Origin of the sequence: Micromonospora sp. NPDC049374 (genome assembly GCF_040677165.1) — a bacterium.
Lineage (GTDB): Bacteria > Actinomycetota > Actinomycetes > Mycobacteriales > Micromonosporaceae > Micromonospora.
In genome coordinates this window covers 171161-227309 of the sequence record NZ_JBFAQH010000010.1, presented here as the reverse complement: position 1 = coordinate 227309, position 56149 = coordinate 171161, and the positions used below count along the sequence as shown (strand labels likewise).

At 70.5% G+C, this 56149-nt stretch carries 56 protein-coding genes and 1 other RNA gene (1 of these 57 only partly in view); 24 read left to right on the top strand and 33 right to left on the bottom strand.

Features of this window, described 5'->3' with window-relative positions:
* From glnA (AB0J93_RS18630) to AB0J93_RS18620, 3 genes are all read left to right on the top strand, one after another.
* Positions 1–65: the end of a type I glutamate--ammonia ligase gene (glnA, locus tag AB0J93_RS18630; RefSeq protein WP_210940403.1), read on the top strand. 1360 nt of this gene lie to the left of the window's left edge; only the last 65 of its 1425 coding nucleotides appear in the window; its start codon lies off the left edge, out of view; its stop codon occupies positions 63–65.
* A 98-nt stretch (positions 66–163) separates the two neighbouring features.
* Positions 164–523 carry a PadR family transcriptional regulator gene (locus AB0J93_RS18625; protein WP_363923364.1) on the top strand — a complete coding sequence of 120 codons (360 nt, stop codon included), beginning with the start codon at positions 164–166 and terminating at the stop codon, positions 521–523.
* A gap of 76 nt (positions 524–599) precedes the next feature.
* On the top strand, positions 600–1580 hold the full coding sequence (locus tag AB0J93_RS18620) for a hypothetical protein (protein WP_363923362.1): 981 nt from the start codon (positions 600–602) through the stop codon (positions 1578–1580).
* Between the two features lie 138 nt (positions 1581–1718).
* Here the strand turns inward: AB0J93_RS18620 and mptB (AB0J93_RS18615) are convergent, their stop codons facing one another.
* The 5 genes from mptB (AB0J93_RS18615) to AB0J93_RS18595 form a co-directional block, all read right to left on the bottom strand.
* On the bottom strand, positions 1719–3356 hold the full coding sequence (gene mptB / locus AB0J93_RS18615) for a polyprenol phosphomannose-dependent alpha 1,6 mannosyltransferase MptB (protein WP_363923433.1): 1638 nt from the start codon (positions 3354–3356) through the stop codon (positions 1719–1721).
* Between the two features lie 146 nt (positions 3357–3502).
* A complete protein-coding gene (gene mptB / locus AB0J93_RS18610) occupies positions 3503–4915 on the bottom strand; it encodes a polyprenol phosphomannose-dependent alpha 1,6 mannosyltransferase MptB (protein WP_363923360.1) in 1413 nt (470 codons plus the stop codon).
* A 192-nt stretch (positions 4916–5107) separates the two neighbouring features.
* Entirely contained in the window at positions 5108–6736 is a 1629-nt protein-coding gene (locus AB0J93_RS18605; protein WP_363923358.1) for a hypothetical protein, read from the bottom strand.
* A gap of 59 nt (positions 6737–6795) precedes the next feature.
* Positions 6796–9978 carry a bifunctional [glutamine synthetase] adenylyltransferase/[glutamine synthetase]-adenylyl-L-tyrosine phosphorylase gene (locus AB0J93_RS18600; RefSeq protein WP_363923356.1) on the bottom strand — a complete coding sequence of 1061 codons (3183 nt, stop codon included), beginning with the start codon at positions 9976–9978 and terminating at the stop codon, positions 6796–6798.
* On the bottom strand, positions 9978–10742 hold the full coding sequence (locus AB0J93_RS18595) for a type 1 glutamine amidotransferase (protein WP_363923354.1): 765 nt from the start codon (positions 10740–10742) through the stop codon (positions 9978–9980). Before AB0J93_RS18595 ends, AB0J93_RS18600 begins: the two co-directional genes overlap by 1 nt.
* A gap of 140 nt (positions 10743–10882) precedes the next feature.
* Here AB0J93_RS18595 and AB0J93_RS18590 point away from each other — a divergent pair, with 140 nt between their 5' ends.
* Together AB0J93_RS18590 and AB0J93_RS18585 are read left to right on the top strand one after the other, a co-directional pair.
* Complete coding sequence (locus AB0J93_RS18590; protein ID WP_363923431.1) at positions 10883–11812, top strand: LD-carboxypeptidase; 930 nt, start codon at positions 10883–10885, stop codon at positions 11810–11812.
* Positions 11813–11940: 128 nt separating this feature from the next.
* Positions 11941–12441, top strand: a complete 501-nt coding sequence (locus AB0J93_RS18585) for a hypothetical protein (RefSeq protein ID WP_363923352.1) — start codon at positions 11941–11943, stop codon at positions 12439–12441.
* 174 nt (positions 12442–12615) lie between these two features.
* Here AB0J93_RS18585 and AB0J93_RS18580 read toward each other — a convergent pair whose 3' ends face one another.
* The 3 genes from AB0J93_RS18580 to glnA (AB0J93_RS18570) all read right to left on the bottom strand — a co-directional run bounded on the left by AB0J93_RS18580 (position 12616) and on the right by glnA (AB0J93_RS18570) (position 18157).
* Positions 12616–16023, bottom strand: a complete 3408-nt coding sequence (locus AB0J93_RS18580) for an AAA family ATPase (protein WP_363923350.1) — start codon at positions 16021–16023, stop codon at positions 12616–12618.
* Between the two features lie 198 nt (positions 16024–16221).
* Positions 16222–16647 (bottom strand): DUF350 domain-containing protein, encoded by a 426-nt coding sequence (locus AB0J93_RS18575; protein ID WP_363923429.1) that lies wholly within the window; start codon positions 16645–16647, stop codon positions 16222–16224.
* Between the two features lie 160 nt (positions 16648–16807).
* Positions 16808–18157 carry a type I glutamate--ammonia ligase gene (gene glnA / locus AB0J93_RS18570; RefSeq protein ID WP_093401577.1) on the bottom strand — a complete coding sequence of 450 codons (1350 nt, stop codon included), beginning with the start codon at positions 18155–18157 and terminating at the stop codon, positions 16808–16810.
* 203 nt (positions 18158–18360) lie between these two features.
* Between glnA (AB0J93_RS18570) and AB0J93_RS18565 the strand changes: the two genes are divergently transcribed.
* The gene (locus tag AB0J93_RS18565) at positions 18361–20151 is read left to right on the top strand and encodes an NAD+ synthase (protein WP_363923348.1); all 1791 of its coding nucleotides are present in this window, start codon (positions 18361–18363) and stop codon (positions 20149–20151) included.
* Between the two features lie 142 nt (positions 20152–20293).
* Complete coding sequence (panB, locus tag AB0J93_RS18560) at positions 20294–21139, top strand: 3-methyl-2-oxobutanoate hydroxymethyltransferase (RefSeq protein ID WP_363923427.1); 846 nt, start codon at positions 20294–20296, stop codon at positions 21137–21139.
* 313 nt (positions 21140–21452) lie between these two features.
* Here panB and AB0J93_RS18555 read toward each other — a convergent pair whose 3' ends face one another.
* A complete protein-coding gene (locus tag AB0J93_RS18555; protein ID WP_363923346.1) occupies positions 21453–22988 on the bottom strand; it encodes a DUF222 domain-containing protein in 1536 nt (511 codons plus the stop codon).
* Positions 22989–23085: 97 nt separating this feature from the next.
* Between AB0J93_RS18555 and AB0J93_RS18550 the strand changes: the two genes are divergently transcribed.
* On the top strand, positions 23086–23847 hold the full coding sequence (locus AB0J93_RS18550; protein ID WP_363923344.1) for a hypothetical protein: 762 nt from the start codon (positions 23086–23088) through the stop codon (positions 23845–23847).
* A gap of 40 nt (positions 23848–23887) precedes the next feature.
* A complete protein-coding gene (locus AB0J93_RS18545) occupies positions 23888–24394 on the top strand; it encodes a hypothetical protein (RefSeq protein ID WP_363923342.1) in 507 nt (168 codons plus the stop codon).
* 107 nt (positions 24395–24501) lie between these two features.
* Here AB0J93_RS18545 and AB0J93_RS18540 read toward each other — a convergent pair whose 3' ends face one another.
* The 5 genes from AB0J93_RS18540 to AB0J93_RS18520 form a co-directional block, all read right to left on the bottom strand.
* A complete protein-coding gene (locus tag AB0J93_RS18540) occupies positions 24502–24762 on the bottom strand; it encodes a hypothetical protein (RefSeq protein ID WP_363923340.1) in 261 nt (86 codons plus the stop codon).
* A gap of 104 nt (positions 24763–24866) precedes the next feature.
* Complete coding sequence (gene npdG / locus AB0J93_RS18535; protein ID WP_363923338.1) at positions 24867–25565, bottom strand: NADPH-dependent F420 reductase; 699 nt, start codon at positions 25563–25565, stop codon at positions 24867–24869.
* Between the two features lie 244 nt (positions 25566–25809).
* Positions 25810–27243, bottom strand: coding sequence for an RNB domain-containing ribonuclease (locus AB0J93_RS18530; protein WP_363923336.1), 1434 nt, complete (start codon positions 27241–27243; stop codon positions 25810–25812).
* An 81-nt stretch (positions 27244–27324) separates the two neighbouring features.
* Positions 27325–28317, bottom strand: coding sequence for a histone H1-like repetitive region-containing protein (locus AB0J93_RS18525; protein ID WP_363923333.1), 993 nt, complete (start codon positions 28315–28317; stop codon positions 27325–27327).
* Positions 28318–28395: 78 nt separating this feature from the next.
* On the bottom strand, positions 28396–28596 hold the full coding sequence (locus AB0J93_RS18520) for a hypothetical protein (RefSeq protein WP_093401270.1): 201 nt from the start codon (positions 28594–28596) through the stop codon (positions 28396–28398).
* Positions 28597–28760: 164 nt separating this feature from the next.
* Here AB0J93_RS18520 and AB0J93_RS18515 point away from each other — a divergent pair, with 164 nt between their 5' ends.
* From AB0J93_RS18515 to AB0J93_RS18500, 4 genes are all read left to right on the top strand, one after another.
* Complete coding sequence (locus AB0J93_RS18515; RefSeq protein WP_363923331.1) at positions 28761–29270, top strand: NUDIX domain-containing protein; 510 nt, start codon at positions 28761–28763, stop codon at positions 29268–29270.
* Positions 29251–30057, top strand: a complete 807-nt coding sequence (locus tag AB0J93_RS18510; RefSeq protein WP_363923329.1) for a nucleotidyltransferase domain-containing protein — start codon at positions 29251–29253, stop codon at positions 30055–30057. The genes AB0J93_RS18515 and AB0J93_RS18510 overlap by 20 nt, the downstream gene beginning before the upstream one ends.
* Before the next feature lie 294 nt (positions 30058–30351).
* Entirely contained in the window at positions 30352–30723 is a 372-nt protein-coding gene (locus tag AB0J93_RS18505; RefSeq protein ID WP_363923327.1) for a hypothetical protein, read from the top strand.
* On the top strand, positions 30720–31190 hold the full coding sequence (locus AB0J93_RS18500; RefSeq protein ID WP_363923325.1) for a roadblock/LC7 domain-containing protein: 471 nt from the start codon (positions 30720–30722) through the stop codon (positions 31188–31190). The genes AB0J93_RS18505 and AB0J93_RS18500 overlap by 4 nt, the downstream gene beginning before the upstream one ends.
* 26 nt (positions 31191–31216) lie before the next feature.
* On the opposite strand, the gene AB0J93_RS18495 is transcribed toward AB0J93_RS18500, so the two are convergent.
* A complete protein-coding gene (locus AB0J93_RS18495) occupies positions 31217–31702 on the bottom strand; it encodes a DinB family protein (protein ID WP_363923425.1) in 486 nt (161 codons plus the stop codon).
* Positions 31703–31858: 156 nt separating this feature from the next.
* Between AB0J93_RS18495 and AB0J93_RS18490 the strand changes: the two genes are divergently transcribed.
* Complete coding sequence (locus tag AB0J93_RS18490) at positions 31859–32230, top strand: hypothetical protein (RefSeq protein ID WP_363923323.1); 372 nt, start codon at positions 31859–31861, stop codon at positions 32228–32230.
* Positions 32231–32437: 207 nt separating this feature from the next.
* On the opposite strand, the gene AB0J93_RS18485 is transcribed toward AB0J93_RS18490, so the two are convergent.
* The 9 genes from AB0J93_RS18485 to AB0J93_RS18445 form a co-directional block, all read right to left on the bottom strand.
* Complete coding sequence (locus AB0J93_RS18485; protein ID WP_363923321.1) at positions 32438–32776, bottom strand: Imm51 family immunity protein; 339 nt, start codon at positions 32774–32776, stop codon at positions 32438–32440.
* A 53-nt stretch (positions 32777–32829) separates the two neighbouring features.
* Positions 32830–34047, bottom strand: coding sequence for a tyrosine-type recombinase/integrase (locus tag AB0J93_RS18480; RefSeq protein ID WP_363923319.1), 1218 nt, complete (start codon positions 34045–34047; stop codon positions 32830–32832).
* The gene (locus tag AB0J93_RS18475; RefSeq protein WP_203220703.1) at positions 34047–34229 is read right to left on the bottom strand and encodes a helix-turn-helix domain-containing protein; all 183 of its coding nucleotides are present in this window, start codon (positions 34227–34229) and stop codon (positions 34047–34049) included. Before AB0J93_RS18475 ends, AB0J93_RS18480 begins: the two co-directional genes overlap by 1 nt.
* Positions 34229–35980 carry a replication initiator gene (locus AB0J93_RS18470; protein ID WP_363923316.1) on the bottom strand — a complete coding sequence of 584 codons (1752 nt, stop codon included), beginning with the start codon at positions 35978–35980 and terminating at the stop codon, positions 34229–34231. The genes AB0J93_RS18475 and AB0J93_RS18470 overlap by 1 nt, the downstream gene beginning before the upstream one ends.
* The gene (locus AB0J93_RS18465) at positions 35977–36519 is read right to left on the bottom strand and encodes a DUF2637 domain-containing protein (RefSeq protein ID WP_363923314.1); all 543 of its coding nucleotides are present in this window, start codon (positions 36517–36519) and stop codon (positions 35977–35979) included. The genes AB0J93_RS18470 and AB0J93_RS18465 overlap by 4 nt, the downstream gene beginning before the upstream one ends.
* Positions 36516–36704, bottom strand: coding sequence for a hypothetical protein (locus AB0J93_RS18460; RefSeq protein WP_363923312.1), 189 nt, complete (start codon positions 36702–36704; stop codon positions 36516–36518). The genes AB0J93_RS18465 and AB0J93_RS18460 overlap by 4 nt, the downstream gene beginning before the upstream one ends.
* 3 nt (positions 36705–36707) lie before the next feature.
* On the bottom strand, positions 36708–36962 hold the full coding sequence (locus AB0J93_RS18455; protein ID WP_363923310.1) for a hypothetical protein: 255 nt from the start codon (positions 36960–36962) through the stop codon (positions 36708–36710).
* Positions 36959–38548, bottom strand: coding sequence for an FtsK/SpoIIIE domain-containing protein (locus AB0J93_RS18450; protein ID WP_363923308.1), 1590 nt, complete (start codon positions 38546–38548; stop codon positions 36959–36961). Before AB0J93_RS18450 ends, AB0J93_RS18455 begins: the two co-directional genes overlap by 4 nt.
* A gap of 183 nt (positions 38549–38731) precedes the next feature.
* Positions 38732–39127 (bottom strand): transcriptional regulator, encoded by a 396-nt coding sequence (locus AB0J93_RS18445; protein WP_126711252.1) that lies wholly within the window; start codon positions 39125–39127, stop codon positions 38732–38734.
* A gap of 186 nt (positions 39128–39313) precedes the next feature.
* Here AB0J93_RS18445 and AB0J93_RS18440 point away from each other — a divergent pair, with 186 nt between their 5' ends.
* The 5 genes from AB0J93_RS18440 (at position 39314) to AB0J93_RS18420 (ending at position 42189) form a co-directional block, all read left to right on the top strand.
* Positions 39314–40063 carry a hypothetical protein gene (locus AB0J93_RS18440; RefSeq protein WP_363923305.1) on the top strand — a complete coding sequence of 250 codons (750 nt, stop codon included), beginning with the start codon at positions 39314–39316 and terminating at the stop codon, positions 40061–40063.
* Positions 40056–40388, top strand: a complete 333-nt coding sequence (locus AB0J93_RS18435; protein WP_363923303.1) for a hypothetical protein — start codon at positions 40056–40058, stop codon at positions 40386–40388. The genes AB0J93_RS18440 and AB0J93_RS18435 overlap by 8 nt, the downstream gene beginning before the upstream one ends.
* Before the next feature lie 28 nt (positions 40389–40416).
* Entirely contained in the window at positions 40417–41196 is a 780-nt protein-coding gene (locus AB0J93_RS18430; protein WP_363923301.1) for a hypothetical protein, read from the top strand.
* Positions 41193–41681, top strand: coding sequence for a hypothetical protein (locus AB0J93_RS18425; RefSeq protein WP_363923299.1), 489 nt, complete (start codon positions 41193–41195; stop codon positions 41679–41681). The genes AB0J93_RS18430 and AB0J93_RS18425 overlap by 4 nt, the downstream gene beginning before the upstream one ends.
* Positions 41682–41745: 64 nt before the next feature.
* A complete protein-coding gene (locus AB0J93_RS18420; protein WP_363923297.1) occupies positions 41746–42189 on the top strand; it encodes a hypothetical protein in 444 nt (147 codons plus the stop codon).
* Here the strand turns inward: AB0J93_RS18420 and AB0J93_RS18415 are convergent.
* The 5 genes from AB0J93_RS18415 to AB0J93_RS18395 all read right to left on the bottom strand — a co-directional run bounded on the left by AB0J93_RS18415 (position 42173) and on the right by AB0J93_RS18395 (position 44674).
* Positions 42173–42949 (bottom strand): glycosyltransferase family 2 protein, encoded by a 777-nt coding sequence (locus AB0J93_RS18415; RefSeq protein ID WP_363923295.1) that lies wholly within the window; start codon positions 42947–42949, stop codon positions 42173–42175. The two genes, AB0J93_RS18420 and AB0J93_RS18415, sit on opposite strands and share 17 nt — an antisense overlap.
* Positions 42937–43758: a GntR family transcriptional regulator gene (locus AB0J93_RS18410; RefSeq protein ID WP_363923293.1), complete on the bottom strand. Its 822-nt coding sequence runs from the start codon at positions 43756–43758 to the stop codon at positions 42937–42939. Before AB0J93_RS18410 ends, AB0J93_RS18415 begins: the two co-directional genes overlap by 13 nt.
* Before the next feature lie 130 nt (positions 43759–43888).
* Complete coding sequence (locus AB0J93_RS18405) at positions 43889–44233, bottom strand: hypothetical protein (RefSeq protein ID WP_363923291.1); 345 nt, start codon at positions 44231–44233, stop codon at positions 43889–43891.
* Positions 44220–44459: a hypothetical protein gene (locus tag AB0J93_RS18400; protein WP_363923289.1), complete on the bottom strand. Its 240-nt coding sequence runs from the start codon at positions 44457–44459 to the stop codon at positions 44220–44222. The genes AB0J93_RS18405 and AB0J93_RS18400 overlap by 14 nt, the downstream gene beginning before the upstream one ends.
* 92 nt (positions 44460–44551) lie before the next feature.
* On the bottom strand, positions 44552–44674 hold the full coding sequence (locus AB0J93_RS18395) for a hypothetical protein (RefSeq protein WP_363923287.1): 123 nt from the start codon (positions 44672–44674) through the stop codon (positions 44552–44554).
* 430 nt (positions 44675–45104) lie between these two features.
* Here AB0J93_RS18395 and AB0J93_RS18390 point away from each other — a divergent pair, with 430 nt between their 5' ends.
* From AB0J93_RS18390 to AB0J93_RS18380, 3 genes are all read left to right on the top strand, one after another.
* Positions 45105–45554 carry a GntR family transcriptional regulator gene (locus tag AB0J93_RS18390; RefSeq protein ID WP_363923285.1) on the top strand — a complete coding sequence of 150 codons (450 nt, stop codon included), beginning with the start codon at positions 45105–45107 and terminating at the stop codon, positions 45552–45554.
* A gap of 1113 nt (positions 45555–46667) precedes the next feature.
* Positions 46668–46907, top strand: coding sequence for a hypothetical protein (locus tag AB0J93_RS18385; protein WP_363923283.1), 240 nt, complete (start codon positions 46668–46670; stop codon positions 46905–46907).
* 151 nt (positions 46908–47058) lie between these two features.
* The gene (locus AB0J93_RS18380) at positions 47059–50142 is read left to right on the top strand and encodes an N-6 DNA methylase (RefSeq protein ID WP_363923281.1); all 3084 of its coding nucleotides are present in this window, start codon (positions 47059–47061) and stop codon (positions 50140–50142) included.
* A gap of 698 nt (positions 50143–50840) precedes the next feature.
* On the opposite strand, the gene rnpB is transcribed toward AB0J93_RS18380, so the two are convergent.
* An RNA gene (gene rnpB, locus AB0J93_RS18375) (RNase P RNA component class A) lies at positions 50841–51251 on the bottom strand.
* Positions 51252–51565: 314 nt separating this feature from the next.
* Here rnpB and AB0J93_RS18370 point away from each other — a divergent pair.
* Both AB0J93_RS18370 and AB0J93_RS18365 read left to right on the top strand, forming a co-directional pair.
* Positions 51566–52072: a DinB family protein gene (locus AB0J93_RS18370; protein WP_363923423.1), complete on the top strand. Its 507-nt coding sequence runs from the start codon at positions 51566–51568 to the stop codon at positions 52070–52072.
* A gap of 84 nt (positions 52073–52156) precedes the next feature.
* Positions 52157–52918 carry a sulfite exporter TauE/SafE family protein gene (locus AB0J93_RS18365; RefSeq protein ID WP_363923279.1) on the top strand — a complete coding sequence of 254 codons (762 nt, stop codon included), beginning with the start codon at positions 52157–52159 and terminating at the stop codon, positions 52916–52918.
* A gap of 106 nt (positions 52919–53024) precedes the next feature.
* Here the strand turns inward: AB0J93_RS18365 and AB0J93_RS18360 are convergent, their stop codons facing one another.
* The 3 genes from AB0J93_RS18360 to AB0J93_RS18350 are packed head-to-tail and all read right to left on the bottom strand — an operon-like array spanning position 53025 to position 55866.
* Positions 53025–54233 carry a bifunctional RNase H/acid phosphatase gene (locus AB0J93_RS18360; protein ID WP_363923277.1) on the bottom strand — a complete coding sequence of 403 codons (1209 nt, stop codon included), beginning with the start codon at positions 54231–54233 and terminating at the stop codon, positions 53025–53027.
* Between the two features lie 3 nt (positions 54234–54236).
* A complete protein-coding gene (locus AB0J93_RS18355) occupies positions 54237–54974 on the bottom strand; it encodes a C4-type zinc ribbon domain-containing protein (protein ID WP_363923275.1) in 738 nt (245 codons plus the stop codon).
* Positions 54964–55866 (bottom strand): Nif3-like dinuclear metal center hexameric protein, encoded by a 903-nt coding sequence (locus AB0J93_RS18350; RefSeq protein ID WP_363923273.1) that lies wholly within the window; start codon positions 55864–55866, stop codon positions 54964–54966. The genes AB0J93_RS18355 and AB0J93_RS18350 overlap by 11 nt, the downstream gene beginning before the upstream one ends.
* Positions 55867–56149 lie beyond the last annotated feature (283 nt).

The following is a 56149-nucleotide window of genomic DNA, read 5'->3' as shown; positions in this document are numbered from 1 at the left end:
ACGAGGTCGACCCGGTGCGTCTGCGCCCGACCCCGCACGAGTTCGCGATGTACTTCGACTGCTGATCTCCAGCCAGCGCCGTCCGGGCCGGTTCCGCACCTCGCGGAGCCGGCCCGCGGCATGTCGGCCCACCTAATACCTTCGCGTCCGATATATTCGGGGCGTGGACACTCCGCTACGCGAACCCACCTTCCTCATCCTGACCGCGCTCGCCCGCGAGCCGATGCACGGCTACGCGATCATCGGCGAGGTCGCGGCCCTCTCCGACGGGCGGTTGTCGCTGCGCCCCGGCACCCTCTACGGCGCGCTGGACCGGCTCACCGACGCCGGCCTGGTCGAACTCGACCGGGAGGAGACCGTCGACGGGCGGTTGCGCCGCTACTACCGCCTCTCTCCCACCGGCGACGCGACGCTGGCTGCCGAGACCGAACGGCTACGCCGCAACGTCGAGGCCGCCACCGCCCGACTGCGCGCCCGCGCGGTGCGCCCCCTCACCCCGCGTACCGCCGGAGGTCTGGCATGAGCGAGCGTCAGCGAGCGAATCATCAACGCAGTGCACTGGTGCCTCAGGCCGGCACGCAGCGAAGCGGAGGGCCGGCATGAGCAGCCTCGAGCGCCGATACCGGCACCTGCTGCGGGCGTACCCGACGGACTACCGCCGCGACCGCGGCGACGAGATCGTCGGGACGTACCTCGACCTGGCGGACCCGCGACGGCGCTGGCCCTCCCCCGCGGACGCCGCCGACCTCGTGCGCGGCGGCCTCCGCCAGCGGCTGCGGGCCGCCGGTGCCACCGACCTGATTCCCGGGGTACGCCTCGCGGCGCTGCTCGCGCTGACCACCGCCGCCTTCCTGGCCGGCTTCTGGGCACTCGTCGAACAAAGCCCACCACCTGCCGGGGCGGGCGTGCCGGTGTTCGACCCGTTCACGTCGGTCGGCATCGTCGCATGGCTGGCGTGGCTGGTCGTGGCGGTCCTCGTACTCGTCGCGCCCGGCCGACCCACTCGGGTCGCCATCGCGATGGCGGTGCTGGCCACCGTGGCGGTGCCCGTGGTGGGCCTGACCACCGGCCTGCCCCGGCCGCCGCTGCTGGTGCTGGCGCCACAGGTCGCCCTCGGCGTGCTGGCGCTGGCCGTCGCCGGTCACCTGCCGCTGGTCGCCCGAGCGCTGCCGATCACGGCGGTCGCCGGCGGCGGCATGGCCGCCTACGTCCTCGGGCACAGCAACTACTGGGGCTCCTACCGATGGACCGCCGAGCAACTGCTGCCGGCCACCGGTGCGGTGTTGCTGGTGGTCGCGCTGCTGCTTGCCGTCGGTCTGGCCATGCGACGGGACTGGCGGGGCGGCTGGGCAGTGGTCGTCCTGCTCACCCCGATCGGCCTACTCAGCGTGCACATCCTGGCCGGGGCGGTGGACGGCCTCGGCGGCGCTCCGCATCCGACCTACCCGACCCTGGTCGGTGCCGCCCTCACCGTCGGGCTGCTCGGGCCGATCGTGTTGCCGGCCGCCGTAGCCCTGCGACGTCGCATCGGCGGCAGCAGCCCCGGCGAACCCTGTCCCACCTGCGGCGCCCGCCGCTGACCCGGGCCCCTGTCGCATCGCGCCCCTGGCGGCTCGACGCAGCAAGGCTGGTAAGCGTGGCAGTTCTGGTGCTGCCGCAGCGGCGTGTCGGGCAACTTTGCTGCCACGGTTCGGCCGCCTACCGGCGCCTACCGATCGTCAGTGGGGTGGGGGCGACCGCTGTGATCGGCGGGCGGACAGGGTCCAGATGACTACGGCGAGGACCAGGATCGTCATCGCGATCGCGCCTGGGGCCTTGGTCAGCCGGGCCAGGCTGGTGCCGTCCGGCAGGGCGAGGAACGAGGCCAGCGCACACGGCAGCACGAACCAGCCGGTCCGGGTCGCCGCCACCGCGAGCAGGGCCAGCGGCCAAGTGGCGTACCAGGGATGAAACACCGGCGCGAGCACCACAGTGGCCGCCAACGCCACCCCCGCTCCCCCCAACACCACCCCAGCCGGGTTGATCATGAGGTTATGGCCTGGGCAAGCGCTTACCCAGGGCAATAACTTCATGATCGACCCGGCTGGGGTGGACTCGGGTGGGGGGTGGAGGGGGTGGAGGGTGTGGAGGGGGTGGAGGGGGTGGGACCAGAGAAGCGGGAGGAAGGCGGCCAGGAGGAGGAGGCCGGCGATGCGGGTCAACGGGACCGCGTTGGGGTGGCGACCGAACAGCTCGCCGACATAGTCGACGAGCATGCCGACGGCTGTCGGTGGCGAGGTCCACTGCACGGTGTCGCCGCTGCGGCCCAGCCCACCGAGCCAGCCGAGCCCGAGATCGGTCAGCAGTGCGGGGACTAGCAGCCCGCCGAAGGCCCCGACGGCCAGCAGGCCACCGTCGCGCAGCAGCGCCCGCACGACGGGCCGCCCCCGCACGGCGGCCAGCGCCGCGAACGGCAGCACCACCACGGCAGTGGCCTTCACCGACACCGCCAGCCCGAGCAGCAACCCGGCCACCAGCAGCACCCCCACCGACGGCCGCCACCACCGCGAGCCGACCGACCGCCGCCGCGAGCCACCCAACGGCCACCACCGCGAGGCTGGCGACGGCGCGACGTCGGCTGGCACCGCCTGCGGGCCCGCGTGCAGACCATCGGGCTTCGGTGCGCGGCGGACCAGGAGCAGCAGGGCGGGCAGGAGCAGGCCGAGCATCACCGCGTCGTTGTGGGCCCCGGCCACCAGGTGCACCCCGACCAGCGGGCAGGCCAGCAGCAGCCAGGTCGCCCGCCGGGGCGGCACGCCGGCTGCCCGGGCCAGGCCGGGCAGGCAGGCCGCCGCCGCCAGCACGCCTGCGAGCGCCAGGATCCGCAGCAGTACCACCGTGCCGACCAACCCACCGCCGAGCACCACGGCCAGCGCGGCGAGCAGCACGAAGAACGGCCCGTACGGGGCCGGGGTGTCCCGCCAGATCGGCGCGACCGCCTCGACCCAGGGGCAACCCGCCGCGGCCACCCCGGTGGCGTACGGATCACCCCCGTCGGCGTAGATCCAGCCCTGGCAGGCGTACGAATAGACGTCCCGGCTGCCCAGCGGAGCGGTGACCAGCAGCGGCAGCGTCCACCACCCGGCGGTCAGGTACGCCCACCTCGTCGACGGCGCACCATCGCGCAACGTCCACCAGGCGCCCACCATGGCGGCCGTGCCGAGCAGCCACAGGGTGACGGTCAGCGGGCCGGCGTCGGTGTTCCACACCCGGTCGGTGGTGGCGTCGGGCAGCGCACCGCCGAGGTAACCGGCGACCGCCAGCAGCAGCGCCCCCACCAATCCGGTGTACCGGGCGACCCGGTCCCGCGTGCCCACCGCCCGGGCATCGGGAGCACGCCCGAGACCCAACTCCGTGCGGGCACCGGACGCGGAGCGGGGACCGGGGTGGGAACGGGCGCCGGGATCGGTCACCGGCGGTACCTCTCCTCCACTGCGGGTCAGGAATCGCCCGCCGGACTGGCCTACTCGACGGGTACCGGTTGACGGGCCGCCGCCCGGGCCTCCTTTGCCGACCGTACCAAGCGGACCGCCACCACGATCACGAACAGCGTCATCAGCGGCGCACCGACCGTCTTGGTGTAGCGGGGCAGGCCGGTGCCGTCGGCCAGCACCAGGAACGCGGCGTACCCGGTCACCGCGCTGAACCACCAGGTGCGCTGCGCGGTGGCGGCGAGCAGCGCCAGCGGCCAGAACCAGTACCAGGGGTGGAACAGCGGGGCGAGCGCCACCGTCGCGGTCAACGCCAGCGCGGCGTGCCAGAGCGGCTCCCGGTGGCGGGCCCGGAACCACAGCCACACCAGCACCGCCGCCAGCACCAGTACCGCGATGCCCCGGGTCACCGGCAGCGCGTCGATGTGCTGGCCGAACGGCAGCGCCAGGTAATTGACGGTCTGCCCGACGGCGGTCGGCGGGGAGGTCCAGGCGACCACCTCGTTGCCGTGCGACAGCCCGGTGATCCAACCGAGGTCCAGCCCGGCGGCCAGGGTCACACCGAACAGCGTGGCCACGGCGCCGCCGACCACCGGCGTACCGTGGCGCAGCAGCGCGCGCAGCGAGAAGCCGCCGGTGATCGCGGCGAGCGCCGCGAACGGCACCACCACCAGCGCGGTCACCTTGATGCCGGCGGCCAGGCCGAGAACGACGCCGCCGGCCAGCAGCGGCCAGAGCCGCCCGGGGCGACTGACCACCACGGCCAGCCCGGCCACCAGCAGCCCGACCATCAGCGCATCGTTGTGTACGCCGGAGATCAGGTGTACCCCGACCAGCGGGCTGGCCAGGGCGAGCCAGAGGGCCCGGCCGACCGGCACACCGCACCGACGGGCCAGCACCGGCAGGCAGGCCGCCGTGAGCACCACACCGGCCACCGCGAGTACCCGGAACAGCGCGATGCTGCCGATCAGGGAACCCGTCGCGGCGACCACCGCGCCGGAGAGCACCACGAACAGCGGACCGTACGGCGCCGGGGTGTCCCGCCAGATGTACGACATGGTGTCCAGCCACGGGCAGGGCAGCGTGGAGACGCCGTACTCGTACGGGCTGATGCCGTTGGCGTAGCTCGCCCCCTGGCAGGCGTACGCGTAGGCGTCCCGGCTGCCCAGCGGCGGGGTGACCAGGAACGGCAGCGCCCACAGCCCGGCGGTGACCAGGGCCCACCGGGCCGACGGCACCCGGTCCCGCAGCGTCCACCAGGCCATCGCCATGGCTGCGGTGCCGAACAACCACAGCCCGATGATCAGCGGCCCGTTCGGCCCCAGCCAGATCTTGACCGGGTTGGGTCGCAGGTCACCGTCGGGCAGGGCGCCACCGAGGAACGCCGCCACGGAGAGCATGATCGATCCGGCCAGTCCGGTCCAGCGCACGAGGTGATGGGGCACGTCCGACATGCTGCCAGTACCGTGCGCGCGGTCCGGAGGTGGGCATCACGCGGCGGGCACGCGCCGCCCTGCCCGGCCTTCGCCACACCGCCCGCCCCCGACAACCACGCACCGGCGAGCGCTCAGCGCCCAACCGCCCAACCGCCCCACCGACCGCCCGACCCACGAGCGGCGAGCGGCGAGCGGCGAGCGTCAGCCGGGCGGGCAGTGGCCGGACGGCCGCAGGCTGCTCGTGACCTCGAACGTGCCCGCAGTGCGGGCCCGTACCGTGGCCCACCCGTCCGCGTCGGGGCTCAGGCACCCGTCGCCCGCGGACAGCGACAGCCAACGGGACCAACGGACCCGGACGAGCACGTCGGCGGGCGCGTCGACGGTGAAGCGCACCCCCGCGTCGTCGGAGGTGACCAGCCGAGCCGGACGGGAGACAAGTGGTGCCGGATCGAGCACCTGGTACAGGCGCCACTGCCCGGGGCGACCGACCTCCCGCAGGTATGGCTGGCCGGCCAGCACGAGCGTCGCCTCGTCCTGGCCGTACCGGTCGAGGGCCGCGTCCGGCGCGACGGCGACGTAGCTGACGGCGTTGCGGCGCAGCCATTCGCCATACCGGCCGGCATCGAGACTGCCGTCGTAGAAGAGCGGGTTACGTCCCACGTCGACCTGCCGCTCCCAGCCTCGGGCCAGTGGTACGGCCGCGGCCATGAAGGCACTCTCCCAGTGGTCCCGCAGCGGCACCACTTCGATCCGGCCGACCGGTGCCCGCCGGTCCAGTTCGTCCAGCAACGGTTCGTAGAAGGTGGCGTACGCGGGTGCCGACCCACGGCGGGCGATGTCGTTGGTCATCACCGGGGACTGCCACCAGAACAGCGCGACGAGCAGCGCGGCCAGCCACCGCCGGCCCAGTCCGACGTACGCCGCGACGACCGGCAGCGCGAAGAGCATCGGCAGGCGCAGCGCGTTCGAGCCGATCGGGCTGGGCAGGTGATAGGCCGCGACCAGGAGCAGCGCGGTGAGCGCGGCACCGACCCGCAGTGCCCGGACCGGTACGAGCGCGAGCACCACCACGGCCAGGGCGAGGTTGATCCGCAGTGATTCGGCGCTGAACGGCTGCCAGCCACCGTTGCCGAAGAGCACCGCCATCGGTGCCACCGTCACCAGCGGCGCCAGACAGAGGACCAGGGCGGCGGTTCCGGGTCGCCGGTCCCGCCAGACGTCGAGGACCAGCAGGGCACCGCCGGCGACGCCGATGAAGAGGCCGGCCACCGGGCTGGCGGCCGTCGCGAGCACGGCTGCCGCACCGGCCGCCGGCAGCCGCCACCAACCCGCCCCCCGAGGGACGGCCACCGCACAGAGCGCGAGCAGCGCCCACATCAGGCCCACCGCGAAGGTGATCCGGCCACTGGCCAGGTTACCCACCAGGACGGCCGCACCTAGCAGGCTGCCGAGCAGCGGACGGCGGGCGCCGGTGAGGACCAGCAGCCAGGCCAGGGCCACGGCGGAGACGACCGCCGCGACCGCACCGAGCGGACGCACCCCCACCAGTGCGCCGAGCGTCTGGGTGTAGAGGCTGTAACCGAACTGGTTGACCCCGCCGTACCAGGAGAAGTCCAGCGGGGCGAGACCGTTGCGCTCGGCGAAACCGGCGCGCGCCACCTGCGCGGAGAGGTCGGTCCCCATGGGCGGGGCCAGCAGGAACGCGACAGCCAGCAGCAGCGACACCGCCAGCGCGCCGAGGACGGGGTAGCCCGGCCGCGGTGCGTCAGCACCCGTGGCAGCCTCGGCGGCTTCCCCGTCCGGGACGGCAGCATGGGTCGATGTCGGCACCGAGCAGTCCTACCACGATCAGTGACCGGCCCTGGTGGCGGGTCACCAGGACGGCTGCGCTACATCTCCAGGACGCGTTCGGTGGCGGCCCGGGAACGGCGGCCGGTGCGCAGGTACTCGTCGAGGAACTCGCCCGGGTCGTCGCGGCCGAGCAGCCGGACCACGCCGGCCAGTTCCACGCCGTGCCGGGGCAACTGGTCACCGGCGCGGCCCCGGACCAGCATCAGCGCGTTGCGGACCTGCGCGGCGAGCGTCCAGCCGGCCGCCATCGCCTCGGCGTCCGCCGGGTCGACCAGGCCCGCGTCCCGGGCGGCGGCGAGCGCGTCGAGGGTACGCGTGCCGCGCAGCTGCGGGTACGCGCCCGCGTGCCGCAACTGGAGCAGTTGCACCGCCCATTCCACGTCGGCCAGGCCGCCGCGGCCCAGCTTGGTGTGGGTGGCCGGGTCGGCACCACGGGGCAGCCGCTCGGTCTCCACCCGCACCTTGATCCGGCGGATCTCGATGACCTGTTCCCGGGTCAGCCCGTCGGCCGGATACCGGATCGGGTCGACCATCTGCTCGAACCGGGTGCCCAGTTCGGCGTCGCCGCAGACGCAGCGGGCGCGCAGCAGCGCCTGCGCCTCCCACACCCGTGACCAGCGGGCGTAGTACTGCTGGTAGGCGGCGAGACTGCGGACCAGCGGCCCCTGCCGGCCCTCGGGACGCAGGTCGGCGTCGACGCCGAGCGGTGGGTCGGGTGCGGGCATGCCGAGCAGCCGCCGCAGCTCCTCGGCGATGGCGTGCGCGGCGGCACTGGCGGAGCTCTCGCTGACCCCTTCCGGCGGGTCGTAGACGAAGAGCACGTCGGCGTCGGAGAGGTAGTTCGACTCGTACCCGCCGAGCCGGCCCACCCCGATCACCGCGAAGGTAAGTCCCGGCATGGCCGGCTGGGCGGCCCGGGCGGTCCGCAGCGCGGCGGCGAGGGTCGCGTCGGTGACGTCGGAGAGCGCGGTGCCGACCGCCGTGATGTCGGACAGGGCGGGCGTGGTCCGACCGCCTTCGGGGCGGGCCGGGGCGAGCGAACCGGCCCGGCTGAGCACATCGGCGCAGGCGAGGCGGAGCAGTTCCCGGCGGCGCAGCGCGCGTACCGCCCGGGTCGCCTCGACCGGGTCGCTGTGCCGGGCCGCGGCGGCGGTGAGGCCGTCGAAGAGCACCTCGCGCGGGCGGGGGCTCAGCTCGCTCTCCTCGGCCAGCAGGCGCAGCGCCTCCGGCTCGCGGGCCAACAGATCCGCGACGTACCGGGAGGAGGAGAGCACCCGGGCCAGCCGGCGGGCCACCGGCCCGGAGTCGCGCAGCAGCCGCAGGTACCAGGGGGTGCTGCCGAGGGAGTCGGAGACCTGGCGGTAGTTGAGCAGCCCCCGGTCCGGCTCGGGGGCGTCGGCGAACTCGCTGAGCAGCACCGGCAGCAGGGTGCGCTGGATGGCGGCGGTACGGCTCACCCCGCCGGTGAGGGCCTGGAGGTGACGCAGCGCCCCGGCCGGGTCGGCGAAGCCGAGGATCTCCAGGCGGTTGCGGGCCGCCTGCGGGGTCAGCCGCAGCCCGTCGGCCGGTACCCGGGCCACCGACTCCAGCAGCGGCCGGTAGAGCAGTTTGGCGTGCAGCCGGCGTACCTCTGAGGCGTGGGTGACCCACTCGGCGCGGAACTCCTCGACGGCGCTGCGCCCGGGTGCGGCGGTGTAGCCGAGCGCGGTGGCGAGCCAGCGCAACGCACCGGGCTCGGTCGGTACGGTGTGGGTGCGCCGCAGGCCCTGAAGTTGCAGCCGGTGCTCGACGCTGCGCAGGAACCGGTAGCCGCGCAGCAGCGCCTCGCCGTCGGCCCGGCCGACGTAGCCGCCGGTGACCAGCGCGCGCAGGGCGGGGATGGTGCCGGGCGCCCGCAACGTCTCGTCGCCCCGGCCATGCACCAGTTGCAGCAGCTGCACCGCGAACTCGATGTCACGCAGCCCGCCGGGACCGCGTTTGATCTCGCGTTCCAGCTCCTTCGGCGGGATGTGGTCGATGATCTTGCGCCGCATCGCCCGGACGTCCTCGACCGCCTCGGGGCGTTCGGCCGCCTGCCAGAGCAGCGGTGCCAGCGCGTCGATCCACTCCTGGCCGAGCGCCAGGTCGCCAGCGGCCGGACGGGCCTTGAGCAGCGCCTGGAACTCCCAGGTCCGGGCCCAGCGCCGGTAGTAGGCCAGGTGACTCGCGAGGGTCCGCACCAGCGGCCCCCGGTTGCCCTCGGGCCGCAGGGCCGCGTCGACCGGCCAGGCGACCAGACCACAGATGTGGATCAGTCGGGTGGCCACGGTGGTGGCGGTGGTCAGGTCGTCGTCCTCGGCCGCCACGAAGATCACGTCGACGTCGGAGACGTAGTTCAGTTCGCCGCCGCCGCACTTGCCCATCGCGACGACGCCCAGTCGCGGTTCCCGGGTGCCCTCGGGCAACTCCGCCACGGCGATCTGGTACGCGGCCGACAGCGTGGCGTCGGCCAGTGCCGAAAGCGCGGCCATGCTCTGTTCCAGGCCGCGCCCGCCGGTCAGGTCGGCCGCCGCGACCCGCAGCAACGCCAGCCGGTACGCCCGCCGCAGCACCGCGACAGGATTACCCTCGCCGGACAGGTCGAGCCGTCCGTCCGCGGTCGGGGCGAGGCCGTCCGGCTCGGTACGCAGCACCGGCCACTGGTCGGGGTTGGCCACCAGGTGGTCGCCGAGCGCCGAGGAGGCGCCCAGCACGGCGAGCAGCCGGCGACGCAGACCCGGATCGTCGTGCAGCGCGGCGAGCAGCGCCGAGCCCGCTCCGATGCCGCCGACGGCCCCCTCGGTTGTCTCCTGGCTCCCGGCAGCACCGCCATTGTCGGCGCCATCCCCGTTCCCGGTGTTCCCGCCCTGGCCGGTGGGGGTCGCCGTGACGCGTCCGGGCCCCGCACCCCGCTGCCGCACCGCCGCTCCCGGGCCGGCGGCGCCGTTCGGGCCGGCCGCCGCACGGTGCTCCGCCTCGACCAGTCGGTGCAGCTGACGCAGCGCCAGATCCGGGTCGGCGGCCCGGGACAGCGCGGTGAGCAGCTCCTGGGCCTGCTCGCCGGTGGGTTCCTGCGTCTGCGGGCGCCACAGGTCGAGCCCGTCCGGCCCGAGCAGGTCGGCGGCACGGGCGCCCGCGTCGTCGTCGGTGACGCCGAAGCCGTAGCGGGCGAGCCGGCCCGTGGCGTTGGTCGGCCGGCCCATCAGTGCCCGAGCAGGGGCAGGCTGCGCCGGGACCCCTCGTCCAGTTCGCCGAGGGCGAGGGCGGCGAACCGCGCCGCGAACGGCTGCCAGACCTCCTCGACGTCGGCCATCACCGCGTCGCAGGCGGAGATCACCAGCTGCGGGTCGTAGCCCAGCTCGGCCAGCAGCGCCGAGTCGGCGGCCCATTCGGCGATCATCGCGGTGTCGCACTCGATGTGGAACTGCAACCCCCAGGCCCGGTCGCCGAGGCGGAACGCCTGGTGCGGATAGCGGGTGGAGGCGGCCAGCAGGGTGGCACCTGCGGGCAGCTCGGTGATCTCGTCGGCGTGCCACTGCAACACATCGGGGATCAGCGGAACGTACCGGAAGAGCGGATCGGACTCGGCCGCGTCACGCCGGCCGACCACGGCGGGCCCGACCTCCGGCCCGGACGGGCTGCGGACGACCGTGCCGGCGTGGGCGGCGGCGAGCAGCTGCGCACCGAGGCAGACGCCCAGGGTCGGCAGCCGGTGCCGCACCGCCTTGCGGAGCAGCTTCTCCACCGCCGGGAACCAGGGCGCCGCCGGCACCCCGTCGACCAGCGGGTAGGCCTGCTGATCACCGCCCAGCACCACCAGGGCGGCGTACCCGTCCAGGTCGGCGGGAAGAGCTTCGCCCGCGTGCGGGCGGACCACCGCCAGCTCCAGCCCGGCTTCGGTCAGCCACTCCCCCAGCCGGCGCGGGTCGTCGGTCGGGTCGTTCTCGATCACCAACGCGGTTGCCACATCGTCGAGGCTATCCGGTCCGGCCGACCAGGCCGGCGCGAGGGATCGGCGCGGTGTCCAGCAACGTCGGCAGGGTCCGGGCCGAGATCCGGTGAACGATCCCGGCCACCGCAGTAGGCTCTGCCGCTGTGTCCGACCGCATCGCGCCCGACGACGTCGTACGCCCGCCCGCCCTGCGCCCCGGCGACACGGTGATGCTGGTGTCGCCGTCCGGACCGACCCGCCCGGAACGGGTGGCCCGGGGCGTGGAGCTGCTCACCGGCTGGGGACTGCGCCCGGTGCTCGCGCCCAACGCCTACGCCCGGCAGGGCTACCTGGCGGGGGCGGACGCGCTGCGGGCGGCCGACCTCAACACCGCGTTCGCCGATCCGCAGGTGCGCGGGGTGATCTGCACCCGGGGCGGGTACGGGGCACAGCGGGTGGTGGATGCGATCGACCTGGCGGCGGTACGCCGTGACCCGAAGGTGGTGGCCGGGTTCTCCGACATCACCGCGCTGCACCTGGCGCTCTGGCGGGGTGCCCGGTTGGCCGGGGTGCACGGTCCCGGGGCGGCCTGGCGCGACGAGCGCACCCCGCTGGCCTCGGCCGAGTCCCTGCACGCGGCGATGACCAGCACCGAACCGGTCACCGTACGCGCCGTCGAGGGCGAGGAGACCTTCGGCGTACGCGTCGGAGGACGGGCCACCGGCCGGCTGCTGGGCGGCAACCTCTGTCTGGTCGTGGCCTCGCTCGGCACCCCGGACATGCCCGACCTGACCGGCGCGGTGCTGCTGCTGGAGGACGTGCAGGAACCGCCGTACAAGGTCGACCGGATGCTGACCCAGCTTCGCCGGGCCGGCGCGCTGGACGGGCTGGCCGGGGTGGCGGTGGGACAGTTCACCGACTGCGCCGACGGCTGGGACACCACGGTGGCCGACGTGCTCGTCGAGCGCCTCGGTGACCTGGGCGTACCGGTGCTGGGTGGCCTGCCGATCGGTCACGGCCCCGGGCAGCTCACCGTCCCGGTCGGTACCCGGGCGACCCTCGACGCCGACGCCGGCACCCTCAGCGTGGTCGCCGCCGTCCGCTGACTCTTTGTCGGACACGTCCGGATTTCAGTCCGGATTGCCAGCTCGCTGACAGCTTCACCATGGTGCACGCCCAGCCAGGCTCGTCACTGTCGGTGACGTCATCGCATCACCGACGAGTTGGAGGAACGATGTCCCGCACGATTTCGAAGAAGCACCTGCTGGCCGGCCTGGCCGCGGCGGGCGTGCTCGGCGTGGGGATCGCCGCTCCCACCGTGGCGCTCGCCGACGACAAGCCCACCCCGAGCGCCAGCGCGAGCAGCGAGCCGCAGGGCGACCGGCAGGAACAGCGGACCGCACGGCAGGCGCAGTTCGCCGAGGCGCTGGCCGAGGAGCTGGGCGTGCCGACCGAGAAGGTGACCGAGGCGCTAAAGAAGCTCCGCGAGCAGCACAGGCCGCAGGGCAAGCCGGACGGTGAGCGCCGTGGTGGCGACCACCCACGTGGCGGCGACCGCGGGCCGCAGGGTTCCCCCGAGGACCGTAAGGAGGCCATGGCCGAACGGCTCGCCACGGCGGTCGAGGAGGGCAAGCTCACCCAGGAGCAGGCCGACGCGATCACCGCAGCCGTCGAGGCCGGCGTCCTCGGTGGCCCCGGCGGCCGGGGCGGTCAGGGCGACTCCGCGGGCAAGTAACCCGGCAGTTATGCGACGCGACGCCGTACCGGCCGTGACAGCCCACGGCGCGACGGCAGGCGGGGCGGCATCCGACAGCTGGATGCCGCCCCGCCTGCGCACTGGCTAGAACCGATGGCCGGTCCGGGTCACCTCAGGGGCGGTCGACGTCGACCGCCCTCCGAGCGGGCTGCCTCAGTCGTCAGCCGCGACCGCGTCCCCGACACCGTCCTGTCGGTGTGACAGTTCGCGATCCGACCAGTTGGGATCGGCGAGCGGTCGGAGCCGTCCAACCAGGTCGGGGCGGCGGGCACCACACCGCCGCCGGAAGCTCTCCGCCTCCGAGGCCGAGACCGGGTCCCGGCGAAGTTCGAGTTCGTACAGGCGCACAAGCACCTCGGCACTGAACTCATCCAGCCAGTCGGCGGGCTGGCCCCGCCCCGCAGCGCCGCCCCGGGCACCCACCACAAGACGGGGAACGAGGGCACTGAACCGCAGGTCCGCCTGCCGGTCCCGGCCGAGGAACGCCAGCACACAGCGAAACGTCGACACCTGCAAACCCACGGTCAGATACAGCTCCGCGAGACGACGGAGCACACCGGCCACGAAGCCCGGAGGCAACTCGATGTCGGCGGTCATGCGTTCCAGCAGCAACGCGACGATCCCGCCCTGATCGGGGTCCTCGTCGTACGAGTCGAAGGTGGCCACCAGACGCTCGTACGCCCGCTCACGTCCGGCAACGCCTGCGGACGACAACGATGCGAGCGCCACATCGAGCAGCAGTCGCGCCTCCGACCGGTCTCCCTCCGGGAAGGTGTAGAAGCTCTCCAGGTCCGAACGGGCCAGCGCCTCCTGCCGCACCCCCTCGGACAGGAGGAAGTCGAAGGGTTCCACCACGTGCAGCACCGCCTCGACCGCCCGGTCGCACTCGAAGTAGGCGGTGTGGTGAAGGACCTCGATGTCGTTCCCGCTCTGCGCGTACACGTACCGGGCGTCCGTGTCGACGGCATCATCTCCGCTGCCGTACTGCCAGCGGAGGTCGATGCGGGCTGGGAGCGGCTCGTCCGGCGGCCGGATCGACAGGATCAACTCCTGGCCCCGCCCCGCCCACGTCCTGATCGGGCGCACCGCCGCCAGCAGACCGAGGTGGTCCTCCACGGGAAGCTGCGCCCGCCACCACAATGCGTCACGCCGCCACCGGTCTGTACCCCCCGCCGGGGCCGAGTAGAGGACGGCACACGACAGGTCCCCCACGCACAGGGCGAGCACCAGCAGGTTCGCCGAGTAGACCGCGTACCGGGCAGGCACCGTCAGACCGCTCGGCCGGTACGAGTCGAGGCGGCGCGCCCTGGACTCGTACGGCGCCGACCGGAACAGCCGCAGCAGCAGATCCGTCCAGGCGGACCGCCACTCGTCGTCCCGGCTGGCGAGCCGCTCGGTGAGGAATCCGAGCACCGGAGCCCGGATGGTGAGCACCGCGTGGGACAGCAAGGCGTGCAGCAGGTCGTCGTCGACCGGTGCGCCGCCGAGGCCGCCGATGCTTGCGGCCTCCCGGGCCACCAAATCGTCGACCACCTTCCAGGTGAAACGGGCCACCAGGTACTCGCCGAACGTGGCGTGCAGGAACTCGTACGTCTCCCGTCGGCCGTCGTCGGTGGACGCCCTGGAACGGTGGATGAAGAAGAACCGGCCCAGCACGACCTCGGCGCCCCGCAGCGGGCTGCGCAACCCGCTCCGGTCGGCGGGTGCCGTCCCGCCGACGGACAACGCGGCCAGATCGGCGTCGAGATCCTGCTCGCTCACCCACTGGGCGCGGCGGTTGAACATGGCGAACGCCACGACCGCGAGCCGCCGCAGCTCCTCCTCGACCGCCCGGTCCAACTCCCGCTCGGGCAGGCCGTCGCGCTGTTTGGTGATCTCCCGCCGGGCGAATCGGCGCAGCAGCCGCTCGTACAGCTCACCCCGGCGCAGCTCGCCGGCATCCCGCAGGTCGTTGCCCTCGGCGTCGTAGAGCGCCAGCATCAGCAGTAGCAACGGCTGCCCCGCCAGGTCACCGTGCGCGAGCACGGTCGCCGGGTCCAACGGCTGGACACCGAGTGCCCGGAACGAGGCGCGGTTCGCCCGGTTCCAGGTCGTGACCCAGGTGTGGACGCGCATCTCGTCGAACGGCTCCAGGCGGACCGCCACCGTCCCGGGTGGTGGCTGCGCCCGGTCGGCGACGCTGGTCCGGCTGGTGACCAGGACGGCCACCGGCCGCCCCTGATCGGCCTCCCGAAGCTGGAAGTTGGCCACCCGGCGGAGGTAGTCGGTCTGGCTGACGCCAGTGGCCTGGAGCAGTTCGTCGAAGCCGTCGAGCAGGACGACCGGCAGCGCGTCGGCCGCCGAGCGGGACAGCCTCCGCCAGTCCGTCCGGTCGCCGGTGTCGTCGCGCACAGCCTGCTCGATCTGGTCCTGCAGGTCGCCGGCGGCGTACACCTCGCGGAGCACCACCCGGACGACGAGGAAGTCGGCGGCCGGTAGCTGCGCGGCGAGGACCCGGGTCAGGACCGACTTCCCGGAGCCCGGCTGCCCGAGGACGAGCAGGGGCGCCCGGGTCGCCGCCGGCGAGGTGAGGTGGACCACCAGGGACTGCCACAGATCGTCGCGGAGCGTCTGGCCGTCCCACCACGATTCGTCGGCGGGCCGTGCGCCGGCGCCCAACTCCTCGATGCGGCAGAGAGGCGGCACGTACGACTCGCCGAGCGTCGGCACCGTCAGCCCCGCCGGCACGTCGCCGGAGCTGACGATGGGGCGGCGCAGTTCGGCGGCGTACGCTGCGGCAAGGGCGGCGCGTCGCTCGTCGGGCTGGTCGCCGGTGGTGATCGCGCTGAGTGCCTTACGTAGGTCGGTCAGCCCCAACGAGAGGGATCGGACCTGGGTCCTGGTCGCCTCGTGTTCGTGCAGCCCGATCCAGAACGTCACCTCGGGGAAGTCGGTCGCGAGCTGGGTGAGCAGGTCCCGGTGTCGGTCGACGGCGGCCGTCGGCAGCCGCAGCATATGCTCCTCGGCTGTGCGCCGACGCTCGGCTTCCAGGTCCTCCCAGGCGACCAGCCCGCGCAGGAAGCGGAGCAGGCTGCCGACCAGCCCGTCGTAGTACCTGGTCAGGGCCGCGCGGAGATCGGGATAGGGCAGGTGCGGGCCGGGCAGCGGCGCGGCGGTGGCGAAGAGCGCATCCGTGAGAGCGTCATCAACCACCGCCCCGGCACCGGCGAGCGCCAACTGCTCCGCCTTGCTGACACGCAGCGCAGCGACGTCGGCGGGGAGGCCGATCTCCTCCAACGCCTCGAAGAACGCCGTCACCGCGATCACCGCGTGCGCCGCCTCCAGCCGCTGCGTGCGCCCGTACCGGGACAGGCCGGAACGCTTTTCACCGGCCGTCCGCAGCAACTCGTGACCGAGCCTCACGAACTCGGCCTTCGCATCGAAGACGCCCAGCAGTGCCGGCACCGGCACCGACGCGGCCAGCAGCGCACCCCCCGTCAGCTTGTCGAACCAGTCGACGAACCTGCTCTTCCCCCCGCCCAACAGGCGCACCGCGTCGGAGTAGCTGAGCGTGTCGGGCACGCGGTCCTCCCAAGGAACGGCAGACCGACCAGGATCCCGGATCGGCAAGGGCAGCGCTGTCGGGTTTCAGACCAGGCTGAGCGGGCGGACGCGGTCACGCGGGACGTCCGGATCCCCGGGCGCAGTTCGCGGCGGGCGCTGCTCGACACCTGCCGGCCGCCCCGCGACGCCATGGGAGCGGCCGGCTACGGCGAACGCTCAGGCGATGCAGGCGCAGACGATCAGCGCGGCGCCGAAGTGGCTGGCGGCGCTGACCCGGGCCACCGGGTGCGGCTCGTCGGCGCAGATGACCTCGCCGAGCTTGCCCGGCGTGATCAGATCCAGCACGAAGAAGGCCAGCGCCATGATGCCGAGACCGATCAGCCCGAAGATCACCGTCGAGGCCAGCCCCTTGGCGAAGTCGCTGTAGCTGGTCAGGATCGCGGTGAAGACGATGCCGGCGACGCCGAGCTGGTTCGCGGCGAGCAGCAGGCCAGCGTTGGCGTTACGGCGTACCCAGATCAGGTCCCGCAGTTTGCCCGGGGTGAGCAGGTCGACCAGGACGAAGCCGGCGGCCATCAGGCCGACGCCGACGATCCCGAACACCACGCTCTGCCAGGCTCCGCTGAGCAGATCCTCCAGCACCGACTGCCTCCCGACGAGTCTCCGGCCGGCGGGTGCCGGCACGGTGATCGAGACGATAGCGGCACCGGGCAACGCCCGGCAGCCCGGCGGGGGGCCCGTTCCCACGGACCCACCCGCAGCAGCGGCCGCCGCGACAGACAGGCCCGCCCGGTGGCAGCGGCTACAGCGACAGGTAGTGCTGGCGCTCGTAGGGAGTGACCTCGCGGCGGTACTGCTCCCACTCGGCCCGCTTGTTACGCAGGAAGAAGTCGAAGACGTGCTCGCCGAGCACCTCGGCGACCAGTTCCGAACCCGCCATCACGTCGATCGCCTCGGACAGGTTCTCCGGCAGCGGTTCGTACCCCATCGCCCGCCGCTCGGCACTGGTCAGCGCCCACACGTCGTCCTCGGCGCCCGGCGGCAACTCGTACCCCTCCTCGATGCCCTTCATCCCGGCGCCGAGAAGCACCGCGAAGGCGAGGTACGGGTTGGCGGCCGAGTCGGGCGAGCGGATCTCCACCCGGGCCGAGTTCGGCTTGCCGTACGCCGGCACCCGGACCAGCGCGGAGCGGTTCAGGTGCCCCCAGCAGACGTACGCGGGACTCTCGGTGACCCGGTCCGGCAGCGCCTGCGGGAACAGCCGCTTGTACGAGTTGACCCACTGGTTGGTGACCGCGGTGTACTCCCGGGCGTGGGCCAGCAGCCCGGCGATGAACGCCCGGGCCACCTTGGACAGCTTCATCGGGTCGCTGGCGTCGTGGAACGCGTTCCGTTCCCCCTCGAACAGCGACAGGTGGGTGTGCATCCCGCTGCCCGGCTGGTCGGTGAAGGGCTTGGGCATGAAGGTGGCCTGCACGCCGGTGGAGAGCGCCACCTCCTTGACCACGTGCCGGAAGGTCATGATGTTGTCGGCGGTGGTCAGCGCGTCGGCGTAGCGCAGGTCGATCTCCTGCTGGCCGGGGGCGACCTCGTGGTGGCTGAACTCCACCGAGATGCCGATCCGCTCCAGCGACAGCACCGCCTGGCGGCGGAAGTCCCGCGCCACGGCGTGCGTGGTGTGCTCGAAGTAACCGCCGGTGTCCACCGGCACCGGCACGGTGCCGTCCATCGGTCCGTTCTCCAGCAGGAAGAACTCGATCTCGGGGTGGGTGTAGAAGGTGAAGCCCTTCTCGGCGGCCCGGGACAACGCCCGACGCAGCACATGGCGGGGGTCGGCCCAGGAAGGGCCGCCGTCGGGCAGCAGGATGTCGCAGAACATCCGGGCGCTCTCGCCGCTGACCCCGCCCTCGAACGGGAAGACCTGGAAGGTGGTCGGGTCCGGCATGGCGACCATGTCCGACTCGAAGACCCGGGCGAATCCCTCGATGGCCGAGCCGTCGAAGCCGATGCCCTCCTCGAAGGCGGCCTCCAGTTCGGCGGGAGCGACCGACACGCTCTTGAGCGTGCCGAGCACGTCGGTGAACCACAGCCGGACGAAACGGATGTCCCGCTCTTCCAGCGTACGGAGGACGAACTCCTGCTGACGGTCCACTTCCCCAACCTTCCGCGACACGCTATGTCCGCCTTCGGTCGGACTCTGCCCGACCTGACCGACCAGTCTCCACCGACCCGATTACGCAGACGTTAACCGAACCGCAGCCGTTGCGTCCCGTCCCGTCCCGACCGGCGGTCCGGCCCGGTCGCACTGCCCCACGCCGACGTGTCGTGCCCGTGCCACTGGGGCAAGATGAGGACATGCCCACCCTGCGTCTCGCCCTGTGCCAGGTCAACCCCAGTGTCGGTGACCTCACCGGCAACGCCGGTCTCGTCCGCGCCTGGACCCGCCGGGCCGCCGCCTCCGGCGCCCAGCTCGTCCTGTTCCCCGAGATGATGCTGACCGGGTACCCGGTGGAGGATCTGGTCTTCCGGCGGTCCTTCGTGGCCGCCTCCCAGGCGGCACTCGGCCGGCTCGCCGCCGATCTGGCCGCCGACGGCCTGGGCGACCTGCCGGTCGTGGTGGGTTACCTGGACGCCGACGGTCCGCCGCAGGTCAGCGCGGACGCCGAGCCGGGCCGGGGGGCGCGCAACGCCGCCGCGCTGTTGCACCGCGGTGAGGTGGTCGCCACCTACTTCAAGCACCACCTGCCCAACTACGGCGTCTTCGACGAGGACCGCTACTTCGTGCCCGGCGACATGCTCACCGTGGTCCGGCTCGGTGGGGTGGACGTGGCGCTGACCATCTGCGAGGACCTGTGGCAGGCCGGCGGGCCGTTCGCCGCCGCCCGGCGGGCCGGGGTGGGGCTGGTGGTCAACATCAACGGCTCGCCGTACGAGCTGAACAAGGACGACCTGCGGCTTCCGGTGGTCCGCCGGCGGGCCGCCGAGGCCGGCGCCACCATCGCGTACGTCAACATGATCGGCGGTCAGGACGAGCTGGTCTTCGAGGGCGACTCGATGATCGTCGCGGCGGACGGGACGGTGCTGACCCGGGCGCCGCAGTTCGTCACCCACCTGCTCGTGCACGACGTCGACCTGCCCGCGGCCGGCGAGGCCACCGACGGCACCAGCGGGAGCGACGATGAGATCGGGGACGGCGAGCGGATGGCCGACGGGCTGCGGGTGGTGCGTCGTACCGTCGACGGGATCCCGCCCGCGCCCACGGGCCCGGCGGCTACCGGCGGCCTCATCGAGCCGGTGGCCGACGAGGCCGAGGTGTGGCAGGCGCTGGTGCTCGGCCTGCGTGACTACGTCGAGAAGAACCGCTTCCCGTCGGTGGTGCTCGGGCTCTCCGGCGGCATCGACTCGGCGGTGGTGGCGGCCATCGCGGTGGACGCCCTCGGCGGCGACCGGGTGGTCGGTGTCTCCCTGCCCAGCCAGCACTCCTCGGAGCACAGCCGCTCCGACGCGGCCGACCTGGCCAAGCGGACCGGCCTGGACTACCGGGTGGAGCCGATCCAGCCGATGGTGGACACCTTCCTGGCGAACATGTCGCTGTCCGGGGTGGCGGTGGAGAACCTCCAGGCCCGGGTACGCGGCGTCATCCTGATGGCGTTGTCGAACCAGGAGGGCCACCTGGTGCTGACCACCGGCAACAAGAGCGAGCTGGCGGTCGGCTACTCGACGCTCTACGGCGACTCGGTCGGTGGCTTCAACCCGGTCAAGGACGTGTGGAAGACCCTGGTCTGGCGGCTGGCCAAGTGGCGCAACACCGAGGCGGCGCGGCTGGGTCTGACGCCACCGATCCCGGAGAACTCGATCGGCAAGCCACCGAGCGCCGAGCTGAGCCCGGGCCAGCTCGACAGCGACTCGCTGCCCGACTACGACGTACTCGATCCGATCCTGATCGGCTACATCGACGGTGACCTCGGCCGGGACGGCCTGATCGCCGACGGCCACGACCCGGCCGTGGTGGACAAGGTGCTGCGGTTGGTGGATACCGCCGAGTACAAGCGCCGACAGTCGGCGCCGGGTACGAAGATCTCCATGAAGGCGTTCGGACGGGACCGACGGCTACCGATCACCAACCGGTGGCGCGAGAACGGCTGACCGGCTTCAGGGTCCACTCGGCCGGCCCGCGCCGGCCGGCCGGAGTGACATCCTCCACTGCGCCCTGCCGCCGACCGTCCGCACGGTGGGACGATCGCGGCGGAACCCGGGGACCGCGTACGCGGCCTCGAGGAAGGAGAACATCGTGGAATCCACTCCGGCCGAGGTGACCGCCCTCTACGGCGGCCCGGCCACCCGTCGCGTCCGCACCCGCGACCTGCTCGCCGCCAAGGAGCGCGGTGAGAAATGGTCGATGCTCACCTCGTACGACCAGTACACGGCCTCGATCTTCGATGCCGCCGGTATCCCGGTGCTGCTGGTGGGCGACTCGGCGGCGAACAACGTGTTCGGCTACGAGACGACCCTGCCGGTGACTGCCGAGGAACTGCTGCCGCTGGTCCGGGCGGTCGTCCGGGCCACCCGGCAGACCCTGGTCGTCGGTGATCTGCCCTTCGGGTCGTACGAGGAGGGTCCGACCCAGGCGCTGCGTACGGCCGTCCGGTTCATGAAGGAGGGGGGCTGTCACGCGGTGAAGCTGGAGGGCGGCCAGCGCTTCGCCGCGCAGATCGAGGCGATCGTCGGTGCCGGCATCCCGGTGATGGCGCACATCGGCTTCACCCCGCAACGTGAGCACACCATCGGCGGATACCGGGTGCAGGGCCGCGGCGAAACCGCCGACGAGATCCTGGCCGACGCGCGCGCGGTCGCCGGGGCGGGTGCCTTCGCGGTGGTGCTCGAAATGGTGCCCGGTGACGTCGCCAAGCGGGTCACCGCCGAGCTGCCGATCCCCACGGTGGGCATCGGCGCCGGCCCGGACACCGATGCCCAGGTGCTCGTCTGGCAGGACATGGCGGGCCTGCGCACCGGCAAGGCGCCGCGCTTCGTGAAGCGCTACGCCGCCCTGGCCGACACGCTCGACGAGGCCACCCGCCGCTTCGCCGACGAGGTCCGCTCCGGCCAGTTCCCCGCCGCCGAACACACCTTCTGACCGTCCGCGGGTCTGTGGCGGACCCGGCCACGACCATCAACTCACCCGGGCGACCGTCGGGGCGCCCGGGTGACGATGGGTGGCCGGCCAGGGCGACGATCGGGGAGCTCCGGCCACCGCCCGTCGGTAGCAGCCCGGGCTGCCATCGCCGTGCCACGCCCGGCCCGACCGCTGCTTTCCACCGACCCACATCCCATCGGCGCTGCCGGATCGTCCGTGGGCGATCGGCCATGGACCACACCACAGCGACAGGCATGAGCCCGCCTACGCAGCGGCGCACCGTTACGGTTGATCGTCAGCTACGACTTGACGGTCAGGGCGGGTGCGTCCGGCGAACGGGTCGACCGGACGGACGCCTCGCGGCCTGCCGTTCCGCCCCGTCCGGCAGTCGCGCCTCCCGGCTGGCCGTTGGACGGGTTACGACCGCGCGGGCTCGTGGCCCGGCAGGCACCTGCCCCAGCAGTCGCGACCCGGCGGACAGGGAGGCCAGCTGTGCCGGGGCGGTGGACACCAGCGTGGGCGAGCCCGCCCCGGCGGGCATCGAAGTCAACGGCTTCGACCGGCCGGACGCCGGCTCTGCTCGCCACGGCATCCCGGGCGTAGGCGAGTGGTGTAGGTGGTTGCGACGGGGACGCTGATCGGGGTCGAGCCAGACGGGCGGGATGAACTCCGGATGACCGTCGGCGGCGAGGTGGACCTGCCAGCCGTGCTGGTGCACGTGACGATGATGGTGACGGCAGAGCAGCACCGCATTGGCGAGGCTGGTGACGCCGCCGTCGGCCCAGTGCCGCAGATGATGGCCCTCACACCAGCGGGGTGGCCGGTCGCAGCTCGGAAAGGCACAGCCCCGATCTCGCAGCACCAGGGCCCGCCGCAGCGGCCCGGTGATGAGCCGACGTTGCCGACCAACGTCGAGGACCTGACCTGCGCCGCCGAGCACTGCGGGCAGGACCGCCGCGTCGCAGGCCAACCGGCGCACCGTTGCGGGCGTGAGGGTGATGCCGCTGTCCAGCGTGCCGGGCCCGAGGCTTCCGGTGAGGGTGTCGAACCCGGTGGTGACGACGAGCTGGGCGGTGTCGGCGCCATGCTCGGGCAACTCGCCGGTGCCGAGGACGAGCCGACAGATGTCGCCCAGGGCGTCGTGGCGTCGTTGCCCGGGCGAACGGGGATCGTCCGGGCCGGCTGGTGCGGTGAGCGGCTCGATGGCAGCCCGCAGCAGCGCGGCGGTCTCCGCGTCGAGGCTGCCCGCCAGCCGCGTGCGCCCATCCCGCTGGTCGGAGAGGGTTACCTGCCGGTCGCGTGCGGCGCGGGCCGCCTCCGCTTCCAGCGCTCTGCCGGTGGCCGCCTCGGCGATCTCGGGTGCCACGTGATCGAGAATCCGGCTCCCGAGTCGGCGCAGGGTGGACGGCTCGAACTGCCCGGCCCAGTCGAGGAGGAGTGCGACTGCCGACCCGGCCGCCTCGGTGCCGGCCGCACCTCGAACCGTGGCCGCGACATCGGCGATGACCCGGACCTGCTCCAGATCGACCCGGCCGTCGGCGAGTGCGGCGGTCATCTCGCCGGACTCGCCGCCGAGCGCCTCAGCGAGGTCGACCAACCGACGGGCCGCCGGCACGCCGAGCCGGAGCCGATCGCGGAGCCAGACGGCGGTGGACGACGCCCCCTGCGCCACCGCCACGCCACGGCCGTCCAGCTCACGCACCAGCGCCAGCTTCACCGCGGCGAGCCGCTGCTCGAGCCGGTGCGCAGCGTCGAGAGCATCGATCAGCTCGCTCTCCGGCATGGCCCAGACAGCGGCGTCGACGCAGGAACCCGTCGCCACCTCTGCCCGCGCCAACTCCTCCAACACGCCACCGACGATAGAACGTACGTACGACAGTTCCGGTCGATCTCCACGGTGGTCATCGGCTCCGTCGCGACTGGACGCCCACTGCGACGATGCGATCATGACCGATGACATCCCGGCTGGTCGGCGCTGGCGCTGGTGGACGGTGTTGCGGCTCGGCGTCGTCGCGTTGTGGCTGGTTGCGGCCGGAACGGCTTGGTGGACGGCGCCTCGGCAGCAGAGCTACGACCAGGCGGAAGCGGATCTGGCTGCCGGCCACGTGGTGGCCTACCAGTGGGGTGACCGGTGGGACGCCGACCAGCGAACCCCGTGGTTTGGCACCGCTGACCTGGAATCGTCCGGCACTCTCGGTCCGCTGTTCGGGTGGCGCACGCCCGACGGTCGGGTCTGGTGGACCGACACCACCTACTTCGATCAGCTCACGATCGCCGGCACCGTCCGCGAGGAGTCCTACGCGGGGCCAGGCGCGATCGGCATCGCCGAACAGTTGCAGGCTGCGGGCCTGGACAGCCGCAGCAGCGTTCTCCAGCCACTCGGGAACCTCGTCGCTGGAACGGGCCTCGCCGCCGCCGTGGTCATCATCGGTGTCCTGCTGACCGGGCCCGCTCCGGTGCTGGGTACGCGGTGGTTCTGGTTCTGGCTGGTCTGCCTCGTACCGTTCGGGCTCGGAATCCTGTGGTGGTTGGCCCGGGAGCACCCCTGGGCGCGCGCCGCCTCCCCGCCCGCCTGCCCACGCCCGCAAAGTCATGGTCCACTCGGTTTCGCCCTCGGCGTCGGCACCGCACTCCTGAGTGGCATCCTGTTGATGGTGCTCGGCCAGCTTCTCGGCGATCGGTGGGTGCCGCGACTGGACGCCGGATAGGGCGAGCGGAATTTCCCGGGAACCGCTACGGTTCTCGCTCGTGAATCGGATCCGTGCTTCTTTGCCTGTCCTGGCCTGCGCCGCTCTGCTGATGTTGACCGCCTGCGGTGGTGAGGACGAGGCCCCGACGGCCGGAGGGTCGCCGTCGGCCACCCCGCCGTCCGCCGCCGCCACCTCGGCCAGCCCGGCACCGCCCACCGCTGACGCGGCGGACGCGGTCAGCGACAAAGAGCTCTGCCAGTCGGCGAAGCAGGCCAGCGACAAGATGAAGGAAGACCTGGTGGCCGCGGTGAGTTCCGGCAGCGAGCCGTCGCCGGCACTGTTCCAGAAGATCCTGTCCGGGTTGCAGAACGAGGTGACCCGGGTGGCCGCCACCGGCGCCACCGACAGCAAGGTGGTTGCCGCGCTGGAGCAGTTCGGCGCCGAGGCCGGCAAGTCCGCCAACGCCACGGATCCGGCGGCGGCCGCGGACAACCCGGCCTTCGAGAAGGCCGGCGCCTCCCTGACCAAGGCCTGCAAGGCGGCCGGCGTCAACGTCACCTTCTGACCGCCGGCCGCCCCTGACGAGGGATCCGGATCCGTGGCAGTTGCGGTAGTGGACACGCCGGCCGGCTGACACCTTTTCTGCCACGGATCCGCTCTTGGTTTGTGCAGTCAACGACGGTGCCACGGCTCGGCGGGCTGGCAGGTGGGGCCGGGGTCGCCGTAGACGACCGCGCCGGCCGGGTCGGCGTAGCAGCGACCAAGCTTGTCGAACGGGGTGAACAGCGGTCGCCTGTCGATCTCGACGCCGACCCTGTCGTAGGCGACCAGATCCGCCCCGCCGTCTTCGCTGATGCCCGCGCCGACGAGGCCGAACGCGCCACCCGCGACCCGGGCCGGCGTGATCGTGCCGTCGGCCTGCTGCAACACCACCCGGTCAACTCCTGGTCGGTCGGCTCCATCTGGATCGTCACATCACACTATGGCCAGCAGGCCCGGCGGCGTTGCGTCGACGGCGACGAGCGGGGTACGCGCGCTCAGAGGTCGGTGACGCGGACGCCCGCGTGCGCCTTGTAGCGCTTGTTGATGGCGATCAGGTTGGCGGTGAACGCCTCGATCTGGTGGGCGTTGCGCAGCCGACCAGCGTAGATGCCACGCATCCCGGGGATGTGGGCGGCGAGCGCGCCGACGATGCCGACCAGCTCCCGCTCCTCGGTGCAGATCAGCACGTCCAGCTCGATGCGGTCGATCTCGGGGTCGGCCAGCAGCGGAGCGCTGACGTGGTTGAAAGCGGCGCACACGCGGGAGTCGGGCAGCAGCGCGGCGGCCTGCTGGACGGCGCTGCCCTCCGGCACCGGCAACGCGTACGGGCCCTGCTTGTCGAAACCGAGCGGGTTGACGCAGTCCACGACGATCTTGCCGGCGAGTGGTTCGGCGAGCGCGCCGACCGTGGCGGCGTGCCCGTCCCAGGGCACCGCAATGATCACCAGGTCACTGCGCCGGGCCACCTCGTCGTTGTCGGCACCGGTGACGCTGCCGCCGGCCGGCACACCGGGCAGCGCGGCGATCTCGGCGGCCGACTCGGCCGCTCGCTGCGCGGAGCGGGAACCGATCAGCACCGTCAGACCGGCCCGGGCGAACCGGTAGGCGAGCCCTCGGCCCTGGTCGCCGGTGCCACCGATGATGCCGACGGTGAGCCCGGAAACGTCGGGCAGGGTGCTCGGGTCGTATGCCATGGTCGTCATCCTCGCAAATCAGCTGGCCCGGCAGCAGCGCCCGACGCTGTGACAATGCCCGCTGCGCCGGTCGCGACAGACAGCGCAGGTCGCGGCGTGACGCCGAACCGCCAACACAGGCCGCCGCGCGACCGCAGGCGCAGGTCGCGGCGCGATGCCGAACCGCCGACACAGGTCGCGGCGCGACCGCAGGCGCAGGTCACGGCGCGACCGCAGGCGCAGGTCACGGCGCGACGCCGACCCGTCAGGCGAGTTCGAAGGCGACCGAGCGGGTGGCCGGATCGGCGGCGACCAGCCGGACCCGGACCCGGGTGCCCAGTGGCAGCTCGCCGACACAGCGGGCGCGTACCGGCGGGTCGTCCAGGGCCACCATGCCGCCGCGTGGGCGGCCCGCGCGGGTCTTGCCGTTCGACGGTGCGTCGACGTCGAGCACGGCGGCGTCGAAGGTCTCGCCGACCCGATGGGCCAGCAGCACCGCCTCGGCCAGATCGATCGCGCCTCGGCTCGCCGCGGACGCGGTGCGGTCCGTGGCGGCCATCACCGCCGGCAGCCGGGGCAGCGCCGCGCGGACCCAGTCGGGCACCTCACGGCCGTCGTGCAGAGCCAGGCAGATCTCCGTGGCGTACCGATCGGCGAGTCGTCGCAGTGGCGCCGTGACATGGGCGTACGCGGCCGCGACCCCGCCGTGCGCCGGCCGCTCGGGCGACTCGCCGTCGAAAGGGGTGTACGCGGCCGACCGCATCAGCTCCGCCGCCTGGTCGATGAACGCGGCGGCCCGAGGCTGGGCCGGATCCAACCGGAGCAGCAGTTCACCGACGCTTACGTCGTCCGGCCAGTGCACGCCCAGCGGGGCGGCGGCGGCCCGCAGCCGCTGCACCGCCTCGGGCTTCGGCGCGGGCATCGTCCGCAGCAGGCCGACCCCACCGGCCAGCATCAGGTCGGCGGCGGCCATCCCGGTGAGCAGGGAAATCTGTGCGTTGTGCTCCTCCATCGGCACCGGTGCCCGCAGCACGAGCCGCCAACCGTCGCCGTCGGCCTCCACGTCCTGTTCGGGGATCGGCAGGTTGACCGCGCCCCGACGCAGCCCTCGGGCGGTGAGCAGCGCACCGACCTCGGGTAGCAGGGCGATCGGCTCGGGCAGCCGGCCCGCGTCGGCGTCGGCCTGCACATGCGGGTAGGCCAGTTGGGCCCGGCTGCGCACCAGGGCGCGCTGCACCACCACCGCGGTGGTGCCACCGTCGGCGTCCAGGTCGATGGTCCACAGCACGGCCGCCCGGTCGACGTCCGGCAGCAGGCTCGCCGCGCCCTCGCCGAGGGAGTGCGGGTGCAGCGGCACGTTGCCGTCGGGAAGGTAGACCGTCTGCCCTCGGCGCCAGGTCTCGTCCGCCAGCACACCACCCGGGCGTACGTGGGCGGCGACGTCGGCTATCGCGTACCGCACCCGGTAGCCGCCGCCGGCGCGGCGGCTGAGGTGCATCGCCTGGTCCAGGTCCCGCGAGCCGGGCGGGTCGACCGTGACCAGCGGGACGTCCGTGCAGTCGACGGCCGGCCGGGGAGGTGCGGCGGCTGCCTCGTCGGCCTCCCGCTGCGCCGCCTCCGGGTAGCTTTCGGGCAGACCCAGTTCTCGGCGCAGCGCCCCGAAGTCGATGCGCGGTGCCAGCACACGTCGGATGACCATGCGCCAATCCTGACAGCGCCGGACACACCGCGCCCTCCTCCGAGCGACGGGTCGTCGGCGTACGCCGGGTCAGCCGGCCGTCTAGCGCGCGGTGCCGGTCCGCCCGCCGGACGCGGCGCGCCCGGTGTTCCGGGCGGCGGCCGTTCTCGCAGGCGCCTTCTTCGCCGCCGTCCTCGACGCCGTGGCCTTCTTCGCGGGCGCCTTCTTCGCCGCCGCCCTCGACACCGTGGCCTTCTTCGCGGGCGCCTTCCTCGCCGCCGGTGCCTTCCTCGCTGGTGCCTTCTTTGCCGCCGTCTTCGATGCGGGCGCCTTCTTCGCAGGGCCTCTCGACGCGAGCGCCTTCTTCGCGGGGGCTCTCGACGCGGCCGTCTTCTTCGCCGCCGCAGTCGTCCGGCTCGCCACCGTCGCGCTCTTCCGAGCCGGTGCCTTCTTGGCAGCCACCGTCTTCGCGGGTGCCTTCTTCGCAGGTGCCTTCTTCGCCGCCGTCTTGCGCGCCGCCGCCGAGGTGTTCTTGCGCGCCGCCGCCTTCTTCACCGCCGACGTCGCCGTCTTCGCCGGTGCCTTACGCGCGGCCGACGTGCTCCGCGTACCCGTCGTTTTCTTCGCGGGCGCGGTCTTGCGGGCCGGGGCCGCCTTTCGCGCGGACGCCGCTTTCTTCGCGGGGGCCTTCGCCGCCGTGCTCCGTGCGGATGTCGTCTTCTTCGCGGTGGCCCGCTTCGCCGCGGTCGTGGTCTTGCGCGGACCGGTCGCGGTCCGCGTCGACGTCGAGGTGGTCCGCGCGGCGGGCGCCTTGGTCGGTGCGGTCTTCGCCGATACCGTCTTCTTCGCAGGTGCCGCCTTCCTGACCGCGGCGGCCTTCCGCGCCAACTCGGCCGCCCTGGTCTCGGGCGCGGTGGCGGCGTTCTTCGCCGGCCGTCCGACGCCGCCGGTCGCCTTACGGGCGGCCGGCGTCGTGCCGGACGCGCGGCGGGTGGACGGGGTACGGGCGAGGCCGGCGGTGCGTTCCGTCGCGGCGGTCTTCCTCGCGGGCGTACGCTTCGCGGCCGGGCGGGTGGCCTGTTGCGCTTCGGCCATCTCGGTTCCCTTCCTGGGGACGTGCTGCCGCCCTCGCGACGCACGCAGTGCCTCGGCGCGGGAGGCGTCCCGCGCCGTCTACCTGTCCTCCCCGGTCCAGCGGGCGTCCTCGGCCTCCCACGCCTCGTTGCGTTCCCGCACCTGTTGCAGGGCGTTCTCCGCGTCGGCGGCCGAGTCGTACGGGCCGAGAACGTGCCGCGCGGGGCACACGTCGGCACCGGACTCGACCCGGTGGTGTCGCGTACACCAGTAGTAACGTCCACGTCCGCTGTCGCTCATGGCATCACTGTGCACCGGGAAACGACCGACCGCCACCGGAACACGGCAAGTCACCGCGCCCTTCCACAGTAGACGTGCTCCCTGGTCGAGGGGCATGAACTGCGAAAATCGTCGCCACCGGCCCGGGTGCGGGCGGGGATGGGCGGGTTGGCTAAGGTCTCCGGATGGGCGTACCGGACTACATCCTGCGGATGCGCAAGCACGTCGGCCACGACCTACTCTGGCTACCCAGCGTAAGCGCGATCGTCCGCAACGACGCGGGTGAGCTGCTGCTCGCCCAGCGGGCCGACGACGGTCGCTGGTCGGTGGTGAGCGGCTTCGTCGAGCCAGGTGAGCAGCCTGCCACCGCCGTCGTGCGCGAGGTGCTGGAGGAGACCGGCCTGGCAGTCGAACCGCTGCGGCTCAGCAGCGCGGTGTCGCACCCGCACACGTACCCGAACGGCGACCGTTGCGAGTACCTCAACCTCGGTTTCCACTGCCGGCTGCTGGGCGGCGAGGCACGCGTCAACGACGACGAGTCGCTGGACGTCCGGTGGTTCCCGCCGGGGCAGTTCCCGCACCTCGACGAGCACGCCCGGCTGGTCATCCGGCACGCCCTCGGCGGGGAGTCCGCGGCGTTCTTCCTGCCCGCCGGAACGCAGTGGGGCGAGCCCGGTGAGCTGGAGTACGCCTGAACCGCTGCGGCGGTACCTGAGCGACCTGGTCGCGGTCGCCGACGAGGTGCTCGGTGTCGAGCTGGGCGGGGCGTACGCGGCGGGCTCGGTGGGTCTGGCCGCGTACCAACCCGGACGCAGCGACGTGGACGTGGCGCTGATCTGCGCCGGCCCGCTGGACCACGGGGTCGCCGAAGAGTTGGTGGCACGGCTGCAGCACGAGGCACTGCCCTGCCCGGCGCGCGGCCTGGAACTGGTCGTGTACCGACAGGAGGTGGCCCGATCAGGCACCCCTGAGCCGGGTTTCGAGGTCGAGCTGAACACCGGCGCACGGATGGACTTCCGGGTGTCGTACGGCGCGGCGCGGCGCCCGAGCGCGGACGGTCTGTTCTGGTACGGCCTGGACCGCAGCATCCTGCACCAGAGCGGGCGGGTCCTGCTCGGTCCGCCCGCCGCCGACGCCTTCGCCGACCTGGCCCCCGACGATCTGCGCCGGCTGGTCCTGGACGCGCTGCGCTGGTGGTTGGCGCGACCGGCGCCTGCCGGCGAGGTGCCCGCCCCCGGAGCGGAGGACGCAGTCCTCGGTGCCTGCCGTTCCTGGGTCCGCCTGCGCACCGGGACGTGGCTGCCCAAGCAGGCCGCCGGTCGGCGGCTGTTGGACGAGGCCGGACCGCTTGTCGACGCCGACACCGCCGAGTTGGTCGAGCGGTCGATCGCTGCCCGCGAAGGCGGTGTGCCACCGACCGGCGCGTCCGCTCGCGCCTTCCAGCGACGCGTGCTCGCAGACCTCGCCGGCACACCGGCCTGAGCCGGCCGTCGTCTCGTCCCGCATGCTGCGTGCGGGCAACGTGGCTGCGCTCGGCTGTGCCGCTGGATTGCCGACGCATTCGCCGAGGTAGCAGACGAACTCGTGCTCCTGGCATCAGCCGCTGCGGCGGTTCTCGGCCGCCCCGGTGGTCACCCAACGTGGCCCGCTCAGCCCGTTCGCGCTGCACAAGATGCGGTTAAGAGGTTGCATGTGCCAGTCTCATCCGAGATTTCTTCGCCCCGGGACGACCGCCGGTGCGCACCCACAGCTCGTCAGCAGAACCTGGAGAGGCACGTGGCAAACCTCGACACCGCCCTGAAGGACGCCATGACGATCGACGGCGCCATCGGCGCCGCGCTCGTCGACTACACCAGCGGGATGACCCTCGGCGTCGCCGGTGGCACCCCGGAGATCGACCTCACCGTCGCCGCCGCCGGCAACACCGATGTGGTACGCGCCAAGATGCGCACCATCGAGATGCTCAAGCTGAACGATGACATCGAGGACATGCTCATCACCCTCGGCGGCCAGTACCACATCATCCGACCGCTGACCGGCCCCAACGGCAAGGGGCTGTTTCTCTACCTGATGCTCAGCAAGTCCCGGTCCAACCTGGCGCTCGCCCGACACCAGCTGCGCACCATCGAGGAGCAGCTGGAACTGTGAGCACCGGCGACACCTTCCTCCCCCGCCGTACCGCGAAGCAGCCGGACCTTCCGCCACCGGTGCGGCTCCCACCGTCGCTGGCCGGTGACCCGTCGCTGCCGTACCCGGCGATCGGCACCGAACTGCACGAGCTGCGCCTACAGATCCCCGGGGTGCAGGGAAGTGTCCTCGGCGGAGTCGACGGCCTGCTCATCACGCACGACGTTCCCGACACTCTGGACCCGGACGACCTGGCCGCGATGGCGGCGGCGACCTTCGGCCTCGGCCGGCAGGTCAGCCTCCGCCTCGGCCAGGGCGAATTCCGCCAGTCCACCGTCCGCAACGAGGCCGGCTACTTCTCCGTGTACGCCGTCGGCCCGCGCGCACTGCTCTCGGTGGTCGGCGCCGACGCGATAAACGTCGCCCGACTGCACCTGCACGCCCCACCGGTAGCCGAACGTCTCGCCAAACTCCTCGCCCCCGCCTGATCCCCGAGTCGCCGGGGGTACCTCGGTCAGATGGCGCCCGTCGAGCCGTCGGTCAGTTCGCGGAGAATATCGGCGTGACCGGCGTGCCGGGCCGTCTCCTCGATCAGGTGCACCAGGATCCAGCGCACCGAAACCTCCCCGAGCTGCGGGTGAGGCACCACATGGTCGAGGTCGAACCGGGCCGCCACCTCCCGCGACCGGGCACACTCCGCCTCGTACGCCGTCGACAACCGCTCGACCGTGTCACCCTCGGCCAACGCGAAGCTGGCCGTCGCGTCCTCCTCGGAGGTGAGGTAGACGTCCTCCGGGCCGGGCGCGAGCAGACACCGGAACCAGTTCCGCTCCACCACGGTGAGGTGCTTCACCAGGCCGGCGAGGGTGGTCGCCGACGGCACCAGGCGACGGGCGGCGGCGGCGTCGGAGATCCCCCGCACCTTCCCCAGCACCACGGCACGATGAAAATCGAGGAACGCGTCGAGCACGACGCGTTCCTCTCCCGTGCTCGCCATCATCGCGGTGACCACGTGGTCGGAGCGGCTCTCCACCATCCCCGGACTCTAGCGACAGTCCACCCACCCCCGCTGCCCGCGAATCGCCACCAGCGCACGCCGCTCGACCCGTCGATCACGCCTGGTCGACCCGAACGATCAACACCTAACATGTGGCCGATGACCGATCAGGACCGACGGCCCATGCCCGTCCCGGTCGCCGCAGCCGCGATCATTTTTCCGCTGGGAAACGCCCTCCAGGCAGCCCAGATCAAGACGAGCACTGCGGCCAGGGCCACCGAGCCGAGGGCGACAATCTTCGCCGTGGGACTGATCCTTCTCTCGCTGGCCTTTGCGTACGGCTTGTGGCGCCAGATCGGGCGCGCCCGGATCCTGACAGTCGGCTACGCCATCTTCAACATCGCGTACGGCCTGACGGAACTTCCCGACATCGCCGAACTGACGGCGTTGCGAATGATGGCATTCGTGGCCGTTATCGGATTGCTGCTGGTACCCACATCGTCTCGACAATGGTTCCCGCCCGGCACCTGAGTTGACCCGGCACCGGATCCCTTGAGATTCGATCAGCTCGTAGCCTTGATCACGGCCTCTGAGCTGGTGGGCGACGGACGAGTCGACCTGTACGCCGGATTATGAACTTGATTTGCGCCCTGAGCAGGCGTTTCGCTTGCCTGCAACCCGTTCAGGGCGTCGCCAGGGCGTCCGGGTTGCACGGCCCAGGTCTGGCCACCTTGGCTGTCAGTCGTCGAACTCGAAGCCGCTCGCCTCGGCGTCCCTAATCAACCGCCGCATGCGTTCGCCGTCGGTGGCGACCGCGTTCATTCGCGCTTCCAGCTCTTCCAGCGCCCCTCGATCGGTGCCGTGGGCGCAGAACGTGCCGCCCTCGCAGGCATAGACGAATCGACCTTCGAGCGACTGAGCCTCGGTACTGACGAGAACCTGCGCCACGCCCTCCCAGAAGTACCCGTTGGGCTCGTGATCGAGTTCTTCGATGAGGTCGTCGACCGGCGTGGTCCCCGCGTTCAGTAGCAGCGAATACTCACCGGGGGTTGCCTCGATGATGAATAGCAAGGTCATCGGGGAAGCCTGGCAGCCGTCAGGAGTTGGCGACAAGATCCCGGTGGTCGCTCTCACGATGGCGATCCCGCGTCTCCGGACCCAGGCTCGAACAGGCGGTCGATGGCCTGCCGGGTGCGTTCCTCGCTGGCGGGCATCAGGTGGGTGTAGACGCGGAGGGTGAATCCGGGATCCGCGTGGCCGAGGTAGGACGCGAGGGCCTTGATGCTCTCCCCCGCGTCGAGCAGCGACGAGGCGTAGAAGTGCCGGAGCGCGTGCATTCCGGTGGCCCGGGTCGGCGTGATGCCGGCCGCCATGACAGCGGGCCGCCAGCTCTTGTTGTCGAAGGTGCGTCGGTTGATCGCGCCGCGCCGGGTGGTGGTGAACAGCAGCGGGACTGTGACCCGCTCGTCGCCGGCCGGGTCTTCCCACGGCAGGGTGAGCGACACCGGGGCGAAGTCGTCGACGTGCTGCTTCAGCACCTGGGCGACGGAGTCAGGCAGCGGTATCCGGCGGTCCCGATCGTTCTTGGGCAGCCCGAAGACGAGCCGAGACCGGACGAGCTTGACCTGACGCGAGACGTGCACCCAGCCCGCGTCAATGTCGATGTCATCGACCCCGAGGCCGAGGATCTCTCCCTGTCGCAGACCGCAGCCGGCGCCCAGGTCGACCATCGGGCGGTACCGCTGGGCGAGGCCACCGCGGATTGCCGAAACCTGTTCGTACCGCCACGGCACCACCCGACGTTGCACCGGTCGCGGAGGCTTGACCGACTTTGCCGAACACGGATTCTTGGCGATCCGCTCGTCGTCGACGGCCGCGCCGAGGATGGTCCGCAGGTGAGCGAAGACCACGGCCCGAGTCGCCGGGGCCAGCTTGCCGACCATGTCCGCGTCCCATGCCCGGATGTGGCCCGGCTTGATCTCGGCCAGCTTCTTGGAACCGAAGAACGGCAGCAGGTGCTTGCGTACTCGGAACTCCGTGCTCTCCCGGGTCGACTCGTCGAAGGAACGGGTGCGTAGCCAGGTTTCCGCGTACTCCGCGAAGGTCATCCGACCGGCGATCGGGTCGACGTACGAGCCGCGCAGCTTGTCCGATTCGGTCGAGACGAGGAACGCCTCAGCCTCTCGCTTGGCCCGGTCCGGGAACGACTTCTTGCGTTCCTTGCCGTCCGGGCCGATGTAGCGGACCCGGTAGCGCAGGCCCTTGCCGAACAGTTCCGTCTTGACCCGCTCCCGTCGCCCGCCCGAGTGGCGAAGCGTCTTGTACCAGCGATCCTCTATGTGTCCCATCAGGCCGCCGCCTGCTCACGTACCCAGGAGCGGACCGCTTCCGGCTCGTACCGCAGGTGTCGGCCGACCCGAGCCGCCGGCGGACCGTACTTCACCTTGCGCCAGCGGTACAGCGTCTCGGTCGGCACCCGCAGGTACGCCGCCACGTCCCGGATCGTCCAGAGCCCATCGTTCGCCGCCATTACTGCCCCTCCCCCGTCGTGTCATCCGTCTCCGTCGCCGGTTCGGTGTCGGGGAGCTGGGCGGCGCGGTCCTTGGCGGCAAGGAGTTCGGAGCGCCAGCGGGCACGTTCACCGATCGCCCGCAGCAGCCGGTGGGCCATGGGGCCGACGTCGGGATCGTCGGGTCGGGCGAGTTCCCAGGCGTACCGAACCGGTTCGACGGTGGCGCCCTGGTCGTCGACGCCCTCCTGGCCGACGCTCACGCCGAGCAGCGCCCGCACCCAGGCCCGGATGTCGTGCTTGTGGTCGGAGAGGGTTTTGCCGGACCAGTCGCGGGAGATGAGGATGCGCCGGCCGCCGATGCCGAGGGTGTCCCGCTGGTGGACCTTGCCCTTGCACCGGCCGGGCTTGAGTTTCGCGTGTGCCCGCTTGGGTTGGATGCCGTAGAGCAGCCAGTTCGCGCACCGGTCGGTGCACGGGGTGACCTGGAGTTCCTGCCAGAGCCGGTCGAGGTGCGCGCGTTGCCGGTCAGTCGTCGCCTTGTGGACGTCGCCGGTGTGCTTGGTGATGTACTTCGTGACGTAGCGGATGGTCCGCTCCGCGTCCTCGGTGCCGGGCATGACACCGCGTGCGTCGACCTGGGCGCCGAAGCGCACGACGTGCACCGGTTCCGCATCCGGGTCGTCGTCGATGGCGTCGAGTGCTTCCGTCCAGGTGGACAGCGGCGCGTGGGTGTCCGGGTCGACCCACGCGGAAGCTTGCTCGTCCCAGACGGGTAGCCGGTCGAGGGTGTACCGCTGGACATCCACGGCGGGCCACCACACCTGGTGATAGGTCGCCGCCGCCACGGTGCGCAGTACGTCACGCGGAATGGTGCCCCGGATGGCGAAGTGTGCGTGCGGGGCGAGTCGGCGTTGGGGCTCGACGCAGCCGGCGTACTGGACGTTCCAGCCCTCGCAGCGGCGCAGGTTCTGCCAGAACCGGTCGAGCAGCCGGGGGAAGTGCACCGCGTCCCATGCCGCGCGGCGGTAGTCGTACCGCTCGGGGTTGAGGGGGGTGCCGTCGGGGCGGACCGGGCCATAGGAGTCGAGGGTGAGGGTCAGCCACATCGACGGGCGGTAGGTGGTGCCGTCGGGGGCGGTGTAGGTCTTGCCGACGGTGCGGCGCTCGACCTTGCGGCGAGGTAGGTCGGGGGCGTCCTGTCGACGGCGAGTCGAGCGCTTGCGGCGCCGGCCGGTGTCGTCGTCGGCCTGGTCCTCGTCGCCGGTTGAGTGCGGCGGGGCTACCCGGCCACGGAGCCCCTCGGCTGTGATGGCCTCTTCGACTTCGCGGATTGCCTCGTCGAGGTCGGCGACCTGGTCCCACTGGCTGGCTCGGGATGCCTCGTCGCGGGAGAACTCCAGGTGACCGCGCAGCAGGATCAGCGCCTTCTGTTCCTCGGTCGCCGGCTCCGGTGGCGGTAGCGGCTCGTCGTCGCGGTGCCAGCCTTCCCGGATCTGGGCCTGCCGCAGCCGGCGGTTCTTCTTCGCGCACGGCCCGCACTTGTCCTCCCGGGTCGCGCCGCAGGGCAGGTCGATGACCTCGGTCAGGCCGGTGTTCAGGTCGGTACGGCGCATCGCCAGCGGGCGGACGCACACGCCGTACTCGGCCGCGATCTCCTTGAGCACGTCGACGGAGCGGGGTAGTGCCATGCGGGCCGCCCGCGACCCCGGCCGAGGAGGTGCAGCCGGGGTCGGGGCGGGTTCGAGACCGGGCAGGGTGGGGGCGGTCATCGGATGATCCCCACCACCTGACGCCGGTCGGGCTGGACGACGCCGCGCGGAGGCAGCACCGACACTGATGCCGGCGGCATCACCTCAGCAGGCGGCACAGGCTCGGCCTGCTCGGGTTCGTCGTGCCGGTCGCCTTGCGGTTGGGCCGGCTCCGGTGCCGGCGCGGTGGCGGGTGCGCTGGACAGGACGACCTTGACCAGGGCGAGGAAGGCCAGCGAGGGGACGGCGGCGACGATCCAGCCCCAGACTGAGGGTTCGGCTTCGGCGACCTGGGCGGCGAGGGAGAGCAGGGCGAAGGCGACCAGGAGGACGCCGACGAAGCCGACCGGTCGACCGTTGCGGCGGCGGGCGCGGATTTCGAGCCCGAGGTAGATGGCCATGAGTTCGACGGCTACGGCGTTGGCCCAGCCGATCCAGTGTGGTTGGCCGTGGGCGACGGACAGGTCATGGACGTGGGTGAACGCGGCGGCGCCGGCCATGGTGCCGATGGCGAGCAGGATGGTCAGGCGTACGGCGGATTCGATGCGGTCGCGGGTCACCGGCGGCTCCCGGTGTCGCGGACGGTCAGGGTGATGCGGATGCTCTGGCCGTCGAGGTCGCGGCGGCGGTTGACCATGTGCGCCAGGCCGTGCAGGGCGGCGGCGAGCCGGTCCGGGGTGCCGTCCAATTCGATGTGCAGGGGCTTGATCCGGTGGGTGGGGAGGAAGAAGCGCTTGAGGGACATCGGTTACCTCCGGGCCGGGGCGACGCGGGTACGGATGTGCTCGGGTGGTTCGCCGAGGGAGGCGACGGCTTCGGAGAGGCAGCGCCACAGCGCCCACGCCTCGTCGGGGGTCAGGTGCATGCGACGCCGGCCGCCGCCGACGGCGAGATAGACCGGATATGGGTCGGGCCGCTGCGGGTCGACGCGGACGGACACGGCGGTGCTGGTCTGCCCGTCGGGGTGCGGTGCGCGGAGCCGGTAGAAGGTCGGGGTGGTCACCGCGGCTCACCCCCGTCGGTGTCGCGGAGGATGTTGAGCAGCGAGTCCGGCAGCAGCGGCCCGCGTGGACGGGGCAACGGCGGACGGGTGGGTTCGGGGGCGGTTTCCCGGCCAACCTGGGCGAGGATGTCCGCCGCATCAGCCGGCGCGCTGTACTCGGCGGCGAGCTGGCGGATGTCGTCGTCGGTGATGTGGGAGAAGCGGACCCGGGCGGGTTCGGGGGTGCCGTCGAGGATCACGTACCCGACGCCCTTGGCCCATCGGGGCATCTGGTCGGCCAGGGCGCCCCGGTTGCGGGCACCGTCGCCAAGGATCAAGTCGACCTGAGCGGCCTCGGTCAGGCCGAGCGCGATGCGGGTCGGGAACAGGTCCCGGAACGGCAGTACCTCTTTGCGCGGGTCCTGCAACGCGGCCACCACCAGGACGCCGACGCCGGCCCCCTGGGACAGCAGCAGCCCCAGCGAGGAGGCGATGCGCTTGCGCAGCTCGACGTCCTGGAGGTAGGCGGTGAGGGCGGCCATCTCGTCGATGACGACCACGACCAGGGGGTCAGCCTCGGTCGGCGTGTGGACCCGGACGGTGCCGGCAAGGCGGGTCTGCCGCTCGCGCAGCACGGTGACGGCCTCGTCGAGGAGGTCGGCCATGGCCTCGAAGGACTTGCCGGCGAACCGGGCGAACAGCGGTCGGCCCATGGCGAACTCCATGCCGCCCTTGGGGTCGATCACCCATAGCCGCACCAGCCCCGACGAGATCCCACCAGCCAGGGAGCGGACCAGGGACCACAGCACGGAGCCCTTACCGGAGCGGGTGGCTCCGCCGATCAGGACGTGGGTGGCGAGCAGGTGCAGGGACCAGTGCCGCAGGTCTTCCCGCCGGGCCAGGGGCAGCGCGGTGAGGTCCGGCACCGCAGGTACGTCGAACGGCTTCACCACCGTGCGCAGCGCATCGGTACGGACCACGACCAGGTACACCAGCGACGGCCGATCCCGGTACCGCAGCCGGTCGATGACGCCGAGGACGAGCGCCCAATAGCCGGTCCGGGCCGGCGGATCGCCGGGCCGCTCGGAGTAGACCCGGGCGTGGCGGCGGCCGAACGCGTACGCCAGATTGGCCGTGACCTTTTGGAACTCCTCCGGCGTCTGCCCGCGCACCATGCGGACCGTCAGCACGTCCAGCGCCTGATCCGAACGCACCCGCAGCAACTGCGGCATGACCGGCCGATGGTCATAGGTGCGGGTCAGCCCGCACAGCGTCATCGCCTCCCGCCAGACCCGCCGGTAGACGAACACCTGACGGAACCAGCCCAGCACCGGCCCCGCGCACCAGGTCCACCACGATGTTTCGTGCTTCCACCGCCACAGCGCCGATACCAGGCCGGCTAGGACCAGCGGCACGATGAGCCCGGCCCGACCGAACTCGGCGTACAGCCACACGCCTGCCACCAGCAGGCCCACGATCACCGGATGCCGCACACACCAGACAGCAGCCCGGAACAGCCAGCGCAGCAGCATGCCGAGCGCGATCAGCCACAGCGGCAGCTCAAGCCGCCGAGGGCGGATCACCATCAGATCTCCGGCCGTGGTCATCACGACCTCACCACGCGGCCGGCGGATCATCGGACACCCCGCACGACCGCTACCAGCACCCGCCCAACGACGGGCATACCCTTGGACACGTCACGACCTCTCTCGACAGAGCAGGGGAAGAGACACCAGGGGGCGGGGCTGCCGTCCGCCAAGACCAGACAGCCCCGCCCCCACCAGATGCGGCTACGCCGCCGCCTTCTTGCCGCCGACCACCGGCGCGCGCAGGCCGGTCGCCCGCAGCGAATACGCCATCCGACCGTTGTTCGCCACGTACGGCGTCACGGTCATCCCGTCGAACTCCACCGCCTCGAACGGCGCACCCGACGGCGGCACCGGCTGGTAGTCAGCCGAGATCTTCACCGTGGTCTCTCGGGACCGTTTGCCCAGCTCAGGGTCAAGGTCCATCACCCGGACCTGCCACACCCGCTGACCGGTCACCTTGTCCTTCGCCGGGGACCGCCGACCCGTCTTCTCGTCGTAGTCCTCGACCTCACCCAGCGACTCGGGCACCAACGCGCACCCCGCCGGGAACACGTCCTCGAACCGCACGGCGAACCTCGTACCGCCACGCAGAGCCATCGCTCACCTCCAACTTGTTGACTTGTCTGCCAAGCTGCGGTCCAAGGTAGACGGCACTTGGCAGACAAGTCAACAAGTAATCGCCACTCCATCGATGACCCAGACGGCCCGGACGGGACAGCGGTGACGACGTGAGCACGTTAGGTTGTGAAGACCTGCAACAACCTGATCGATGGAGAACGATTCGTGAGCGATGCGCTCGATGACATCGCCGAGCTGGAGGCCCTGCGCCGACAGGCGGAAGACTTGTCTCAGCGACTGGCGGCAGGTGAGCGAGAGGCGGCCGAGTCATCGGCACGGGACTCCCGAGAGGCTGTGCGGGTGTCCCTCGGCCGTGACGGTCACATCGCCTCGGTAGAGGTGTTCCCTCAGTGGCGCAGACAGCTCGCCGCCGGCCAGTTGGGAGCGGCGATTGTGGAAGCCGCCGAAGAGGCAGCACGTCGCAGGTCAGAGGCATGGGCTCACGGAGTAGCCCACTCGGTAAGCGGCGAGGTACGCGAGCCAGCGCCCGATGCGGACCCCACAGTCGCCAGCACCCGAGAGCCCGTCGACGATTCGGCCGTCGATTACGCCCGGAACCTGCTCTACGTGCTTAGGGACTCCTACGCCCGGCTCGACGATCTCGAAAGCGAGACGGAGCAGGCTGCGCTGTCCCAGACGACCGCCAGCGACCCCGATGGACGAGTGCGGGTGACGCTCGACGGGGAGCGCCTTTCGGCGGTCAGCGTCGACCACGTGTGGCTGAGATCGGCGTCCGCCGTACACCTCGGCGCAGCGACTACCCAGGCTCTACAGCAGGCGTATGCCAACCGAAAGGAGGCAGTGCCGCTCCGCCGCTCCTGGCCCTACAACGAGCTTGAACGGATTACTGCCGACCCGGCACAGCTTCTCGCCAACCTCGGCCTAGCGCCGAGGCAGATTCGGAGGAGTGACTGAGATGCCACCGCCCGGAGAGCAGAAGCTAAGGGTTTCAATCGAGGTTCTACGCCAGGATGCTGCCGTCTGGGACGACTCCGGCGACATCATGCGACGCGCCGCCCAGGTCGCCGCCCGCCTCGACCTCGCGGCCCTGCACTTCTCCTACATTGGCGACAAGGTCGGCCTCGTCGAGCTGTACCGGCAACTTCAAGACCGCATGATCCGGCTCCTCAGCGAAGGCAGCGAGACGTGCGAGACGATCGCCACATCCTTGCGTAGCGCCGCAGACGGCTATGAGCGCGACGAAGCCGCCAACGCTCACGACATCAACAACATCTACTGAGGAGCTAGCAGTGACACGCCCACTCCCCATGTCCGAAGGCGAGTTCGGCGAGCTGATCCAATCCATCAACGAGGGAATTCAACGTGTCGAACGACTAGGCAACCAGATCATCGACCGAGTCAGCGACAATCTGGAATGGCTCGGGCCGCTCGGGCGTGACGCGATGGACTTACTCCGTAGATTCGGTGAGCTGCTGGGAAAGTTCTTCTCGGAGGTGGGCAAGTTCTTCACCCGCTGGGGAGTGCCCTGGACGCTGTATTCCCACGGTGAGACCTGGACCCAACAGGTAGGCGGACCAACACACGAGATCGCCGGAAGAGTCGACATCGGGCAGCTGCGTGTCGACGACTACTGGACCGGCGTTGCCGCCACCGCCTACACCGGTCTGCTCCCGCTTCAAGGCAAGGCGCTCAACGCCGTCAAGGCAGCCGCAGACGACATAGACGACGCACTCTGGAAGGTGGCCGGCGGCATCATTGCCTTCTGGGTTGCTATCGCGGCCGTGCTCGTTCCGTTCATCATCGAGCTGATAACAGCTGCCGCCGCGGCACTCGGCATCATTACCGCTCCGGCGGCAGCGGCCGGTGCCGGAGCATCGACGGCGAAGGCCATCGCACTCACCGCCGCTGTAGTCACGGCAGCCATCACGTACCTGACGACGCTCTGGACGCAGATGCGGGATCTGGACCAGCGGTTGCACAATAGCGACGGCCTACCCGGCGGAAAGTGGCCGGCTCTCGTTTCCGACATCTCAAACGGCCGGGTCTACGACGGCGGTAAGTCCCTCGACTGGAACATCAAGCCTTGACGGAGAGCAAACCCGTGGACGTAAACGCCGACCGCATCCCACTGCCCGACCCAGCGGCAGCACGTCGGGGAGCCCGCCGGACGGTCCTCGCCGGAATCGTCCTCGTCGTTCTGCTCACCGGGTTCACCGCTGGCGGAGTCGCCATGCTCACCGCTGGTGAGATCCCCGGTTTGCCGTTCGCTGTCGGTGGTGCTCTCGCCCAGCTCTCAGTCATCGTCGTCGTGGTGACCGTGTTGCGGACCCGTGCTGGAGGCGACGGCGTCAGCATCTCGCGACTCCGGATCGCCTCGGCCAGCCGGATCCTGGATGTGCTCCGTCGAGTGCTCCTCGTCGCCCTGGTCGTACTTGCCGCGTACGCGGTGGTCCGCTTCTTCTTGGGCGACCCGTGGACCTTGCTGACCGGCGCATTCGTAGCGCTGTTCCTGTGGTTGCTCTACCGGGGTGCCGGCCGCATCCGACAAGGTCTGACTGACCAGCCGACCTGACGTGGCGCAGATCCGCATTTCAAGCCCCATGCGTGTAGGGCGCGGCCGTGGGTACTGAGCGGCCATGGCGCGCGACAACAGGTCCGTAGACGACGAGCACTCCCGCCCAGAGGGCGTCGATGACACCACCGTCGAGGCACTCGGCGAGCTGAGCAAGGCCCTGGAGACCATCCACCGCGTACGCGGACACCTCTACTCAGCCCATCAACTCGTAGGCGGCGCGGACCTGACCCTTGACCGAGTGGTGAAGCTGCTCCGGGACGCGGGGCACAAGCGCGTCGCCGACCGAGTCGAACACGAACTGTTGGGCCGCAACCTGTTACCTGGCCGCTGGACCTTCCAGATCATGGAGGAGTTCGATGACGGCTACTACGCGGCGTTTCAGGAGGTCGAGCGGTACGCGCGGGAGACTCTGGCTGGCGGTCGGCGGCACATCTACGAGGCGGAGATGAAGGAGCGTCGGCGTACCCCTGGGATGCCGGGGCATGAGGCTACGCCGCAGGAGTGACCGGCAGCCCGTTCGGGAGCATCGTGGCCAGGGCTTCGGCTCTGGCCTCGATGATTTTCATGCGGCCTTCGTACTCGATGGGTTCGCGGTGGGCAGCTTGGCTGGTGACCTGGCCGGGCCATTTGCGGTAGAGCAAGCCGTGCTCACGTGTGAAGTAGCCCTCGCTGACCGCGCTCGCCGCAAGGAGCAGGCCGGTGTCCTCGGAGGCCGGGAGTGCCATCCAGCCGCCGAGCGCCAAGAGCAGATCCCGGCGGATGCAGAGGGTGGCGGGATGGACCTGAGCGCGGTAGCCGTTGGCTTGCCAGAAGGCCAGGACGGCACCGCGGCTAATGGGTCCGCCGTCAGGGTCCATGTCCCATCCGACGGTTGACCCGTCGGGCATCAGGTCCAGGACGCGAGAAGTCGTCCAGCCGATGTGCGGGTGAGTCTCGAAGGCCGCGATGTCCCGCGCGAGCGCTCCGGCCATGAGTTGGTCGTCAGCGTCGAGCACCTTGACCAGGTCGCCGGTGACGCGGGAGAGAGCGAGGGTGCGGGCGACGCCGGGGCCGCCGGGACGACCGCCGCCGATGCTGATGCGAGGGTCGTCCGGCAGCACCTGGGCCAGTGTTCCGGTCTGCCCGTCCTCCTGGACGAGCCACTGCCAGTCCCACCCGTCGGGCATGTCCTGCTTGACCAACGAGTCGTACGCGCCGGCCAGGTACTCGACGCTGGGCGCATGGACTGGGGTGATGACTGAAACGAGGTGCGTCAAGTCTTCCACCGTTGCAGTTTGTGGGAGTAGACCAGTTCCGTCCGGTCCCCCGGCATCACCACGTCGGCCACCTCGACGACCCGGCCGGTGGTGTCGATGGAGGTCTTGCGCACGGTCAGCACCGAGACGCCCGGGTCGATGTCGAGGAGTTCCGCCTCATCTGGCGACGGCGGACGCGCCCGAACCTCATCCTCGATGCGATCCAGCTCGACGCCGACCGTGTAGAGCTGGTGCTGTGAGCCGCCGGGCCAAGGTTCATTGCTGGCGTCGAGCAGGTCCGGGTTCGCGGCCACCAGCTCATAAGGAAGGTACGAGTACGACATGGTCAACGGCGCGTTCTCATGCCGCGACGACGTCCAGTAGACCCGGCGCAGCAACGGCGTACCCGGCTCCACTTGCAGGGCCGCCGCCATGTCCGCGTCCGCCTCGACGCGGGTGTACTCGGCATGGAACTTGAGGTCATCGACGGTCAGGCCAGTGTCATGCTCAGTCGCGCCGGTCTTGAGCCGCTCGTCCTGGTCGAGCAGGACCCGATCCTTCTCCCACTGGTACCGCTCCGCGTTACGACGCCGTACCCGTTGGCGGGGTGCCCGTACGTAGGTGCCGCGTCCCTGCTCCGCGCGGACCAGGCCCCATTCGCGGAGCTGGCGGATGGCGTTGCGGACGCTGGTCCGGGACAGGCCCGACGTGTCGGCCAACTCCGTCTCGGACGGCATCAGGGTGCCGGGGGCGAGTTCCCCGCTCGTGATCTTGACCCGCAACTCTTCGGCGAGTTGCAGGTAACGAGGGCGCCAGTCCCGGCCATGCACACCGGTCACCGTACCCCCTAGACGTTCCAACGACTGCCAGGTGGTCCCACCCGCCGGCCGCTCCGGCGCCGCAGCCACCTCCACCGCCGGCCCACGCCGACGAGACACCACCGCAGGAGTACGACGGGAGTTGCGGCGATCAGTCGCGGTCATAGTTGCCCTCCAACGGTCGCCCCTTGGTCATCACGCGCCAGCGGGCGTAGGTCAGTTCGTAGATCAGCCGGTCGAGCTGCACCCGCGACAGCAGCACGGATTCCGTCCCGCCGGAACGGGTCGCGTCGACCTTGACGACCGGGTCGCGGCGACGGAACCGGTCCAGGAGCAGTTGCACACTCACCCAGCCGCTGCGCTCGGTGCCCACCGTGGCGAGCAGCCCCCGGTGCATCGGATCGTTCGGGCCGCAGCCACGGCACCAGTCGGGACAGTCGGAGTCCTTCGCCGCCCTGGCCGGCCGCGCGCCGGTGGGCTCGTCAGTCGCCGCCATGCTCGCCCCCTTCAGGCTCGGCCTGGGCCAACAGCGACCGCAGTTGCTCCACCAACTGCCTGACCTGAGGCAGCGGCAGTTCCGCCCAGGGACCGCCTATCCGGCAGGACACGTGCACCATGACTCTCGGCTCCTGGCCGTCGGACCCGACCAGGTACGACACGACCGACCCGGACGCCCAGGCGTCACCGACCTTCAGTGACGCGCCCCGGTGACGCCGAGGCATGTGCGACATCACCGGCGGGACCAGATGCCCGCACCGATCCGACGCGCACCAGTCCGGATGCACAGGCTGCCTCGTCGGCCGGCGCGGCGCACTCACTTCGGCCACCTCCCGCCGTTACCCCGGTACGCCTGCCCGAGGGTCATGAAGGGCGGCTGCCGCAGCGCCGGCAACTCCCGCGTCCACTCCGCCGCCCAGCGCGACGAATTGCGGAACATAGTGGCGGGATGAACCTCGTTACGGCTGCCGGCTGCCGCCGGGGCGATTCGGTTTGGCCGTCGGCGCGACCGCCAGGACGAGAACCAGGCACGTCGACGATGAGAGCCAGGCATCGCACCTCCACACGTAGGGAGCCGGCGACCGACCAGGGGGACCAATCGGCCGCCGGCCCGACAGAGGGCACGGCGCACCGCCCGACACCGGACGGGTCGGGTATCGCCGAACCACCTTGTACGCGCGGCCACCGCAACCGGCCCACCAGGACGCCGCGCCTCCACACGACCAGGCCGACGCAGCACCACCCCTGATACATGCCGTCATCCCAGCCGCACCCTCGGAAACGTACCTACAAGTGGACGAGTTGTCTACACATCAAAACGAGGCTTCCGCTTGGCACTTGGTAAGACAAGTGCCAGGTACTGTGATCAGGTGCCCACCCCGCACTACGGACAGCCCCGCTACCGCGCCATCGCCGACGAGTTAAGAGAGCGCATAGAGACCGGTGCTATCCCAATGGGCACCCTACTACCGCCAGAGAGCGCCCTCGCTGCGGAGTTTCGGGCCAGTCGCGGCACAATCCGCCAAGCCATCGCGGTTTTGCGCGAGGAGTTGATAGTCGCAACCGAACATGGCCGCGGCACGTACGCGACTCCACGCGCATTCGAGGGGATGCTTGGAGAGGCGTCCGAATCGGAGACACAGCAGCGTCATGTCGCCGCCGACCCGGAGCTTGCGGCCCTCTTCGCCGTCGAGGTCGGCTCGCTCCTAGTGGAACAACAGATTGTTACACAAACAAGTGGGACGGTCTGGACGGTCGCGAGAATCTACCGACGACGTCCGTCGCAGGGGCATCCGCACGACCCGTCAAGCTCCGCTTGATATGGAAGACAGAGCGAACCACCTTTCCGCGAGGCAGAGACAACGGCACGGGATGGCACGGCCAAGCTTTAAGCCCAACCTGTCTCGATGCATTAATCCGATGCAGACGAGCCTCTTCTTTGAGGAGCGGTAGAGGAAGGGTGAAACCAATGGTTGGGCGAGCCGCTTGCCGGCGGAAGCTTGGGTGTTTGGGAGGAACGCGCCATGGATAGCTCATCGATATTTGTCCAAGACGCCACGGTCGGAATAATTAATGGGGTAATTGATGCCATAGAAGCAAGTGCTTCAATCGCAGGCGTTGACCGCATGGACGTTGCGGTGGCTTATGCAAGCGCAGCTGGGGTCGACTTGCTGGAGAGCAGACTGAGCAATATGGCCCGTTGGCGACGATGGCAAAAGCGTTTCCTCGTAAGCATCGACTTTGGCACAACCCAGCCGTCTGCGCTGGACCGGCTTCGCCGTTTACCAAACTCAGAGGTGCGAGTCCCCCGCGGCAGAGAGGTCCTAGCGCGTGCCGGGTTAGCACCCAGAGTGCCGTTCCATAGTAAAGCATGGATCTTCTATAGGTCGAGGTACCGAACCCCCGCGTCGGTAGTTATTGGTTCGGGAAACCTTACAGTTAGCGGTCTTGCCACGGGCGGCGAAGCCGCCTTAGCGCACGTGTGGCCTATCGGCTCACGAGATACTCCAGGACAGGCAGGCACCGAGCAATTAACGAATTGGTATGAGCAAGTGTGGGACATGGCCGATCCCGTCGACGCGATCCTTCCATCTTATAGGATTAATGCATCGAGGTCAGTTATGGGAGGGCTTCCTGCTGAAGACTCCTCACCTGCTGCGACCGCCTATGACGAAGCCTCAGTGTCGGAGGGCACCGTTCCGCCAGATCTAACTGCCATGCACGCAGGCGCCGAAGCACTATACGTGTACGTGGACAGGGCGATCCGCAACAGGGGCCCAAGTAGGCCGGGGAGCCAGATTGATACACCGCTGGGCACTAGCACCTTCTTTGGGATGCCCGCAGGAAGAGCGCCCGGTGTCATCGGCACAGTATCCATGCGCATTGCTGGCTTTCCACCGGTCCCTCGAACCATTCGGGTCGGCTCCAATGGGATGGACAAGATCAATCTACCGATTCCCGGCCGAGACGCCCCCGATACCTACGACAACTCAATCCTTATCTTTAAACGCACTAGTGAACTAGATTCCGACGGCAATGACCTGTTCGACTTGGAAGTTACAGACGAGGACGGCTTGCGACACCGCGAGTATTTTGCCACTGCCGTTTGTCCGCTCCGCATGGCCGGCGGACGCAAGTATGGCCTACTGTTCGGCGCGCTTGATGGCTCGTAGGGGACGACGCCTTGAAGGAACTCCTACTACCTGGCTAGGCGAACCACTACACAGCACGTACCACGACCGGCCACGCGCTCCGCAGAACGCAGCCGCCGAAGCACGGGCAGGTACGCTGCCCAGCACTGGTCCACGAACGTCTGGATGACCTATGCCCCCCACCGCTGTGCTAGCCGCCGTCAGCCGCCTTGCCTCTCGGGAAGGCACCCGAACGGAAGCGGACATCCAAGCCGACGTCTACTTCCTCCTCACCTCCGGGAGCCTGGCGCTTCAGCCGTGGCAGGTTGCAAGGCTTGAGGTACCGACCAACGACGGGACCAGGCGTCGCCTCGACGTAGAGATCGGCCACTGTGTGATCGAGGTCAAGAAGGATCTCCGGCTTTCTGGCGTGCGTTCGGATGCCGAAGCCCAGTTAGCCGGTTACGTACGGACGCAGACGGATCGGCTGGAAGCTCGGTACGTAGGAATTCTTACTGACGGCACCGATTGGTGTCTGTATCACCTGGAGGGCGGAAATCTTCAACAAGCAGCGCATCTATCTCTGAACCCAACTGCGCCGGACACCGATCGACTGCTCATTTGGCTCGAAGCCATTTTAGCCACGCAGCCTTCCGTGCAACCCACTCCACTGGAAATAGCCCGTCGGCTCGGCGCGGACTCTCCAGCGCACCTGCTTGACCAGGCAACTCTTCGTGCAATGTATGACGAAGCCGCATCAATCCCGGAAGTGAAACTAAAGCGGGACCTATGGGCGAAGCTGCTACGCACTGCATTCGGTCGAGCATTCATCGACGACGAGCGCCTGTTCATCAACCACACATTACTTGTACTCACAGCGGAGATCATCGCTCACGCCGTCGTCGGATTCGATGTATCCAATCCGGCAGAAATGCCCGCTGCGACGCTCGTCCAAGGCGCCGCCTTCGCCAGCGCAGAAATCCACGGCGTCGTCGAGGCCGATTTCTTCGACTGGGTTCTCCATGCTCCGGGGGGATCGAAGTTCGTTAGTGAGCTTGCTCGTCGTCTAGCTCGGTTCAACTGGAGCAAGGTCGAGCACGACGTGCTGAAAACGATATACGAATCGGTTATCGCAGCTGAATCTCGGGCCAGCCTGGGAGAATACTACACACCAGACTGGTTGGCCGATCGTGTCGTCGATGCCGCCATTGCGGAGCCGCTCACGCAGCGCATTCTTGACCCTGCCTGCGGTTCCGGCACCTTCCTCTTCCACGCTGTGCGCGCCTATCTAAGAGCGGCTGACGAGGCGGGTGTACCTAACGGCAGAGCAGTAGCCGCTCTTACTGAACGCGTTTGCGGAATGGATATCCATCCCGTAGCAGTAACGCTGGCTCGCGTCACTTACCTCTTAGCTATTGGAAAAGAACGGCTTGCTGCCGAGGACCGAGAGCCCATCGCGATACCCGTATACTTGGGCGACTCAATCCAGTGGGAGCAACGCCGGGATCTCTTCGGTGGTCTTGACACTGTTACCATCTCAACTGCAGGAGATGATCTGGTTGACGGCGGCGCGGGCGTGCTGTTCGGGGACGACCTTGCCTTTCCTCGGAGGGTTCTCCGCGATGCTGCGACCTTTGATCGGCTTGTCACGGCGATGGCCAATAAGGCGACCGAAAAGGTCAGCAAGTCTGGCAAGTCAAGCAGAGATATTGTAGCTCCAGTGCTACGGCAGTTTGGCATCCACGCAGATGACGTAGATCAATTGACGGCAACCTTCGACACAATGCGTCGACTGCAGAATGAGGGCCGTAACCACATCTGGGGATACTACGTCCGCAACCTGATCCGACCCCTGTGGCTCTCGGAAGAATCCAACAAGGTTGACGTTCTAATAGGTAATCCGCCATGGTTGCGATACTCGAAGATGACCAAGCCAATGCAGGATCGATATAAGGGACTGGCTGGCGAACGGGGGTTGTTGTCCGGCGGCCTGGGCGCGTCCGGCCGTGACCTTTCAACGCTCTTCGTTGCTCGAACTGTGGAGCTTTACCTTAAAACAACTGGTAGGTTTGCGTTTGTAATGCCCCACGGAACTCTGACTCGAAAGCCTCACGACGGGTTTAGGTCCGGGGCTTGGAGTTCACAGACCGTCGGTAATTTGGCTGTCAAGTTTGATGAACCGTGGGACCTGTCCGCAGCGCCTACAGGATTTCCAATGGTGTCGTGCGTTATTCACGGGACTCTAGGCCCAGGTCAAGCCAAGCGAATGCCGTCGACCGCCAAGGCGTGGACCGCAAGGCTGCCAAGTCCGAATGTTACTTGGGCAGCGGCGCAAGGGAAGTTTTCGACCACCAGTAAGCGCCTGTCGGCACTTGATGGGTCCGACCTATCTCCGTCTCCCTATAAGAAGCGCTTCCGGCAGGGAGCAATCTTCGTACCGCGCGCCCTGTTGTTCGTCACCGAGGCCCCAGCGGGCCCGCTCGGAGCAGGAGCCGGGCGTATTCGTCTGCAGTCGCGCCGTACAAGTAACGAAAAACCTCCGTGGAAGCATGTCCCGTCCCTTAACGGGACAGTTGAGAAGGCTTTTGTACGGAGAGTCCACCTGGGGGAAACTCTTCTGCCGTACCGCATGCTTGAGCCATTGCGCGCGGTGCTGCCCATCTCGGCAACTGGCATCCTGGCGCGTACGGTAGTCGAGGAGTATCCGGGACTCGGAGCCTGGTGGGCGGAAGTCGAAAAGACTTGGGACGCGCACAAGTCGGAAGGGGATGGTTCTACGCTGCTGGAGCGCCTCGACTACCACGGGCAACTCGCCGCCCAGTTACCCGCAGCAGGCCACCGCGTATTGTACAGCAAGGCTGGCAACACTTTGGCGGCGGCGCGCATCTCTAATCCGGATTTTCAAATCGATCACATGCTTTATTGGGCGGCCGCAAGCAGCCTTGAAGAAGCTCGCTACTTAACAGCCATCCTGAATTCGACGACCGTGCTCGAAAGAGTCAAGCCCTTGCAGGCTCTGGGGCTATTCGGTGCACGCCATTTCGACAAGGCTGTCTTCTCCGTGCCTATCCCGACCTACGATTCAGAGGACTCCAACCATAATCAGCTGGTTGCGCTGGCAACTGAAGCCGAGGAAATTGCACATGGGATAGAGCTTGGAAATGTTCGCGACTTCAAGGTTGCCCGGCGGCTTATTCGTGATTCCCTCGCCAGCTCAGGCCTCGCTCGAAAGCTCGACGAGACCGTTGCGCGGGTGATTCCCGAACGTCAAGCCTAGTTCAATCGGCGCTACCTCTAGGCCGAAGTGCATCGCTATCGCGCTTGCCTGCTGCTTCTCATGGGGCGCATGAGGAACGCAATGGCGGTTCGCGCCAAGGACCGGAGAGGGCCAACGCCTTGTAGGCGAGATACTCATCATGCCCCTCTCATTCCCCTTTGCCGAATTCCTCTCTTATGGATCAAGGCACCGCGCTCCGCGCGGTGCAGGGCGGGAAGCCCGGCCGGCGGCAAGCCGCCCCGGCCGCCTACGGCACCGGGGCGGTGAGCCACCGACAGCCGCCGGGACACCGCCCCCAGCACGTCAGGAGCCAGGCCCTGCGAGGCCGTGACGGAAGCTAGCGAGTCGGCCTGGTCGCGTGGTCAAGGCTTCCGGCTGCCGCGCCAGTCCAACCCCGGGACTGGCTTGCCACCGTGTCACGGGGTCGCGGCACCAGCTCCACCGCCAGGACGTACCCGGCCCTCCCTCGCCGCCGGCCCCGACGCAGAACCCCCGAGCGCCGACCCTGGAGAGCCCTCACGACGGCGCAGCCCGTCCGGCCCAAGCCAAGCCAACTGAGCCCACGCTCAGGGCGTCTCCAGGGCGTCAGGGCGTCTCCAGGGCGTCAAACGCCGCCCAATGTTGACCATGAACGACCATCGACACCCGAACATAGAGCCAGCTCAGGGCCTTGATCACGGCTCTGAGCTGGTAGGCGACGGACGAGTCGACCTGTACGCCGGATTCTGTGCCCGGCGCGCACCTGGGGTGCGTGCCGGCGGCGGCCATCCATCTCGGCCTGCCGTTGCCGGCAGGCTCATGCGGCCTACCCGCAGACATCGGGCGGGCCGCCCTCAAGCGTCTGCGCGGGCGTCATCCTGCGATGACGGCCCTTACTTGGCCTTGCTCCGGGTGGGGTTTACCGAGCCATCCCGGTCACCCGGGATGCTGGTGGGCTCTTACCCCACCGTTTCACCCTTACCGTCCCCGATGGGGCCGGCGGTCTGTTTTCTGTGGCACTGTCCCGCGGGTCGCCCCGGGTTGCCGTTAGCAACCACCCTGCCCTGTGGAGTCCGGACGTTCCTCGGCGGCGGGCCGCAGCCCGCCGACGCGACCGCCCGGTCGACTCGTCCGTCGCGCACCCATCCTAACGACCTCAGGTCCGCGACTATTGCCGCGCCTGTGTCAGGGTCGGCGGGCACGAGGCTCGCGCAGGTCACGCGGGCAGCCCCGACCCCGCCGCCTGGCCTGGTCGACGCGCCGCCGACGATCCGTGGCAGTGGAGGTGGTTCCTGGCCGGCGTGTCGGGCACCTTTACCGCCACGGATGGCGCACACCAGACGCTGACGTCGCGGGCACGGCGGCACCGGGGGCCGGGGGCAGGGGTGGGCACGCGATGGTTCGGCGGCGTGGGGGTGGGCGTACGGATAATGGTGCCGTGACGATGCCGCCGTTTCCCGAACCGACCGCGCCAGCCGACGGGCGGGCCGAGGTGTTTCTGCGCTACCTCGATTATTTCCGGGAAAGCGTCCTGGCGAAGGCTGCCGGGCTGACCGAGGAAGAGCGGCGGGGCAGCCGACTGCCGTCCGGCTGGACCCCGCTGGAGTTGCTCAAGCACCTGCGCCACGTGGAACTTCGCTGGATCGAGTGGGGGTTCCAGGGGCGCGACGTCGCGGACCCGTGGGGCGACCAGCGAGACGACCGGTGGTACGTCGCGCCGGAGGAGAGCTTCGCGGAGCTGACGGCCGCGCTGCGGGCTCAGGGCGCGCACACCCGGGCGGTGGTCGAGGGCACCGACCTGGCGGCACGCGGGATGCCGGGGCCACGGTGGGAGGGCGCGGATCCGGCGTCGCTGGAGCGGGTGATGTTCCACCTGGTCCAGGAGTACGCCCGCCACCTCGGGCACCTCGACATCGTGGCCGAGCTGGCCGGTGGTCCGCTGGGCGAGTAGCTCCGGCGAGGGTACGGGCCGCGATCTCCCGCAGCCCGTCCGGTCGGGCGGCGGCCCGCGTCCCGGACAGCTAGCCTGCGGATCATGGAACTCGCCGAAGCCGCGTTACTGCTCGCCGCCGGTCTCGCCGCGGGTACGGTCAACGCGGTGGCCGGTGGTGGGTCGCTGATCACGTTTCCGGCGCTGCTCGCGATCGGGTTGCCGCCGGTGCCGGCGAACGTCACCAACTCGCTGTCGGTCGCCCCCGGGTATTTCGCCGCCGTGGCGGGCAGTCGGGTGGATCTGCCCCGGTCACGGCTGCTGACCGCGTTGGTGCCCACCACCGTGGTCGGCGCGTTGGCCGGTGCCGGGCTGCTGCTGGTCACCCCGGCGCGGGCGTTCGAGCTGGTCGTACCCTTCCTGGTGCTGGGGGCGACCGCGCTGCTGGCGTTCCAGGATCCGCTGCGCCGGCTGGTCGGCCATCCGCGTGACCTGGGGCCACGCCGCCGGGCCGTGACGGTCCAGGTGGTGGTGGCGCTTGCCGCGGTGTACGGCGGCTACTTCGGCGCCGCCGTCGGGGTGATGCTGGTCGCCGGGCTGGCCCTGGTGCTGGACGCGACGCTCGCCCGGGTGAGCGCGATCAAGAATCTGCTTTCCGCCGTGATCGGCCTGACCACCGTGGTCGTCTTCGCCATCGCCGGCCCGGTGAACTGGGCCGGGGTCGCGGTTATCGCTCCGGCCACGCTGGTCGGCGGGTACGCCGGCGCCCGCCTGGTCCGCCGGCTCCCCTCGGCGGTCCTGAAGACCATCATCGTCGTCTTCGGCACCCTCATCGGCACCTACCTGCTGTGGCGCGCCCTCGCCTGAACCGCCGATCTTGCGCCTGGTGTCCCCGCAAATCGGGCATCAGTTACCTATCGACGACCAAAAGTGCAAGATCGACGAGGCGAGGCGGGGCGTGGGGTGGGGCGGGTCAGAGGTGGGCGAGGTGGGCGGTTTCGTTTACGGAGCGGACGGCGACGCCGCCGTCGGGCCAGCGGTCGAGGACGGAGATGCCGGCCGCGTCGAGGTAGAGGCGGTGCAGGAAGGAGTCGGTGGCGGCGAGCGCGTCGCGCAGCATCAGCTTGATCGGCGAGACGTGCGAGACCACCACGACGGTCTGACCGGGGTACGCGTCGAGCAGTCGCCGCGCCACCCGGGCACACCGTTCGGCGACCGCGGCGAACGACTCGCCGTCCGGCGGGGCGACCCGGGTGGAGGCGAGCCACGCGTCGAGTTCGCCGGCCCAGCCCTCGCGTACCTCGGCGAAGGTGCGCCCTTCCCAGGCACCGAAGTCGCATTCGATGAGTTCGTCGTCGCGGCGTACCGGCAGGTCACCGACGGCGGCGGCGATCGCCTCGGCGGTCGCCGTGCACCGGGACAGCGGTGAGCTGACCACGGCCACGGCGTCCGGGGCGAGCGCGGCCACCCGCGCGGCCGTGGCCCGCACCTGAGCCTGCCCCTTGCTGCTGAGCGGGATGTCACCGCGACCGGAGTAGCGGCCCTGCTCGGTGTACTCGGTCTCGCCGTGCCGGACCAGGATGAGCCGGGTGGCCGTGAAGCTGGGTCGGGGCTCCCAGGACACCGGGGCGCTGGTCAGGTCGGCACCCGGTGACTCGGCCCGGGCGGCGACCTCGGCGGCACCGCCGCCGGCGGGCTCCGGGCCACCGAGGCGGCGCGGCGGCTCGACCACGCGGGGCGGCTCGACGGTCGGCGTGGCGACGCCGGACGCGGCCGCGGCGTCCATCGCGGCGTTGGCGAGGGCGTCGGCGTGGGTGTTGCGGTCCCGGGGGATCCAGCTGAACCGTACGGCGGTGAACCGGCTGACCAGTTGGGCGGCCTCGGCGGCCAGCGGGCGCAGACCGGGGTGCTTGATCTGCCAGCGGCCGCACATCTGCTCGACGACCAGCTTGGAGTCCATCCGCACCTCGACCTCGTCGGCACCCAGTTCGGCGGCGGCGGCCAGGCCGGCGATCAGTCCCCGGTACTCGGCGACGTTGTTGGTGGCGGTGCCGATCGCCTCGCTCCGCTCGGCCAGCACCTCGCCGGTTGCCGTGTCGCGGAGCACCGCACCGTATCCGGCCGGGCCGGGGTTGCCCCGGGATCCACCGTCGGCCTCGACGAGGACCGTCCGCGTGGCCATCGGCTACAGCCCGGACTCGTTGGTGCGGACCATGATCCGGCGACACTCCTCGCAGCGGACCACGTCGTCCGGGTCGGACTTGCGGATCCGGGCCAGGTCGGCGCCGGAAAGCTCCAGCCGACATCCGCCGCAGCGGCCGGCGGTCAGCAGCGCCGCACCGAGTCCGGAGTCGGTGCGGATCCGGTCGTAGAGCTGCACCAGGTCGGTGGGCAGGTCGTTGGCGAGGGGCTGCCGGGCGGAGCGCTTGAACTCCTCCTCGCGACCGATCTCGGCGAGGCTGTCGTCGCGCCGCTGCTCGGTGGCGGCCCGCCGTTCACGCACCTCGGCCAGCCGCTGCTCCACCCCGTCCAGCACCGACTGGGCGGTCTCCCGCTGCTCCATCAGCTCCAGCTCGGCGTCCTCCAGGTCGCTCTGCCTGCGGTTGAGGGAGGCCAGCTCGTGCTGGAGCGCCTCCAGCTCGCGGGCCGGGCCGGTGCCGGCGGCCAGCCGGTCCTCGTCCTTGGTCTTGCGCGCCCGGACCTGGTCCACGTCCTTCTCCAACCGGGCGATGTCGCGGTCCAGGTCGTCGACCGCCACCTGGGCGCGGACCCGCTCGTCCTCCAGGGCGGACAACTCCCGGGCGAGGGCCTCCAGTTCGGCCCGCTCGGGCAACGACCGACGCCGGTGGGCGAGCTGGGCGAGGGCGGTGTCGATCGCCTGGAGATCGAGCAGGCGGCGCTGGACCTGGGGGTCAGCCTTCACGGTCGGGCTCCTTGTCGTCCGCTGCGGGTTCGTCCGGCGCGGGTTCGTCCGGGTGCGGTGAGGCGGCGTGCACGGTCCACGGGTCGGTGTCCAGGTCGGACACCAGGGTCTCGACGCCGGGCGCGGCCCGTAGCAGCGCCGCGAGGTCGTCCAGCCACGGCCGTTCGGTGGCCCAGTGGGTGGCGTCGAGCAACGCCGGCCCTCCGGTGGCGAGGTGCTCGCCGGCCGGATGGTGGCGCAGGTCCGAGGTGAGGTAGGCGTCCACCCCGGCGGCGGCGGCGTCGGCCAGGAAGCTGTCCCCGGCGCCACCGCAGACTGCCAGGGTACGCACCATGCGGTTCGGATCGCCCGCGGCGCGCACCCCGGCGGCGGTGGCCGGCAGTACGGCGGCGGTCCGGCGGGCCAGTTCGGCGAGGGTCAGCGGCTGCGGCAGCCGGCCGATCCGACCGGCACCGCGCCCCTCCCCCTCGGCGGGGGTGCCGGGGCGGGCCGGTTGCAGCGGGCGCAGGTCGAGCAGGCCGAGCCGGGCGGCGAGGGCGTCGGACACGCCCGGCACGGCCACGTCGGCGTTGGTGTGCGCGACGTAGAGCGCGACATCGGCCTTGATCAGCTGGTGGACGATGCGGCCCTTGTAGGTGGTCGGCGCCACCGACGACACCCCGCGCAGCAGCAGCGGGTGATGGGCGATGATCATGTCGACGCCCGCGTCGAGCGCCTCCGCGACCGTCTCGGGCACCACGTCCACGACGCAGAGGATCCGGCGTACGGGGGCGGACGGCTCGCCGAGCACCAGGCCGACCCGATCCCACTCCTCGGCCCAGGCCGGCGGGTAGTGCCGCGCCACCTCGGCCACCACGTCGGCGACGGTCGGTACGGCTGCGGTTGTGCTCACGGCCGGTGAGCTTACCGGCGTCAGCACTTCTACCGGACGTCACCCGGGCACACCGGGCCGGGCCGGTGTGCCCGGCCCGGGAGGCCAAGGAGCGGCTCGACCCGCTGCCGGCCCCGTCACATGCGAACGCCGTGCAGCGGCTCAGCCCGTTGGCCGCACGCAGACGCCGTGCAGCGGCTCGGTCCGATGCCGGTACGCGGACCTCGGAGACCCGGCCATGGACCTTGCCGCGGCTGGACCGTGAATTCTCCGGCGGTCGGTCCCGAACTGTCGCCCGGGCCCG

What these genes read in the sequence shown, in the direction of transcription:
- AB0J93_RS18620 (WP_363923362.1), top strand. Translation starts at nt 600, where the DNA reads ATGAGCAGCCTCGAGCGCCGATACCGGCACCTGCTGCGGGCGTACCCG.
- AB0J93_RS18600 (WP_363923356.1), bottom strand. Translation starts at nt 9,978, where the DNA reads ATGGGCCGGCCGACCAACGCCACGGGCCGGCTCGCCCGCTACGGCTTC.
- AB0J93_RS18585 (WP_363923352.1), top strand. Translation starts at nt 11,941, where the DNA reads ATGTCCCGCACGATTTCGAAGAAGCACCTGCTGGCCGGCCTGGCCGCG.
- AB0J93_RS18565 (WP_363923348.1), top strand. Translation starts at nt 18,361, where the DNA reads ATGCCCACCCTGCGTCTCGCCCTGTGCCAGGTCAACCCCAGTGTCGGT.
- AB0J93_RS18550 (WP_363923344.1), top strand. Translation starts at nt 23,086, where the DNA reads ATGACCGATGACATCCCGGCTGGTCGGCGCTGGCGCTGGTGGACGGTG.
- npdG (WP_363923338.1), bottom strand. Translation starts at nt 25,565, where the DNA reads ATGGCATACGACCCGAGCACCCTGCCCGACGTTTCCGGGCTCACCGTC.
- AB0J93_RS18530 (WP_363923336.1), bottom strand. Translation starts at nt 27,243, where the DNA reads ATGGTCATCCGACGTGTGCTGGCACCGCGCATCGACTTCGGGGCGCTG.
- AB0J93_RS18525 (WP_363923333.1), bottom strand. Translation starts at nt 28,317, where the DNA reads ATGGCCGAAGCGCAACAGGCCACCCGCCCGGCCGCGAAGCGTACGCCC.
- AB0J93_RS18520 (WP_093401270.1), bottom strand. Translation starts at nt 28,596, where the DNA reads ATGAGCGACAGCGGACGTGGACGTTACTACTGGTGTACGCGACACCAC.
- AB0J93_RS18515 (WP_363923331.1), top strand. Translation starts at nt 28,761, where the DNA reads ATGGGCGTACCGGACTACATCCTGCGGATGCGCAAGCACGTCGGCCAC.
- AB0J93_RS18495 (WP_363923425.1), bottom strand. Translation starts at nt 31,702, where the DNA reads ATGATGGCGAGCACGGGAGAGGAACGCGTCGTGCTCGACGCGTTCCTC.
- AB0J93_RS18490 (WP_363923323.1), top strand. Translation starts at nt 31,859, where the DNA reads ATGACCGATCAGGACCGACGGCCCATGCCCGTCCCGGTCGCCGCAGCC.
- AB0J93_RS18485 (WP_363923321.1), bottom strand. Translation starts at nt 32,776, where the DNA reads ATGACCTTGCTATTCATCATCGAGGCAACCCCCGGTGAGTATTCGCTG.
- AB0J93_RS18480 (WP_363923319.1), bottom strand. Translation starts at nt 34,047, where the DNA reads ATGGGACACATAGAGGATCGCTGGTACAAGACGCTTCGCCACTCGGGC.
- AB0J93_RS18475 (WP_203220703.1), bottom strand. Translation starts at nt 34,229, where the DNA reads ATGGCGGCGAACGATGGGCTCTGGACGATCCGGGACGTGGCGGCGTAC.
- AB0J93_RS18470 (WP_363923316.1), bottom strand. Translation starts at nt 35,980, where the DNA reads ATGACCGCCCCCACCCTGCCCGGTCTCGAACCCGCCCCGACCCCGGCT.
- AB0J93_RS18460 (WP_363923312.1), bottom strand. Translation starts at nt 36,704, where the DNA reads ATGTCCCTCAAGCGCTTCTTCCTCCCCACCCACCGGATCAAGCCCCTG.
- AB0J93_RS18450 (WP_363923308.1), bottom strand. Translation starts at nt 38,548, where the DNA reads ATGACCACGGCCGGAGATCTGATGGTGATCCGCCCTCGGCGGCTTGAG.
- AB0J93_RS18445 (WP_126711252.1), bottom strand. Translation starts at nt 39,127, where the DNA reads ATGGCTCTGCGTGGCGGTACGAGGTTCGCCGTGCGGTTCGAGGACGTG.
- AB0J93_RS18430 (WP_363923301.1), top strand. Translation starts at nt 40,417, where the DNA reads ATGTCCGAAGGCGAGTTCGGCGAGCTGATCCAATCCATCAACGAGGGA.
- AB0J93_RS18420 (WP_363923297.1), top strand. Translation starts at nt 41,746, where the DNA reads ATGGCGCGCGACAACAGGTCCGTAGACGACGAGCACTCCCGCCCAGAG.
- AB0J93_RS18405 (WP_363923291.1), bottom strand. Translation starts at nt 44,233, where the DNA reads ATGGCGGCGACTGACGAGCCCACCGGCGCGCGGCCGGCCAGGGCGGCG.
- AB0J93_RS18400 (WP_363923289.1), bottom strand. Translation starts at nt 44,459, where the DNA reads ATGCCTCGGCGTCACCGGGGCGCGTCACTGAAGGTCGGTGACGCCTGG.
- AB0J93_RS18395 (WP_363923287.1), bottom strand. Translation starts at nt 44,674, where the DNA reads ATGTTCCGCAATTCGTCGCGCTGGGCGGCGGAGTGGACGCGGGAGTTG.
- AB0J93_RS18385 (WP_363923283.1), top strand. Translation starts at nt 46,668, where the DNA reads ATGGACAAGATCAATCTACCGATTCCCGGCCGAGACGCCCCCGATACC.
- AB0J93_RS18380 (WP_363923281.1), top strand. Translation starts at nt 47,059, where the DNA reads ATGCCCCCCACCGCTGTGCTAGCCGCCGTCAGCCGCCTTGCCTCTCGG.
- AB0J93_RS18370 (WP_363923423.1), top strand. Translation starts at nt 51,566, where the DNA reads ATGCCGCCGTTTCCCGAACCGACCGCGCCAGCCGACGGGCGGGCCGAG.
- AB0J93_RS18365 (WP_363923279.1), top strand. Translation starts at nt 52,157, where the DNA reads ATGGAACTCGCCGAAGCCGCGTTACTGCTCGCCGCCGGTCTCGCCGCG.
- AB0J93_RS18360 (WP_363923277.1), bottom strand. Translation starts at nt 54,233, where the DNA reads ATGGCCACGCGGACGGTCCTCGTCGAGGCCGACGGTGGATCCCGGGGC.